The 50,804-nt window shown below is 73.5% G+C and carries 42 protein-coding genes, 1 pseudogene and 1 riboswitch; of the genes and pseudogenes, 19 read left to right on the top strand and 24 right to left on the bottom strand.

All coding sequences use genetic code 11. The features are described 5' to 3' along the window. Together ACME2J_RS11860 and ACME2J_RS11855 are read left to right on the top strand one after the other, a co-directional pair. A pseudogene (locus ACME2J_RS11860) lies at positions 1-307 on the top strand (hypothetical protein); the annotation flags it as partial. A gap of 5 nt (positions 308-312) precedes the next feature. Then, positions 313-1,263 carry a cytochrome c oxidase assembly protein gene (locus ACME2J_RS11855; RefSeq protein ID WP_495545125.1) on the top strand — a complete coding sequence of 317 codons (951 nt, stop codon included), beginning with the start codon at positions 313-315 and terminating at the stop codon, positions 1,261-1,263. A gap of 8 nt (positions 1,264-1,271) precedes the next feature. Here ACME2J_RS11855 and ACME2J_RS11850 read toward each other — a convergent pair whose 3' ends face one another. Next, positions 1,272-2,543, bottom strand: a complete 1,272-nt coding sequence (locus ACME2J_RS11850; RefSeq protein WP_495545124.1) for a PucR family transcriptional regulator — start codon at positions 2,541-2,543, stop codon at positions 1,272-1,274. After that, entirely contained in the window at positions 2,540-3,712 is a 1,173-nt protein-coding gene (locus ACME2J_RS11845) for a thiolase family protein (protein WP_495545123.1), read from the bottom strand. Before ACME2J_RS11845 ends, ACME2J_RS11850 begins: the two co-directional genes overlap by 4 nt. A 100-nt stretch (positions 3,713-3,812) precedes the next feature. On the opposite strand from ACME2J_RS11845, the gene ACME2J_RS11840 reads away from it, so the two are divergent. Next, entirely contained in the window at positions 3,813-4,607 is a 795-nt protein-coding gene (locus ACME2J_RS11840; RefSeq protein ID WP_495545122.1) for an enoyl-CoA hydratase/isomerase family protein, read from the top strand. Positions 4,608-4,610: 3 nt separating this feature from the next. Here ACME2J_RS11840 and ACME2J_RS11835 read toward each other — a convergent pair whose 3' ends face one another. From ACME2J_RS11835 to ACME2J_RS11820, 4 genes are all read right to left on the bottom strand, one after another. Then, the gene (locus ACME2J_RS11835) at positions 4,611-6,164 is read right to left on the bottom strand and encodes a fatty acyl-CoA synthetase (RefSeq protein ID WP_495545121.1); all 1,554 of its coding nucleotides are present in this window, start codon (positions 6,162-6,164) and stop codon (positions 4,611-4,613) included. Positions 6,165-6,173: 9 nt separating this feature from the next. Beyond that, positions 6,174-7,445: an acyl-CoA dehydrogenase family protein gene (locus tag ACME2J_RS11830; protein WP_495545120.1), complete on the bottom strand. Its 1,272-nt coding sequence runs from the start codon at positions 7,443-7,445 to the stop codon at positions 6,174-6,176. A 100-nt stretch (positions 7,446-7,545) separates the two neighbouring features. Continuing rightward, the gene (locus tag ACME2J_RS11825; protein WP_495545119.1) at positions 7,546-8,352 is read right to left on the bottom strand and encodes an enoyl-CoA hydratase-related protein; all 807 of its coding nucleotides are present in this window, start codon (positions 8,350-8,352) and stop codon (positions 7,546-7,548) included. A gap of 18 nt (positions 8,353-8,370) precedes the next feature. Next, entirely contained in the window at positions 8,371-9,138 is a 768-nt protein-coding gene (locus ACME2J_RS11820; RefSeq protein WP_495545118.1) for an SDR family NAD(P)-dependent oxidoreductase, read from the bottom strand. Between the two features lie 58 nt (positions 9,139-9,196). On the opposite strand from ACME2J_RS11820, the gene ACME2J_RS11815 reads away from it, so the two are divergent. Next, the gene (locus ACME2J_RS11815) at positions 9,197-10,249 is read left to right on the top strand and encodes an acyl-CoA dehydrogenase family protein (protein ID WP_495545117.1); all 1,053 of its coding nucleotides are present in this window, start codon (positions 9,197-9,199) and stop codon (positions 10,247-10,249) included. Between the two features lie 178 nt (positions 10,250-10,427). Here ACME2J_RS11815 and ACME2J_RS11810 read toward each other — a convergent pair whose 3' ends face one another. The 4 genes from ACME2J_RS11810 to ACME2J_RS11795 all read right to left on the bottom strand — a co-directional run bounded on the left by ACME2J_RS11810 (position 10,428) and on the right by ACME2J_RS11795 (position 14,575). Continuing rightward, positions 10,428-12,572, bottom strand: a complete 2,145-nt coding sequence (locus ACME2J_RS11810; RefSeq protein ID WP_495545116.1) for a phosphoinositide-specific phospholipase C-related protein — start codon at positions 12,570-12,572, stop codon at positions 10,428-10,430. A gap of 200 nt (positions 12,573-12,772) precedes the next feature. Continuing rightward, on the bottom strand, positions 12,773-13,144 hold the full coding sequence (locus ACME2J_RS11805; RefSeq protein ID WP_495545115.1) for a MaoC/PaaZ C-terminal domain-containing protein: 372 nt from the start codon (positions 13,142-13,144) through the stop codon (positions 12,773-12,775). Then, positions 13,141-13,554 carry an FAS1-like dehydratase domain-containing protein gene (locus ACME2J_RS11800; RefSeq protein WP_495545114.1) on the bottom strand — a complete coding sequence of 138 codons (414 nt, stop codon included), beginning with the start codon at positions 13,552-13,554 and terminating at the stop codon, positions 13,141-13,143. The genes ACME2J_RS11805 and ACME2J_RS11800 overlap by 4 nt, the downstream gene beginning before the upstream one ends. Then, positions 13,547-14,575, bottom strand: a complete 1,029-nt coding sequence (locus tag ACME2J_RS11795) for an LLM class flavin-dependent oxidoreductase (protein WP_495545113.1) — start codon at positions 14,573-14,575, stop codon at positions 13,547-13,549. Before ACME2J_RS11795 ends, ACME2J_RS11800 begins: the two co-directional genes overlap by 8 nt. A 66-nt stretch (positions 14,576-14,641) precedes the next feature. Here ACME2J_RS11795 and ACME2J_RS11790 point away from each other — a divergent pair, with 66 nt between their 5' ends. Then, entirely contained in the window at positions 14,642-15,190 is a 549-nt protein-coding gene (locus tag ACME2J_RS11790) for a TetR/AcrR family transcriptional regulator (RefSeq protein WP_495545112.1), read from the top strand. Between the two features lie 30 nt (positions 15,191-15,220). Here the strand turns inward: ACME2J_RS11790 and ACME2J_RS11785 are convergent, their stop codons facing one another. The 6 genes from ACME2J_RS11785 to ACME2J_RS11760 are packed head-to-tail and all read right to left on the bottom strand — an operon-like array spanning position 15,221 to position 22,826. Continuing rightward, positions 15,221-16,051 (bottom strand): alpha/beta fold hydrolase, encoded by an 831-nt coding sequence (locus ACME2J_RS11785; protein ID WP_495545111.1) that lies wholly within the window; start codon positions 16,049-16,051, stop codon positions 15,221-15,223. Beyond that, complete coding sequence (locus ACME2J_RS11780) at positions 16,048-17,484, bottom strand: wax ester/triacylglycerol synthase family O-acyltransferase (RefSeq protein WP_495545110.1); 1,437 nt, start codon at positions 17,482-17,484, stop codon at positions 16,048-16,050. Before ACME2J_RS11780 ends, ACME2J_RS11785 begins: the two co-directional genes overlap by 4 nt. Beyond that, the gene (locus tag ACME2J_RS11775; protein ID WP_495545109.1) at positions 17,481-18,842 is read right to left on the bottom strand and encodes an HAD-IB family hydrolase; all 1,362 of its coding nucleotides are present in this window, start codon (positions 18,840-18,842) and stop codon (positions 17,481-17,483) included. Before ACME2J_RS11775 ends, ACME2J_RS11780 begins: the two co-directional genes overlap by 4 nt. Then, positions 18,826-21,114: a glycerol-3-phosphate 1-O-acyltransferase gene (locus ACME2J_RS11770; RefSeq protein ID WP_495545108.1), complete on the bottom strand. Its 2,289-nt coding sequence runs from the start codon at positions 21,112-21,114 to the stop codon at positions 18,826-18,828. Before ACME2J_RS11770 ends, ACME2J_RS11775 begins: the two co-directional genes overlap by 17 nt. A gap of 6 nt (positions 21,115-21,120) precedes the next feature. Then, entirely contained in the window at positions 21,121-21,903 is a 783-nt protein-coding gene (locus tag ACME2J_RS11765; protein WP_495545107.1) for an enoyl-CoA hydratase/isomerase family protein, read from the bottom strand. Beyond that, complete coding sequence (locus ACME2J_RS11760) at positions 21,900-22,826, bottom strand: hydroxymethylglutaryl-CoA lyase (RefSeq protein WP_495545106.1); 927 nt, start codon at positions 22,824-22,826, stop codon at positions 21,900-21,902. Before ACME2J_RS11760 ends, ACME2J_RS11765 begins: the two co-directional genes overlap by 4 nt. Before the next feature lie 113 nt (positions 22,827-22,939). Here ACME2J_RS11760 and ACME2J_RS11755 point away from each other — a divergent pair, with 113 nt between their 5' ends. The 12 genes from ACME2J_RS11755 (at position 22,940) to ACME2J_RS11700 (ending at position 37,328) form a co-directional block, all read left to right on the top strand. Further along, positions 22,940-24,751: an AMP-dependent synthetase/ligase gene (locus ACME2J_RS11755; RefSeq protein ID WP_495545105.1), complete on the top strand. Its 1,812-nt coding sequence runs from the start codon at positions 22,940-22,942 to the stop codon at positions 24,749-24,751. Positions 24,752-24,829: 78 nt separating this feature from the next. Next, on the top strand, positions 24,830-26,335 hold the full coding sequence (locus tag ACME2J_RS11750) for an NAD(P)/FAD-dependent oxidoreductase (RefSeq protein WP_495545104.1): 1,506 nt from the start codon (positions 24,830-24,832) through the stop codon (positions 26,333-26,335). Next, positions 26,332-27,369: a carbon-nitrogen hydrolase family protein gene (locus ACME2J_RS11745; protein WP_495545103.1), complete on the top strand. Its 1,038-nt coding sequence runs from the start codon at positions 26,332-26,334 to the stop codon at positions 27,367-27,369. The genes ACME2J_RS11750 and ACME2J_RS11745 overlap by 4 nt, the downstream gene beginning before the upstream one ends. 22 nt (positions 27,370-27,391) lie before the next feature. Then, positions 27,392-27,964, top strand: coding sequence for an HD domain-containing protein (locus ACME2J_RS11740; RefSeq protein WP_495545102.1), 573 nt, complete (start codon positions 27,392-27,394; stop codon positions 27,962-27,964). A 140-nt stretch (positions 27,965-28,104) separates the two neighbouring features. Continuing rightward, a complete protein-coding gene (locus tag ACME2J_RS11735) occupies positions 28,105-28,800 on the top strand; it encodes an NADH-quinone oxidoreductase subunit J family protein (RefSeq protein ID WP_495545101.1) in 696 nt (231 codons plus the stop codon). 3 nt (positions 28,801-28,803) lie between these two features. Further along, positions 28,804-29,103, top strand: coding sequence for an NADH-quinone oxidoreductase subunit NuoK (gene nuoK, locus ACME2J_RS11730; RefSeq protein WP_495545100.1), 300 nt, complete (start codon positions 28,804-28,806; stop codon positions 29,101-29,103). A gap of 6 nt (positions 29,104-29,109) precedes the next feature. Continuing rightward, positions 29,110-31,122 carry an NADH-quinone oxidoreductase subunit L gene (gene nuoL / locus ACME2J_RS11725; protein WP_495545099.1) on the top strand — a complete coding sequence of 671 codons (2,013 nt, stop codon included), beginning with the start codon at positions 29,110-29,112 and terminating at the stop codon, positions 31,120-31,122. Then, on the top strand, positions 31,119-32,813 hold the full coding sequence (locus ACME2J_RS11720) for a complex I subunit 4 family protein (RefSeq protein ID WP_495545098.1): 1,695 nt from the start codon (positions 31,119-31,121) through the stop codon (positions 32,811-32,813). The genes nuoL and ACME2J_RS11720 overlap by 4 nt, the downstream gene beginning before the upstream one ends. Next, positions 32,810-34,339 (top strand): NADH-quinone oxidoreductase subunit N, encoded by a 1,530-nt coding sequence (locus ACME2J_RS11715; RefSeq protein ID WP_495545097.1) that lies wholly within the window; start codon positions 32,810-32,812, stop codon positions 34,337-34,339. Before ACME2J_RS11720 ends, ACME2J_RS11715 begins: the two co-directional genes overlap by 4 nt. 159 nt (positions 34,340-34,498) lie before the next feature. Continuing rightward, entirely contained in the window at positions 34,499-34,738 is a 240-nt protein-coding gene (locus ACME2J_RS11710; RefSeq protein WP_495545096.1) for a DUF378 domain-containing protein, read from the top strand. Between the two features lie 126 nt (positions 34,739-34,864). After that, positions 34,865-36,262 carry an MBOAT family O-acyltransferase gene (locus ACME2J_RS11705; RefSeq protein ID WP_495545095.1) on the top strand — a complete coding sequence of 466 codons (1,398 nt, stop codon included), beginning with the start codon at positions 34,865-34,867 and terminating at the stop codon, positions 36,260-36,262. A 1-nt stretch (position 36,263) separates the two neighbouring features. Further along, positions 36,264-37,328 (top strand): DUF459 domain-containing protein, encoded by a 1,065-nt coding sequence (locus ACME2J_RS11700; protein WP_495545094.1) that lies wholly within the window; start codon positions 36,264-36,266, stop codon positions 37,326-37,328. A 79-nt stretch (positions 37,329-37,407) separates the two neighbouring features. Here ACME2J_RS11700 and ACME2J_RS11695 read toward each other — a convergent pair whose 3' ends face one another. The 3 genes from ACME2J_RS11695 to ACME2J_RS11685 all read right to left on the bottom strand — a co-directional run bounded on the left by ACME2J_RS11695 (position 37,408) and on the right by ACME2J_RS11685 (position 40,434). Further along, on the bottom strand, positions 37,408-38,202 hold the full coding sequence (locus ACME2J_RS11695; RefSeq protein WP_495545093.1) for a peptidoglycan-binding protein: 795 nt from the start codon (positions 38,200-38,202) through the stop codon (positions 37,408-37,410). Continuing rightward, positions 38,201-38,364: riboswitch (cyclic di-AMP (ydaO/yuaA leader) on the bottom strand. (Overlaps the previous gene by 2 nt.) 69 nt (positions 38,365-38,433) lie before the next feature. Continuing rightward, a complete protein-coding gene (locus ACME2J_RS11690; protein WP_495545092.1) occupies positions 38,434-38,835 on the bottom strand; it encodes a hypothetical protein in 402 nt (133 codons plus the stop codon). 330 nt (positions 38,836-39,165) lie between these two features. Then, positions 39,166-40,434, bottom strand: coding sequence for a DUF459 domain-containing protein (locus ACME2J_RS11685; RefSeq protein WP_495545091.1), 1,269 nt, complete (start codon positions 40,432-40,434; stop codon positions 39,166-39,168). A 79-nt stretch (positions 40,435-40,513) separates the two neighbouring features. Here ACME2J_RS11685 and ACME2J_RS11680 point away from each other — a divergent pair, with 79 nt between their 5' ends. After that, entirely contained in the window at positions 40,514-42,127 is a 1,614-nt protein-coding gene (locus ACME2J_RS11680) for an FAD-dependent thymidylate synthase (protein ID WP_495545090.1), read from the top strand. Between the two features lie 69 nt (positions 42,128-42,196). Here the strand turns inward: ACME2J_RS11680 and ACME2J_RS11675 are convergent, their stop codons facing one another. The 5 genes from ACME2J_RS11675 to ACME2J_RS11655 form a co-directional block, all read right to left on the bottom strand. Then, positions 42,197-43,777 (bottom strand): acetate--CoA ligase, encoded by a 1,581-nt coding sequence (locus ACME2J_RS11675; RefSeq protein WP_495545089.1) that lies wholly within the window; start codon positions 43,775-43,777, stop codon positions 42,197-42,199. A 139-nt stretch (positions 43,778-43,916) separates the two neighbouring features. Next, a complete protein-coding gene (acs, locus tag ACME2J_RS11670) occupies positions 43,917-45,896 on the bottom strand; it encodes an acetate--CoA ligase (RefSeq protein ID WP_495545088.1) in 1,980 nt (659 codons plus the stop codon). A 200-nt stretch (positions 45,897-46,096) separates the two neighbouring features. Further along, the gene (locus ACME2J_RS11665) at positions 46,097-48,100 is read right to left on the bottom strand and encodes a hypothetical protein (protein ID WP_495545087.1); all 2,004 of its coding nucleotides are present in this window, start codon (positions 48,098-48,100) and stop codon (positions 46,097-46,099) included. A 150-nt stretch (positions 48,101-48,250) separates the two neighbouring features. Beyond that, positions 48,251-49,225 (bottom strand): hypothetical protein, encoded by a 975-nt coding sequence (locus ACME2J_RS11660; protein ID WP_495545086.1) that lies wholly within the window; start codon positions 49,223-49,225, stop codon positions 48,251-48,253. After that, complete coding sequence (locus tag ACME2J_RS11655; protein WP_495545085.1) at positions 49,226-49,444, bottom strand: hypothetical protein; 219 nt, start codon at positions 49,442-49,444, stop codon at positions 49,226-49,228. Between the two features lie 85 nt (positions 49,445-49,529). Here ACME2J_RS11655 and ACME2J_RS11650 point away from each other — a divergent pair, with 85 nt between their 5' ends. Next, complete coding sequence (locus tag ACME2J_RS11650; protein WP_495545084.1) at positions 49,530-50,648, top strand: saccharopine dehydrogenase family protein; 1,119 nt, start codon at positions 49,530-49,532, stop codon at positions 50,646-50,648. The last annotated feature ends 156 nt before the right edge of the window (positions 50,649-50,804 follow it).

The following is a 50,804-nucleotide window of genomic DNA, read 5'->3' as shown; positions in this document are numbered from 1 at the left end:
CTCGCCCGCACCTTCGCCGGCGCCCGCCCCCGGCACGCCCGCGCCCGCGCCCCCGCCCGCGACGCCCGCCCCCGGGCCGACCGGCGGCGGCACGGGCTCGGGCTCCGGCTCCGGCGGTGGGTCCACGGGCCGGCCCAACCTCCTCCGCGACCTCGTCCAGGGCGTCGGCGACGTCGTCGAGGAGGTCGTGCGGCCCCTCCCCGTCGTCGGGCCGGGAACGGCCGAGGTCGTCGACTCGGTCGTCGACCTCCTCGCGCCCCCGGACCGCGCGAGCCCGTCGGCCCCGCTGCTCCCGCCCCTGCCCTGACGCCCGTGGACCCCGTCGCCAGCTTCACGCCCCTCGGGCACGTCGGAGGCGTCGATCTCGCGCCCCTCCAGCTCGTGCCGCAGGCCGTCGTCGCGTGGCTCTACGTGCAGCGGTGCCGGACGCTCGCGGGGACGCCTCGCGCCGTGCCCGCGTGGCGGCAGGCGTCGTTCCTCGGCGGACTCCTCGTCATCGCCGTCGCGCTCACCTCGCCGCTCGGGCACATGGCCGACGAGCTCTTCCTCGCGCACATGGCGGAGCACCTCCTCATCGCCGACGTCGCGGCGCTCCTCCTCGTCGTCGGGCTCACGGGACCGGTCCTCGCGCCGGTCCTCCGCATCGGCCTCTTCGATCGCCTCCGCGTCCTCGCGCACCCCGTCGTGGCGCTCCTGCTGTGGACGGCGAACCTCGTCTTCTGGCACGTGCCGCTCTTCCACGAGGCGGCGGTCGAGAGCGAGCTCGTCCACGCCGTGCAGCACCTCGCGTTCGTCTCCTTCGGCGCCGCGATGTGGATGTCGCTCGTCGGCCCGCTCCCGCAGCCGGCGTGGTTCACGACGGCGTGGCGGTTCGGCTACGTCGTCGTCGTCCGCCTCGTCGGCGCCGCGCTCGCGAACGCGTTCCTCTTCGGCGGCGGCGCCTTCTACGACGTGTACGACCCGTCCCTCTTCGGCATCGACCCCGACGCCGACCAGATCTGGGCGGGCACGATCATGATGGTCGAGGAGTCGCTGCTCACCCTCGGGCTCCTCTGCTGGCTCTTCCTCCGCGCCGCGAAGGAGGGCGAGGAGCAGCAGGAGCTGCTCGACCTCGCCGCCCGGCTCGGGGTCGACCTCGCGCCGGAGCGGGCGCGTCGCGCGGTCGTCGCCGGGCGAGGAGGCGACCTCCGCGCCCGCATCGAGGCCGCGGCCTCCGGTGCTCCGGACTCGGCGATCGGCGCGGCGGCGGGCGCGTCGCGCTGACCGGGCGCTCAGCGCTCGCCGAGGAAGCCGAGCAGCCGGATCGCCGTCTCGAGCTCGAAGCGCCGCTCGGTCACCGGGCGGCCGAGCAGCGTCTCGGCCTGCCGGATCCGGTAGGCGACGGTGTTCTGGTGGATGCCGAGGCGCTTGGCCGTCCCCACCGTCCGCATGCCCTCCTCGAAGTGGACGGCGAGCGTCGCCCGGATGCGCACCGTCGTGTCGTCGCCCGCGGCGAGCTCGCCGAGCTCGCGCTCGACGAACCGCTGCGCACGCTGGGCGTCGGCGAGCAGCAGCGACGGGACGACGATGCGGCCGTAGCGCACGACGCGGCCGGGGCCGCGCCCGCTGCGCTCCGCGAGGGCCCGCGCCTCGAGCGCCTCCGCATGGGTCGTCACGAAGCCCGCGACGTCCTCGCCGGCCTCGCCGGCGGCGGCGTGCACGCCGCGCAGCGCGGTGCGCTCGCTCCCGAGCCGCTCGAGCAGCGCGCCCGCCTGCTCGGCGTCGCCGACGCCGAGCCACACCCAGAGCGTCGTGCGGCCGTCGGGGATGACGAGCGGCCGCGGCGCGTCGACCTCCGTCGCGAGGGCGAGCGCGGCCTCCTCGAGACGGCCGAGGACGTCCTCGGCCTCGTGCATCGGGCGGCTCCAGAGGACGAGCCCGAGGTGGTGGCGGCGCAGGTCGTGCCCGAGGCGCTGGGCCGCCGTGTCGAGATCGATCGGCTCGCCCTCGAGGAGCGCCTCGACGGTCTCGTGGCGCAGCGCGGCGGCCGAGCGGGCCCAGCGCTCCCGCTGCCGCCCGTACTCCTCGTTGACGCGCTCCGCGACCACGTCGACGTAGTCGAAGACGAACTGCATCGAGTGGTCGACCGCCTCCACGATCTCGTGCGGGTCCTCGATGCGCTCGACGATCTCGCGCCGCCACAGGCGCCAGAGGTACATCGTCCCGAGCCGGTACGCACGGAGCAGCGCCTGCAGCGGCTGGCCGCGGCGCACCATGATCTCCGCGTAGGCGATCGCCCCCGGCGGCGCCTCCGCCTCGCTCACCGGACGGCCGTCGGCGAGCATCGAGAAGATCCGCTCGAAGTTGTCGTACGCGCTCGCCTCGAGGCCGGCGCCGAGCTCGGTGTCCGCGAGCTCCGGCATGACCTCCTGGATGTAGACGACGCACTCGTCGACGATCTCCTGCGTGTGCGGGAGGAGGGCGGCCGCGGTCTGGCGGCGGATGTCGTCCCACGCCGAGGAGTCCGGGGCGGTCGCCCGCCGGCTGCGTCCGAAGGTGCTCATCGGGCGAGCACCGTGATCGCGACGGCGGCCGGGTCGCCGCCGATCCAGCCGCCGCCGTTCTCGGCGAGCGCGACGCGCGCGCCGTCGACCTGGCGGGCCCCGGAGCGGCCGCGGAGCTGGTCGCAGAGCTCGACGAGCTGGGCGCAGCCGGTCGCGCCGACGGGATGGCCGCGGCTCTGGAGGCCGCCGCCCGTGTTCACCGGGAGGCGCCCGCCGAGCGACGTCTCCCCGGCGCGGAGCATCGCCGGGGCGGCACCCGCCGCGGCGAGCCCCGTCTCCTCGAGCGCGATGAGCTCGCCGGGCGCCGCGGCGTCGTGGACCTCGGCGACGTCGACGTCCGCCGGCGTGATGGCCGCGGCCGCGTACGCCTCGCGCGCCGCGACGGTGACGGCGGGCTCGCGCCGGTCGTCGAGCGACGTGCGACGCCCCGACCGCACGACGGACGCCGCGAGGCGGACCGGATCGGCCTCGAGCCGCGCCAGTCCCTCGTCGGAGGCGAGGAGGAGCGCGGCCGCCCCGTCGCCGATCGGCGAGCACATGAGGAGCCGGAGCGGGTCGACGATCGTCCGGCTGCCGAGGACCTCCTCGACGGTGAGCGGGTCGCGGTACTGCGCGTTCGGGTTGAGCGCGCCGTGCGCGTGGCTCTTCACCGCGGCGGCCGCGAAGTCCTCGAGCGTCGCGCCGGCGCGCTCCTGGTAGTCGCGGGCCATCGCCGCGTAGACGTCCATGAACGGCGAGGCCGACGACGCGTCGCCGGCGGCCGCCTCGACGTCGAGCGCCGAGCCGATCGCCGCGAAGGAGCGGGCCTTGTCGGGATGCGTGAGCTTCTCCGCCCCGAGGGCGAGGACGACGTCCGCGCGGCCGGCCTCGATCTGCATCGCGGCGACGTGGACGGCGGTCGAGCCGCCCGCGCAGGCGTTCTCGACGTTGACGACCGGCAGGCCGCGCAGGCCGGTCGCCTCGAGGGCGATCTGGCCCCGGATCGAGTGCTGCCCCGTGAGCGAGCCCTCGGTCATGTTCGCGAAGACGACGGCGTCGACCGCGTCGGGCGTCGCGCCCGCATCGGCGAGGACGCCCTCCACGGCGGCCGCCGCGAGGACGCGCAGCGGCGTGGACGGCGACTTGCCGAACGGCGTCGTGAAGGCGCCGGCGACGTGGACGGACCTCATCGGACGACCGTACACGCGCCGGGCCTCTCCCTCCAGCGGCAGGGGACTTCACCCCCGTCGGACACTGCCCGTGCGCGGCGTGGTCGGCGAGGGTTCGCTCATGCGCTTCGAGTCCATCTCCCTCACCGTCGAGCCGACCGGCGTCGCCGTCCTCCGCCTCGAGCAGCCGGACCGGGGCAACCCGTTCGACACGCGCCTCTGCGACGAGCTCGGCCGGGCCGCCTCCGCCCTCGACACGGACCCCGCCGTCCGCTGCGTCCTGCTCGAGTCGAGCGGCCGCTTCTTCAGCGTCGGCGGCGACCTCGCCGTGCTCGGCGGCGAGGGCGACGGCGGGACGTCGCGCTTCGTCAACGACGCGACGATCGGCTTCCACGCGGCCGTCTCGCGCCTCGCGCGCATGGATCCGCCCGTCGTCTGCGCGGTCCAGGGCCTCGCGGCCGGCGGCGGCGTCTCGCTGCTCGCGGGGGCCGACATCGTCCTCGCCGCCCGGTCGGCGAAGTTCATCGCCGCCTACCAGGGGATCGGCCTCGCGATCGACGGCGGCGGCAGCCACTACGTCCCGCGCCGGGTCGGCCACGGGCGCGCGACGTCGTTCTACCTCCGCAACGAGACGTGGACCGCGGAGGAGGCGCACGCGCGCGGGCTCGTCGACGAGCTCCACGACGACGACGCGCTGCGCGAGGCCGCGGTGGCGCTCGCCGGGCAGCTCGCCGAGGGGCCGACGCGCGCCTTCGGGGAGGTGAAGCGCCTGCTCGCCTCGACGTGGGACGAGCCGCTCGAGCGCCAGCTCGAGGCCGAGGCGCGCGCGATGAACGCGACCGGGCGCACGCGGGACGCCGCGAACGCGATCGCGGCGATGCAGGCGAAGGAGCGGCCCGTGTTCCGCGGCGAGTGACGCTCAGCGGCCGACCGCTGAGGAGACGCCGCCGAGCTGCTCGCGCAGCTCGCGCTTGAGGATCTTGCCCGACGCGTTCTTCGGGATCTCACCGACGACGTGGACGGACTTCGGGACCTTGTGCGCGGCGAGGCGCTCCTTCGCGTAGGCGATGAGCGCGTCGGGCTGGACATCCTCCGCCGTCACGACGACGGCGGCGATCGCCTCGATCCACCGCTCGTGCGGGAGGCCGACGACGGCGACCTCGGCGACCGCGGGATGGCCGTAGAGCGCCTCCTCGACCTCGCGCGAGGCGACGAGCACGCCGCCGGTGTTGATGACGTCCTTGATGCGGTCGACGACGAAGAGGTAGCCCTCCTCGTCGATGCGGACGAGGTCGCCGGAGTGGAACCAGCCGCCGGCGAACGCCTCCTCGGACTCCTCGGGCTTGCCCCAGTAGCCGGTGCAGAGCTGCGGTGAGCGGTAGACGACCTCGCCGAGGCCACCGGGCTCGACGTCCTTCATGTCGTCGTCGACGACCCGGGTCTCGACGAAGAGGACGGCGCGGCCGACCGAGTCCGGCCGGGCGTCGTGCTCCTCCGGGCGCAGGACGGTCGCCAGCGGCCCGATCTCCGACTGCCCGAAGCAGTTGTAGAAGCCGACCTCCGGAAGGGCCTGCCGGAGCTTCTCGAGGACGGGCACCGGCATGATCGACGCGCCGTAGTAGGCCTTGCGCAGCGCCGAGAGGTCGCGCGTGGCGAGCTCGGGGTGCTGGGCGATCGCGACCCACACCGTCGGCGGGACGAAGACGGAGTCGACGCCGTCGCGCTCGATGCGGGCGAAGATGTCGGCCGGGTCCGGCCCCTCGACGAGCTGGTTCGTCGCGCCGAGGGCGAGGTAGGGCACGAGGAAGACGTGCATCTGCGCCGAGTGGTAGAGCGGCAGCGCGTGGAGCGGCGTGTCGCGCTCGCTCATGTCGAGCGCGGCGATGCACGAGACGTACTCGTGGAGGAACGCGCGGTGGGTCATCATCGCGCCCTTCGGCGCCGACGTCGTGCCCGACGTGTAGAGGAGCTGGACGAGGTCGTCGTCGGCGACGCCGTCCTCCTCGTGGACCTCCCCGCCGGCGTCGAGGGCCCAGGTGAGGACGTCCGCGGCGGCGTCGTCGCCGTCGCGGAGCGTGCCGCGGCGGACGTCGCCGAGCCGCTCGCCGAGCGCGTCGAGGTGCGGCGCGAGCGCCGGGTCGGCGAAGACCGTCCGCGAGCCGGACTGCGTGACGAGGTAGGCGAGCTCGTCGCCCGTCGCGTTGAAGTTGACCGGCACGTGGACGAGCCCCGCACGCGCGCAGGCGAGGAAGAGGACGAGGTAGGCGTCGGAGTTCTTCCCGTACGCCGCGATGCGGTCGCCCTTCTCGGCGCCGTCGGCGAGGAGGCGCGCCGCGACGCGGCCGACGGCCCGGTCGAGCTCGGCGTAGGTCCACGACCGCTCGCCGAAGTGCAGCGCGGTCCGCTCGGGGACGCGGCGCGCGCTGCGCTCGAGGATGCGGCCGACGGTGCTGGGGAAGGTCGGGACGCTCATCCTCCGACCTTACCCCGTGATCTCGCGGCCGATGAGGTGCCGCGCGATGACCCATTGGAGAACCTCGTTGGCCCCCTCGAAGATCTCGAGGATCTTCGCGTCGCGGTAGATCTCCTCCAGCCGGTACTCCTCGCCGGTCGCCGCGATCCGCTTGGCGAAGCCGTAGCCGCCGTGGACCTGGAGCGCGTCGCGCGCGACGTCGTTCGCGAGCCTCGTCGCGAAGCTCTTCGCCATCGAGGCCTCGGGCTCGCCCGAGCGGTCCCCGCGGTCGAGCCGCACGGCGGCCTTCTGGTACATCGAGCGGGCCGCCTCGAGGGCGGTCGCGTGCTCGGCGAGGCGGTACTGCCAGTGCTGCATCTCGCCGAGGCGCTTGCCGAAGAGGACGCGCCGCCCGAGGCGCTCGACGGCGATGTCGAGCGCGGCCTGGGCGACGCCGACCCCGGCCGCGCCGATCCCCACGCGCCCCGCTGCGAGCGAGGCGAGCGCGACGCCGAGGCCGCGCCCCGGCTCCCCGAGGACGTTCTCCGCCGGGACCTCGACGCCCTCGAAGACGATGTCCGCGGTGATCTGGCCGTGATGGCCCATCTTGAGGTCGGGCTCGCCCACGGTGACCCCTGGGCTCTTCATGTCGACGAGGAGCATCGTCATCGCGGGCTCGTCGCCGTCGCGGCAGAGCACGCAGAGCCAGTCGGCGACGACCGAGTTCGTGATCCAGCACTTGCGGCCGTCGAGGACGAAGCCCGAGTCCGTGCGACGCGCGACGGTCTTCAGGGTCTCGGGGGAGAGGTCGCTCGACGCCTCGGGCTCGGTCGTGGCGAACGAGAACGCGGACTCGCCGCTGATGAGCGCGGGGAGGACCCGCTCGCGGACCTCCGGGCGCGCGAAGGAGAGGCAGCGCGCGTTGAGGATGCACTGGCCATCGTAGACGCCCGCCATCGAGGACGACTCGTAGGCGATCTCCTCGGTGACGATGCACGTCGCGAGCATCGGGTGGTCGAGTCCCGCCCCGTGCGGCGCGGGGAAGGGGACCGCGAAGCAGCCGTCGGCCGCGAGGCCGCGGAAGGCGTCCCACGGGAACGCGTCGCGGCTCTCGGGCGTCTGCGCGATCTGGCGCGCGACCGGTGCGAGGTGCCGGGCGACCGACTCGCGCGCCATCTCGCGCACGTGCGCGACGTCGTCGGGCAGGAAGACGTCGTGCCAGGTCCGGTCCTGCGTGCGCGCGGGCTGCGCCTGACCGGGGGCGGGGTGAGGCGCGGGCACATCGACGGGCGGCGAGCTCATCGCCGCATCGTCTCAGCGGCGCACGCCGCGGGCCTCGCCTGAGCGGAGGACGGCCTCCCCTCACAGGGGGAGGCCGTCCTCCGGGGCCGCCCGGTCGGGCTCAGACGCCGCGGTACGGCGAGAAGTCGGGCGCGCGCTTCTCGTTGAACGCGGTGACGCCCTCCTTCGCCTCGGGCGTGCTCGTGAAGAGCGAGAGGCTCGAGAAGGCCATCGCGCCCATGCCTGCGAACTGCTCCGTGTCGACGTTCATCGACTGCTTGAGCACCTTGAGCGCGGTCGGGCTGAGGTTGAGGATCTCGTCGGCCCACTGGCGGACCTCGGCCTTGAGGTCGGCGGCCGGCACGACCTTGTTGACGAGGCCCCACTCGAGCGCCTGCTCGGCGCTGTACTGGCGGCAGAGGAACCAGATCTCGCGCATGCGCTTCTCGCCGATGACGCGGGCGAGGTACGCGGTGCCGAAGCCGGCGTCGAACGAGCCGACCTTGGGGCCGACCTGGCCGAAGCGCGCGGTGTCCGCGGCGATCGAGAGGTCGCAGAGGACGTGGAGGACGTGGCCGCCGCCGATCGCGAAGCCGTTCACGGCGGCGATGACGGGCTTCGGGATGTCGCGGATGACGCGGTGGAGCGTCTCGACCTCGAAGAGGCCGCTCTCGGACGGGCCGTAGTCGCCGGTCTCGGCGCGCTGCTTCTGGTCGCCGCCGGTCGAGAAGGCCTTCTCGCCCGCGCCGGTGAGGCAGACGACGCCGACGTCGCTGCTCGCCCACGCGTGCTTGAAGCACTTGATGAGCTCGTCGACGGTCTTCGCGCGGAAGGAGTTGAAGCGGTCCGGGCGGTTGATCGTGATCGTCGCGAGACCGTTCTCGACCTCGTAGGCGACGTCCTCGAGGTTCTCGGGGATGGGGGGCATTCTCGGTTCTCCTTCTGGTCAGGACATGGTGAGGCCGCCGCTCACGGAGAGCGTCTGGCCGGTGATGAAGGCCGCCTCCTCGGAGGCGAAGAAGCGGATCGCGGCGGCGACCTCGTGGGGCTGGCCGAGGCGCTTCATGGCGACGCCGGCGGTCATGCCGGCGATGACCTTCTCGGCGTCGGGGGCGGAGTCGACGATGCCGCGGAGCATCGGCGTGTCCGTCGGCCCGGGGCAGACGGCGTTCGCGGTGACGCCCTTGCGCGCCGCCTCGCGGGCGATCGTCTTCGTGAAGGCGATGACGCCGCCCTTCGCGCCGGAGTAGACCGCCTCCATCGAGGAGCCGACGCGGCCGGCGTCGGAGGCGACGTTGACGATGCGCCCGTAGCCGCGCTCCATCATCCCCGGGAGCAGGACGTGGGTGAGACGCAGGACGCCCTTGTAGTTGATCTCGATGACCTTGTCCCAGAGGTCCTCGCCGGTCTTCACGAACGGCATGAGCTCGTCCCAGCCGGCGACGTTGACGAGGACGTCGATGTCGCCGAGCGCGTCGCGCGCGGCGGAGACGCCGTCGGCGACGCTCTGCGAGTCGGCGACGTCCATGGCGACGCCGACGGTGCGCGCGCCGGTCCCGCCGGCGTCCTGCGCGGCCTGGGAGGCCGCGTCCCCGTCGAGGTCGGCGACCGCGACCGGATGCCCGGCGGCGGCGAGCGCGTCGACGACCGCCCGCCCGATCCCGCTCGCGCCGCCGGTGACGAGGGCGGCGCGGCCTGTGCTCGATGACTCCATGCTGCGACCGTAGCACGTCTCCTTAACGATCGTTAGGGAAATCGTGTACGGTGGTCACATGGACCTCTCGTTCACCGACGAGCAGCAGTTCCTGCGGGAGGCCGTCCGCGGGTCGGTCGACCGGGACCTGTCGCTGCCGCGCATCCGCGCCCTCGTCCTCGAGGGCGACGTCGACCACGTGGCGCCTCACGAGCACTGCGTCGCGCAGGGCTGGGGCGGCATCGGCCTCCCCGAGGAGGCCGGCGGCCAAGGCGGCGGGCTGGTCGAGCTCGCCATCCTCGCCGAGGAGCTCGGCCGCGGCGCCGTGCCCGCCGACGGCATCTACGCGTCGATTCTCGCGGCGCTCGCGCTGCACCGCGGCGGCGACGAGCGGGCAGCCGCGACCATCGCCGCGATCAGCGAGGGCGAGCGGACGGCGGCGCTCGTCGTCCCGGGGACCGCGCCCCTCGACGCCGGCGCGCCCGACGGGGCCGTCGACCTCGTCCTCGGGGCGCCGCTCGCCGACGCGTTCGTGACGATCGGCGGCGACGGCGCCCTCGAGATCCGGGACGCCGGCGAGGTCGAGCTCGCGCCGCGGCGCCTCGTCGACCGCACGCGCAGCGTCGCGGCGGTGACGCCCGGCGGTCCCGCGGCGACGAGCGTCGCCGGGCCCGGCGACGCGGCGTGGACGGAGCTCGCCGGCTGGGCGGCCGTCCTCGTCGCGGCCGACGCGCTCGGGGCGGCCCAGCGCATGCTCGATCTCACGGTCGCCTACGTCGCCGACCGGGTGCAGTTCGGGGTCTCCGTCGGCTCGTTCCAGGCGGTGAAGCACGCCGCCGCCGAGATGCTCACCTCGCTCGAGGGCGCGCGGAGCCTCGTCCAGTACGCGGCCTGGGCCGTCGGCGAGGGCGAGCCGGGCGGGCTCACCGATGCGTGGGCGGCGAAGGCGCGCGCCGCGCGGATGGCCACGTTCGTCGCCGACAAGGCGCTCTTCCTCCACGGGGCCGTCGGCTACACGTGGGAGCACGACCTGCAGCTCCTCTTCAAGCGCGCGAAGAGCGACGCCGCGCTGCTCGGCGGGGCCGGCGCCTACGACGACCGCATCGCCGACGCGCTGACGCTGGTGCGGTAGGGGGCGCCGGCGCCGCGGGCCGCGGGCGGCGCCGCGGGCGCGGCGGGGCGCCGCGAACGTCGATCGTCGCCCCCGGGGGCCTCGAACGTCGATCGTCACCCCCGTGAGGGGGTGCTCATCGACGTTCGCGAGATCAGGGGGTGCTCTTCGACGTTCGAGGCGCGTCTCGGCCGCGCCGTCAGCGCCCGACGTCGTTGAGCCGGTCGACGAGTCCGAAGAGATCGCCCTCTCCGAAGAAGTCGACGGCGACGAGGTTCGGCAGCCGCCCGCGCTCGCGCTCGCAGCGGTCGAGGCGGACCCCGAGGACGTCCCGGGCGTTCGCGCGGCGCGCGTTGCCGGGACGTGGCGCCGGCGAGGTGTCGACCCAGTGGTTGACGAGGAAGAGCGATCCGCGGGTCCCGCCGCGATTCGGCCGGCAGGAGCCCGGCGCCAGGAGCTCGTCGACCGTCGAGAAGGCGAACGGCGTCTCCTGCACGACCTCCTCCTGGTCGTGGAGCCATGACGGCCGCCCCGGGGCGCCCGACTCGACCATGACGAGGACCCGCCCGCCGGTCTCGACCATCTCCTCGAGCGTGGGCCACGACCGGGCGGGCGGCGATGGGCCGCGGTAGACGTGGTCGATGAGCCCGCTGCTCTCGACGATGTCCACCGTGTCCTGCACCGGGATGTCGTCCTCCATGGAGATGACGAGCACCTCCGACGGATGCGCGACGAGCCACTCGGCGATCCCGCGCAGCGCGTCGACCGCGTCGGTCGCGCCGACCTCGCAGTAGCCGTGGCAGAGGAAGACCTCGGCCGTCCCGCCGCCTTCGTAGCCGATCCGTGCGCGGATGCGCTCGGCCGCCTCGACCGCCTCCTCGCCGAGCTCGGCGACGAGCTTCTCCCGGCTCTTCGTGAGGCTCGACAGGTCCGTCGCGACGCCGCGCGGCGTCTCGAACCCGAGGTGCGTGTCGATGAGGAGGCTGCGGACGCCGGCGTCGAGCTGGGCGCCGATCCCCGCCTCGTGCGCCGGGAAGAGCCAGCCCGGCTCACGATCGGCCGACATCGAGTTGTGCGTGGCCGGGAAGGCGACGGCGTCGAGCGGGCGGTCGCAGAGCGAGGGGTGGCCGTTGCAGCCCGCGGCCCGCACGATCTCGGGCGGCCCGTCGTGCGCGCCTCCCGTGCCGGCGGCGAGGACGACGAGCAGGCCGGCCGCGACGGCGGCGACGCGGGCGCCACGCGGCGCGTGGGGGACGGGGAGCCGGACGCGGCCGGCCGCTCCCGGCGGCTCCGCGGCGAGACGCAGCAGCTCCGCGACCGCGGCGACGGCGAGCAGGGCGGCGGTGAGGACGACGGCGAGTCGCGCGGCGCCCTGCGGATCGGCGAGGGCGGCGAGAGCCGCCCCGAGCGCGGCGACCGCTCGGAGGACGGCGAGCGACGGGCGTCGCGGTCGCACGGCGAGCCCTCGCGCGACGCGCGCCGCCGCCGGCAGCACCTCGATCGTCCGGACCGCGGAGGCGGCCGCGAGGGCGGTGACCGCGCCGGCGGCGGCGAGCGCGACGAGGAGGACGACGAGCGGATCGGTCCACGTGCGCACGATCGCTCGCAGGGCGCCGGTCGAGCCGCTCCGGTCCCCCTCCGTGATGAGCAGCGGCGCGAGCGCGACCAGCGCCGCGGCGAGGCTCGCGACCGCTGCGACGGCGAGGCCCGTCCGCAGGGCGCCGACTCGGGGGCGCGGCGCGAGGGCGACGGCGGCGAGGCCGAGCAGGACGGCGGCGACGAAGAGCGCGGTCTGCGCCGAGCGGATCTCGTCCGCGAGGCGGGCGAGGTCGAGCCCGGTGCCCGCGCCGTCGCCCGAGAGCGCGGCGAGGCGCACGTCGACCTCCCCGACCCTCTCGGTGATCCCGGGCCGCAGCTCGTCGAGCGCCGGGGCGAGGAGGACACCGACGTCGACGACCTGCAGCACGAGCGCATCGGCGTCGCGCTCGAGGACGGCGCGATGCGCGTCCCGTGCGGCGAACGCGACGAGAGCGCGGAAGGCGTCGGAGCCGACCAGCCCCGCGGCGACCGGCTCGATGATGGCGCGGATGGCCACGAGGTCGGGTTGGGCGCGGATCGCGGCGTCGGCGATCCGCCGCCCGGCGGCGGTGCGGACCTCGTCCGCGTCGAGCGCCTCCGAGACCCGCTGGGAGAAGCCGTCGCTGCGCAGGACGCTGCGGTCCGCCTCGTCGAGGACCGTCGTCCCCACGAGCGCGAGCGCGCAGAGGAGCGTGCAGGCCCAGGCGAGCACCCGGCGCAGCGGAGGCTGGGCCGGGGAGGCGCCGCGCGGCGCGGGGCTCGACATGAGCGGATGATGCCCGACGCCGCCCCCGGCGCCCACGAACGTCGATCGTCACCCCCGCCGGTCTCGAACGTCGATCGTCACCCCCGCGAGGGGGTGCTCATCGACGTTCGCGAGATCAGGGGGTGCTCATCGACGTTCGAGGCGGCCCCGGGGGTGCTCATCGACGTTCGATGCTCGCCGCCGGCGAGAGGCCGCCCGCGTCAGTCTCGCGTCGTCGCCCAGCCCGTGAGGACGAGGGTGCCGTCGGACTCGCGCGCGACCTCGAGCGTCCAGCGGCCGCCCGGCTCGTCCGGCGGCGTCCCGCGGACGACGAGCGCGTCCTCGGGCCACACCTTGTCCCGGAAGCGCACCCCGAAGCCGGTGACCGCGCCGTCCCCGAGCACCTCGAGGACCGTCTCGCCGAGGATCGCGGCCGTGAGCTGGCCCATCGCGAAGACGGAGGGCTGGCCGGCCGCGCGCGCGAACTCCTCGTCGTGGTGCATGGGGTTGAAGTCGCCGGCGGCGCCCGCGAACCGGACGATCTGCGTCCGCGTCACCGGCGGCGTGCGGACCTCGAAGGCGGCGGCGCTCATGCGCTCCCGCCCGGCAGCTCGATGACCGTGTCGCGCTGCACCACCGCGATCTCGCCGTCGTCCCGCCGCAGCTCCGTCGCGATCGTGATGAGCGTCATCGTCCCGCCGCCGCGCTCCTTGTGCTCGACGGCCGTGACGACCCGCGCGCCGCTGAGGCGGTCGCCGACCGCGACCGGCGCGTGGTGCTCCCACTCGACGCCGCCGACGACGACGCGCCGGATGTCGAGCTCGAGCGCGCCGATCATCGCGGCCTGATCGCGGTAGTGGCTCGCGACCGCCGCGAACGTGAGCGGGACCCGACCGGCGTCGGGATCTCCCCCCACGGCCGCCGCCCACTCCCGCAGCTTCCCCTCCTCGACCGGGAAGGAGAAGCGGTCGATCTCGAGCCCGACGTGCGAGGCGTCAGCCACGGGACGCGCCCTCCGGCGCGAGCTCGGCGACGAGCTGTGCGGCGAGCTCGTCGCAGCGCTCGGCCGACATCCCGAAGCTCGGCGGGTAGACGACGACGTGGTCGAAGATCTCCTCCGCCTCCCGGAGCCGCGCGCGCACCTCGTCGGGCGTGCCGGCGGCGGCCATCGCGTCGACCATCTCGTCGGGCACGGCCGCCGCCATCGCCTCGAAGTCGCGAGCCGCGAACGCGCCGCGGACCGCCTCGCCGACCGCGCCGAAGCCGCTCGTCTCGAGCAGCTTGCCGTAGGTCTTCGGCGCCGAGTAGAACGCGAGCTGCGCCGCCGCCTCACGTCGCGCGACGTCCGCGTCGTCGTGGACCGAGCAGATGACGACGCCGACGACCTCGACGGGCGCGTCCGGGCGTCCTCCCTTCTCCCGGCCCCGGTCGATCGCCGGGCGCACGACCTCGTCGACGTACGGGCGCGAGAAGAGCGGGTGGCAGAGCAGCCCGTCCCCGACGCGGCCGGAGACCTCGACCATGCGCGGGTTGACCCCGGCCGTGTAGACCGGGATGTCCGTGCGCACGGGCGCCTCCGTCTCCGCGGTCGGCGTGAGCTTCGTGCGGTAGAAGCGGCCCTCGTGGTCGACCGGCTCCTCGTGGATGCGCCAGAGGCGTCGCAGGAGCGGGACGAGCTCCTCCATCCGCGATGCGGGCCCGTCGCCGTCGATGCCGTGCCAGTCCTCCATCATGCGCTTCGTCCCGGTCCCGAGGCCGAGGACGAGGCGCCCGCCGCACAGCTCGTCGAGGCTCCGGGCCTCGGTCGCGAGCATGAGCGGGGACCGCCCCGTCGCGTACGCGATCCCCGAGCCGATGCGGACCCGCTCCGTCGTCGTCGCCATCCGCGCGAGCGTGACGATCGCCGACCGCGTGTAGAACTCGGGCGTCCATGCCGCCTCGAAGCCCGCGCGCTCGCCCGCGGCCGCCGTCTGCGCGACCGACTCGACGTCGCCGCGGAGCACCGTGATGCCTCTCGTCGCCATGCGACGACGATACCGCTCTCCCTAACGATCGTTCAATACTCGCGAGGGATCGCTACCCTCCCCTCGGTGGACCGACGCACCGCGATCCTCACCGAAGCCGGCTCCCTCTTCCTCGAGCGAGGCTTCCACGGCGTCGGGATGGACGAGATCGGCAAGCGCGTCGGCGTGAGCGGCCCGGCGATCTACCACCACTTCTCGGGCAAGGACGAGATCCTCGCCACGCTCTTCGACGAGGCGATGGACCGCGTGAGCGTCCCGGACGAGGGCACGCTCGACGACCCGCGCGCCGAGCTCGAGCGCGTCATCCGCCACCACGCGGAGTTCGTCGTCAGCCACCGCGAGCTCGTCGCCGTGTACGCGCACGAGCACCGCTCGCTCGTCGAGCCCTGGCGCCGCGGCTTCGCCCGCCGCATGCGCGCGCACGCGCGCCGCTGGGAGGAGACCGTCGCCCGCGTCCACCCCGACGCCTCCGAGGCGCAGGTGACGATCGCCGTCCAGGCCGCGATCGGCCTCCTCAACTCCGTCGTGCTCTGGCCGCCGAAGCTCCTCGGCACGCCGGGCGTCGTCGACGAGCTCGTCGCCCGGGTCCTCGGCGGCCTCGAGACCCTGGGCTGATCGCGGCGGGCCGCGCGCCGCACGTCGCCGTCAGGCGCGCGCCCGCTCCCGCGCCTCCGCGACGCAGTCGAGGATCGTCCGCGTGACGAGCTCGGGGTCGTCGAGCATCGGGACGTGGCCGACGCCGGGGAGCGTGAGCTGCCGCGCGCCCGGCACGGCCTCGAGGAGCGGACGCCCGTAGCGCGTGAACGGGATCGTGCGGTCGTGCTCGCTCCATGCCACCCAGACGGGGTGGTCGGCGGCGGCTTCGGCCCTCACGAGCCGCGCGGACTCGTCGCTGCCCACCCAGTCGAGGATGTCGGGGACGACGAGGCAGTCGAGCGTGTCCTGGAAGAGGCCGACGGCGTCGCTCGCGGCGAGCTGGTCGCCGCGCTCGGCGACCGATCCGAGCGCGAGCCGGCGGAACCGCGGCCGTCGCATCATCGGCAGCAGCCGCTCGCCGAACCGTCCGAGGGCCTTGTCGGCGAGGCGGAACATGCGGACGAGGCGCGCGAGGTCCCGTGGCGAGGCCCAGGCGCCGGCGGGCGACAGGGCGAGGACCGACCGTGCGCGGCCGCGGCGCCCGAGCTCGAGGGCGAGCCAGCCGCCGAGCGAGTTCCCGACGAGGTGCGCCGTCTCGATGCCCTCCTCGTCGAGCTGCGCCTCGACGCGATCGGCGATCGTCGGGACGGTCGCGCGGAATCCCTCCGGCAGCTCGCCGGCGCCCGCGTGGCCCGGGAGGGACGGAGCGAAGACGTCGTGCTCGGCCTCGAGCGCGGGGAGGAGCGGACGCCACACCCTCCAGGAGCCGGTGAGGCCGTGGAGGAGGACGAGAGGCTCGCCGCTGCCGCCACGGTGGTGAGGCTCGCTGAGGCGACTCATGCCCGCACCTCCGCCCGTGCGCCGGCGCCGTCGGGGGCGAGCGCCATCACCTCGTCGAAGCCCTCCGCGAGGCACCGGGAGAACCTCGCCGGGTCCTCGACGGCACGCGCGTCGTGGTTCACCGAGACGCAGCACGTGTCGCCGTGGCTCATGAGGACGATCATCGCAGCGCAGCCCGGGAGGGGCGCGTATCCGTAGAGGCGCTCGACGCGCGCGCCGGCGATGAACGCCTCGCCGCGGATGCCCGGCACGTTGCTCACCTGGACGTCGTTGGCCGCCGTGAGCGTCCCGGCGAGTCGCGCGATCGCGGGGGCCGGCAGGCGGGCGAGCGCCGGCGCGAGCGCGCTGAGGCCCTCGAGAGCGGGCTCGGCCCTGACCTCCCGGACGCGCTCGCTCACGCGCGCCATCCGCTCCACCGGATCGGCTTCTCCGGCCGGTCCGGCGAGGCGCGCGGCGACGAACTTGTTGCCGCCCGCCGGATCGCCGTCGGACCGCACGGAGATGGGCATCGCGATGGGGAGGTCGGCGATCGGCGTCCCGAGCTCCTCGTGATACCGGCGGAGCCCTCCGAGCACGCCGGCGACGAAGGCGTCGTTGAGCGTGTGACCGGAGGCCTTCGCCGCGGCGCGGAGCGGGCCGAACGGCACGTCGACGGCGGCGAAGCGCCATCGGCCGTCGCGGTCGGCGAGCAGCGGTGACGGCGTCGCGTCGGGGTCGCCGAGCACCCGCGAGAGCGATCGCGCGTACTCGGTCGCCGAGTGCATCTGCCGGTCCGGCCGGCCGAGACGCGCGAGGCGGCCTGGGGCGCCTCGCACGGCGCCGGCGACGGCGGCGGCGTCGCGGCGGAGCGTGCGCGTGATGGGAAGCAGGCTGTCCGGCACCCGCCGGTCGCCGGCGGCCGGGAGCTCGGGCGCGGGCTTGTCCGGCGTCGGCTCACGGCGCCGCGAGTGCAGGCCCTGGAGGAGCTGGATCCCCGCGATGCCGTCGAGCGTCGCGTGGTGCATCTTGAGGATGTACGCGGCGCGGCCGTCGGGCAGGCCCTCGACGAGGGTGGCCTCCCACGGAGGGCGCGTGCGGTCGAACGGCGTCGAGGCGAGCCGCGCCGTGAGGTCGAGCAGCTCGGGCCACCCGCCGCCGGGCGGCAGACCCGCACGGCGGACGTGGTGCTCGAGCGAGAACCGCCGGTCCGTCGCCCAGGTCGGCTGTCCCAGGCCGAGGGGCCCGTCGACCACGCGCTCGCGGAAGCGCGGGACCGCCCGCGACCCCCACTCGTGGGCCGCGAGGAAGCGCCCCCACTCGGGCGTCGCGTCGAGCTCCTCGAGCACGACGACGGTCGAGCTGAGGGCCGGATCGACCTCGGCCCGCCACATCACCGCCTCCAGCGCGTTGAGATCGGCGGAGCCCCAGGTCGTGATGTCGTCGACGGCGGTCATGCGATCGTCTCCTCGGTGAGCGCCGGCTGCGGCGCGTTCGGCCAGGCGGCGAGCGTCGCCGCCATGAGCTCCCGGACCTCGTCGCGGTGCTCCGCGACGGTCTCCGGTCGCCAGCGCGACGTGTCGACAGGCGGCAGGACGACGACCTCGACGCGCCCGGGTCGCACGACCTGGGACCCGCGCCACTGCACCTCGCCGACGCCGCGGAAGAGCATCGGCACGATCGGCACGCCGGCCTGCATCGCGATGTGGAACGGCCCCTTCTTGAAGGGCCCGAGGCGCGGGGTCGGCGTGCGCGTCCCCTCCGGGGAGATGACGATCGACGTCCCGGCGCGGAGCTTGTCGACGACCGGCGCCAGCGCGTCGACGGCCTTCGTGCGGTCGGTGCGGTCGATGAACGCCATGTCCGCCGCCTGGAAGAGCTGGCCGAAGACGGGGACCCGCTTCGCCTCGGCCTTCGCGACGCCGGTGAAGTTCTCGCGCAGGAGCTTCATGACGACGAACGCGTCCATCTTGCTCGTGTGGTTGAAGACGAAGACGGCGGGCCGCGGCGCCCACAGGTTCTCGGCGCCCCGCACGACGTCGACCCGCACGCCGGCGAGCGCGAGGCTCACCTCCGAGCCGACGCCGAGCGTGACGTCGAGGAAGGCCCGACGGGACCGGTTGAGGAGTCCCACGCCGATGCCCGCCCCCATCGTGCCGAAGAAGGAGCCGTAGAAGGCCGCCGTCCGGGCGAGGTCCGCGAGCCCCGGCGAGGGCCCCGCCGGCGCGCAGCGCAGTGTCGGCCAGCCGCGGTCGCGTGCGGCGTCGCGCAGGCCCTCGTCGGGCTCGACCGCGGCCGGGGAGCCGACGACGTCGAGGACGGGGAGGTCGCCGGCGGTGGACGCGTAGGCGAAGGACCGCTCGAGGTCGGCTCCGAGCCGGTCGGCGAGGAGCACGAGCGCCCGCGCCTTCGCGGGCCCGTCCATCGGCGGGCCGGCCGTGCGCCCGGTGAGGCGTCCCTCGGCGCCGATCTCGGCGGCGGCCGAGACGACGTGGTCGACGCCGAGGGCCTCCGCGAGCGGGCCGGCCTGATACGGCAGGCCGCTGGAGAGGACGACGAGCGTGTGCCCCATCGCGCGGTGGGCCTCGAGGACCTCGTAGGCCTCGCGATGCAGGTGAGCCGCGACCTCCCGGGTGAAGAGCCGCTGTCCGAGCGCCTCCAGCTCGGCCGGGTCGTGGCCGGCCCAGCGGTCGGCCGAGTCGGGCGGGAAGCGACCGTGCCCGCCGATGAGGGCACGGTCGTCGAACGCCGCGACGACGTCGGGACCTCGGTCGGCGCGGTGCGCCCGCGCGACCATCTCAGCGACGTCGGGCATCGAGCACCTCGGCGAGCTGGGCGTCGTCGGCGACGCGGATGACGTCGAGGTCGTCGAGGACCGCGCGGACCTCGTCGGCCCATGCGTCGCGGCCCGCCTGCGCGCCCGCCTCGAGGAGCCCGCGGTTCGCCGCGAGGTCGAGAGCGGCCGAGATCACCTCGCGTCCGACCGCCTCGGCGGCGTGGAGCCGGCCTTGGCGGACCCACTGCCCGCCGGTGCCGAGACACCCGTGCACGAAGGCGTCGCGGTCGTCCATGGCCCGCGAGCCGAACCCGCGCAGGCGCTCGGCGACGAGGTGCTGCGCGTCGAAGAACGAGCGCAGCGTCCGGTGCGCGAGGAGCGTGTCCGCGCCGTCGAGCATCTCGCGGGCCCCGGTTCCCGCCGCGAGGCGCTCGCGCCAGCGCGGCTCGTAGAGCTCGATCTCGGCCCGCAGCTCCTCCCGGAAGGTCTCCTTGTCCGCGAAGAAGAACTCGAACTTGAGGAGGTCCCGGAGCGCGAGCGCCTCCCGCCACGCCATGTCGAGGGGATCGGCGGGCGCCTCTCCCGCCGCGATGCTGCGCGCGACGCGCAGCATCGCGATCTCGACGATCGAGCGGTTGACGAGATGGGGCACGACGCCGTTGCGGTAGAAGGCGACGACGTGATGGCCGTCGGGCCTGACGGACCACACCGGCTGCGTCCCGTCGTCGTAGCGCTCGACGACGCCCGCGTCGACGAGGCTCGCGAGCCCGGTGGCGAGGCCGGCAGGGCCCGCGAGCTCGTCGAGCGGCCCGGGCAGGCCACGGCGGCGCGCGTAGTCGAGGACGGGCACCGTGAGCCTGTCGAGCTGGCCGGCGTCGAGCGCGCGATCGCGGGACCCGAGGAGCGCGAACGCCGCGAGGGCGCTCGACGTGAGCGGCGTCGCCTTCTTGATCTCGTCGCAGATCCGGAACGCCACCTTCTCGAGGCGGATCCGGCCCGTGCCGGCGGTCGCGAGCGCCTCCCGCAGGAGGAAGGGCTCGCCGACGTGGACGCGCGCCTTGCCGACGTGCTCGGACTGGGTGCGGATGTAGTCGGCCCACCACCGCAGGCCCTCGGCGGACTTCACCGCGCCGGTCTGCTCGGCGGCCATCGCGCCGACCTCGCGCAGCCGGTCGTACACGATCGAGACCGGGACGAGCATGACGTCCTCCGAGCGGTCGTCCTCGAGCGCGTCGGTGAGGTAGGAGAGGAGGCCCAGCTTCGGCGGCCGCAGCTTGCCGGTGCGGGTGCGCCCGCCCTCGATGTACCACTCGAGGTTGAACCGCTTGCTCACGAGATGCCCGAGGAACTCGCGCACCGCGAGCTTGTAGACGCGGTCCTTGCCGAAGTTTCGACGGATCCAGACGACGCCGGCCCGGCGGCCGATCGGCCCGAGCGGCCACCAGGACATGTTGTCCCCGCCGAGGACGTGGTTGGGCGGCAGTCCCGCCTCGTCGAGCGCCTCGGCGAGGACGAGCGCGTCGACGTAGGAGCGGTGCGTGGGGAGGAAGACGAGCGCGTGGTCGCGGTTCAGCTCGCGCAGTCGCGCGAAGGCCTCGCGGTCGGGCTCGACCGTCCACGCGCGCTCGTGCATCGGCTTCCAGAACCGCCGGTACAGGTCGATGCCGAGGGGGCTCTGCACGGTCGCGAGCTCGCGGAGGCACTGCTCGCCCTCGGTGAGCACCTCCTCCTGCGGGCGGCCGAGCTCCCCGGCGAGCGCGGTCGCGCGATCGCGGAACCGCGTCGACGCCGCGATCTGCTCGGCGACGAGGCGCGGGACCTTGTAGCGGTCGCCGATGACCTCGCGCTCGGCGCGGTCGCAGGCGAGCGTCGCCTGCCGGGCGACGAACGCGCCGAACCCCTCGCCGGGAGCCTCGGTGTGGCGCATGCGCAGCTCCGCGACCGTCGCGGGCGCGCCGACGGTCACGCGGACGCGGTCGTCACCCCGTCGCGCGAGCCGGGGCTGGAGGACCGCAGGCGGCCGGCGGGGGTTCGCCAGGAGGGCGACGTCGCGGAGCCGCACCGTGCGGTCGCCGTCACGCTCGGGCGGCAGCCACGTCACGCGGGCCGGATGCACGAGGGCGTCCTCGTGGGCGCCGACGAAGGCGGTCTCCGGTGAGGCGGCATCGGCGACGGGCGCGCCCGGGTGCTCCTCGGCCGCCCACCGCGCGATCAGCTCGCGCTCGGTGGCCGTGCGGGCGTCGACGGCGACGACGACCGCCGACGAACCGCCCTCGCGCGTCGTCCCCCGACCGGTCGCGACCGTCGCCATCCCCCGTCACCTCCAGACCGGTCGGCGCTTCTCGACGAACGCGGCGATGCCCTCGGCGGCCTCGCCCTCCGTGAGCATGCGGACGACCTCCTCGCCCTCGAAGGCCATGCCCTCGGCCGGCGGCAGCGTCTCCGCCGCGTCGACGCAGGCGACGATCGAGCGGACCGCCGGCACGGAGGACGCGGCGAGCCGCCGGGCGAGAGCGCGCGCCTCGCCGGCGGCGTCCTCGACGAGGCGGTCGACGATCCCGTGGCGGTGGGCCTCGTCGGCGTCGATCTCCCGGCCGGTCAGCATGAGGTCGAGCGCGATGCCCCGCCCGGCCGCGCGCGTGAGCCGCTGGGTGCCGCCGGCCCCGGGGATGAGGCCGAGCTTCACCTCGGGCAGCCCGACCTTCGAGGCCGGGGTCGCGAGACGCAGCGTGCATGCCATCGCGAGCTCGAGCCCCCCGCCGAGGGCGAGGCCGTCGATCGCGGCGATGGTGGGGGCGGGCGCCGCGGCGATCGCCTCGATCGAAGCGCGCAGCGCGTCGCGGTACTCGGCGAAGGTCCCGCCGTCGAGCTCGCGCATCTGCTTGATGTCGGCGCCGGCGGCGAAGAAGCCGGGGACCTCGGACCGCACGACGACCGCGCGGACGGCATCGCCGTCGATCTGCTCGGCCGCGGCGGCGAGCCCGTCGACGATCGGCGCGCCGAGCGCGTTGGCGGGTGGCCGGGCGAGGACGATCTCGAGGACGCGGTCCTCGACGGTCGTGTGGACGACGGCGTCGGTGCTGGTCTGGGTGTCGGTCATGCGGAGGCCCACCTCACGGGGCCGGCGACGAGGACGTGGCTGGTGAGCTTGCGGCCGAGGACGTCCTGGACGTCTCGCGCGCATGCGAGGAGCTTCTCGAGGTCGATCCCCGTCTCGACGCCCATCTCGTGGAACATCGAGACGAGGTCCTCGCTCGCGACGTTGCCGGTCGCGCCGGGCGGGACGGGGCAGCCGCCGAGCTCGCCGAAGCTCGCGTCGAAGGTGGTCACGCCGACCTCGAGCGCGGCGAGCGCGTTCGCGAGGCCCTGGCCCCGCGTGTTGTGGAAGTGCGCGACGAGGTTCACGTCGTCGGGGAGCCCTTCGCGCATCCGCGGGAAGAGCTCCCGGACCTGGCGGGGGTTCGCCATTCCGGTCGTGTCGCCGTAGGTCACCTCCTGCACTCCGGCGTCGACGAGCCGGCGGGCGATCTCGAGCACGCGCGCGGGATCGACCGGACCCTCGTACGGGCATCCGAACGACGTCGCGATCGCGGCGCCGCAGCGCAGGCCCGCCTCACGGACGCGCGGGGCCATCCGCTCGAGCACGGCGAGCGACTCGTCGACCGCGCGGTTGACGTTCTTGCGGTTGTGGCTCTCCGACGCGCTGAGGAAGATGCCGACCTCGTGGAAGCGGTCGGCGTGTCGCAGCGCCGTCTCGAGGCCGCGCTCGTTGGGGACGATGACCCCGAGCTCGACCTCGTCGGGGACGTCGAGCCGCTCGAGGACCTCGATGCCGTCGGAGAGCTGCGGGATGACGTCGGGCCGGACGAAGCTCGCGACCTCGAGCCGGCGCAGGCCCGTGCGGGCGAGCGCCTCGATGAGACGGATCTTCTCGTCGGTCGGGATGCGCTCGGGCTCGTTCTGAAAGCCGTCACGAGGCCCGACCTCGCGGATCGTGGCGGCGCTGGGGAGGGGGGCGGTCATGGCGGAGGGGGACCTTATGGGGCGCCCTCCGAGCATTCGTCCCCCTGTGGGAGGGGCCCGATCCCCCTCCGAAGGGACGCGATGGTGCGGCGCACCTCCGTACGGTCGGACCCATGTCCACGACCGAGACTCCCGCCACGTCCGCGCACGAGTCGCCGATGCGCTTCGCCTCCCTCTGCGAAGCCTTCCAGGCGACGGCTGCCCGTCACCCCGACCGTCCGGCCCTGCGCCTGCCCGACGGCTCGAACGAGATCTCGTGGGGCGACTACGCGGCTCGCGTGCGGGCGATCGCCGAGGGGCTCGCCTCGCTCGGCGTCGGTCCTGGCGACACCGTCGCCCTGCAGCTGAAGAACCGGCCCGAGTTCCACCTCGTCGACACGGCGGTCCTCCATCTCGGCGCGACGCCCTTCTCGGTCTACAACACGAACCCCGCCGACCTCACGGGGCACCTCCTCGACAACTCCGACGCGAAGGTCTTCGTCACCGAGGAGGCGTTCCTCCCCGTCGTCGAGGACGCCGTGAAGCGCGGCGGCCAGGTGAGCCACGTCGTCACGACGGACGGCAGCGGCGGCGATCTCAGCCTCGACGAGCTCGAGGCGCGCGGCGCCCCGGAGGGCTTCGACTTCGAGGCCTCGTGGCGGGCGGTCGACGGCGACACGTTCTGCACGATCGTCTACACGTCCGGGACGACCGGGCTGCCGAAGGGCGTGCAGCACACCCACCGCGGCCTCCTCTTCGGCCTCGAGTCGATGAACATCCTCGCGCCGTTCGCCGACCACCCGCGGATCGTGAGCTTCCTCCCCTCGGCGCACATCGCCGACCGCTACATCTCGCACTACTCGCAGATCGCGTTCGGGGCGACGATCACCGCCGTCCCCGACCCGGCGACGCAGCTCCCGATGGCGATCGCCGGCGCGAAGCCGACCCGCTTCTTCGCCGTCCCGCGCATCTTCGAGAAGCTCCGGGGCGCGCTCCTCGGCGGCATCGACAAGCTCGAGCCCGAGGCGCAGGAGAAGACCCGCGCGGCGCTGCAGATGAGCATCGAGATCGTCCAGGCCGAGCAGCGCGGCGAGGAGGTCCCGGCGGAGAAGAAGGAGGCGCAGGCGCAGGCCGACGCCGCCGTCTTCTCGAAGTTCCGCGAGAAGCTCGGCCTCGACGAGGTCCAGTGGGTCTCGGTCGCGGCCGCGCCGACGCCGCGCGAGGTGCTCGAGTTCTTCCACGCGATCGGGCTGCCGATCGCCGAGCTGTGGGGCATGTCGGAGTGCATCCTCTCGACGTCGAACCCGCCGGACGGCCCGATCAAGCTCGGCTCGGTCGGCTACGCGCTGCCGAACGTCGAGGTCGACCTCGCCGACGACGGGGAGATCCTCGTCCGCGGCCCCAACGTCATGCCCGCGTACCGCAAGGACCCGGAGCGGACGAAGGAGTCGATCGACGCCGACGGGTGGCTCCACACGGGCGACATCGCGAAGCGCGACGAGGACGGCTACCTCTGGATCGTCGACCGCAAGAAGGAGCTCATCATCAACGCGGCGGGCAAGAACATGAGCCCGGCGCACATCGAGATGACGATCAAGGGCGAGTCGCCGCTCATCGCGCAGGTCGTCGCGATCGGCGAGGGCAAGCAGTACGTCACGGCGCTCGTCGTCCTGGACCCCGAGACCGCCGGCCCGTGGGCCGAGGCGAAGGGCATCGAGGACCGCACGCCCGCCGGGCTCGCCGCCTCCCAGGAGGTGAAGGACGAGATCGCCGGCGCGGTGGAGCGCGGCAACGCCCGGCTCGCCCGTGTCGAGCAGCTGAAGAACTGGACGATCGTCCCCGAGGCGTGGGTCCCCGGCGGCGACGAGCTCACCCCGACCATGAAGCTCAAGCGCAAGCCGATCGGCGAGAAGTACGCGCAGGAGATCGACGCCCTCTACGCCTGACCGCAGGGCACATCTCTGCAAGTTGATTCATTTCTGAATCTGCTTGCAATCCGGCGGTGACGACGTTACGGTCGCCCCATGACCGTGCATGACGTCGTCATCGTCGGCGCGCGCCTCGCCGGGACGACCGCTGCCGCCGCCCTCGCCCGGGCCGGCCGCGACGTCGTCGTCCTCGACCGCGCGCGCTTCCCCTCCGACACGCTCTCCACCCACGTCCTCTTCTCCGGGGGCGTCGAGGAGATGAAGCGCATGGGCGCGTGGGAGCGCATCGAGGCGCTCGACCCCTCCTACATGCGCCGCCTGCACGTCGAGTCCGAGGGGGAGACCCTCATCGACGAGCCGTGGGGCACCTGCGGCGAGACGAACTACGTCATGTGCATCCCGCGCACGCTCCAGGACGCCGCGCTGGTGGAGACCGTGCGCGAGCAGGGGGTCGACGTCCGCGAGGGCTGCGAGTTCCTCGACGTCCTCTGGCGCGGCGGGCGGGTCAGCGGCGTGCGCTACCGCGACGCCGACGGCGAGGAGCACGAGCTCCACGCGAAGCTCGTCATCGGCGCCGACGGGCGCAAGTCGTCGGTCGCCGCGCGGGTCGGCGCGTGGTACCCGTACCGCGGCTCGAAGAACGGCCGCGGCCTCGTCTTCCGCTACTTCGACGACCCGCTCGTCGACACCCCCGCGAACGAGACCCTCTGGCAGTGGCGCGACGGCACCTCGGTGTGCATGGTCTTCCCGAGCGCCCCGCGGCCTCGGACGATCGCGCTCGTCATGGGCCCCGCCGCCGACGTCGCCCGGGCCCGGAAGGACCCCGACGGCACCTGGGCCGAGTTCCTGCGCCGGCATCCCGGCTTCGCGCAGCGCATCGAGGGCGGCACGAACGTCTCGAAGCTCCGCTCGACCGGCGACGTCCCCGCGTTCTTCCGCTGCGGAAGCGGCCCGGGGTGGGCTCTCGCGGGCGATGCGAGCCACTTCAAGGACCCCGTCATCGGCAACGGCCAGCGCGACGCGACGTGGATGGGCCGGTCGCTCGGCGAGGCGGTCGCACCCCTCCTCGACGACCCGGGCGCGCTCGACGCCCGCCTGCGCCAGTGGGAGCAGGAGCGCGACGACGAGTGCCTCTCCGCCTACCACTTCGCGAACAACGAGACGCGCATCCTGCCGCAGTCGCCCGTCCTCAAGGCGGTCGCCCGCGCGGGCGTGGACTCGGAGACCGGCCCGGACCTGGGCGACGTCTTCAACCGCGTGCGCACGCAGCAGGAGGTCCTGCCGGTCTCGCGGCTCCTCGACGGCGCGGTCCGCGCGGTCGCCCACGAGCCGACGCAGGCGGTGAAGATCATCCGCGACGCCCTCCCGGAGCTCGCGACGGATCTCCGCATCCGCGCCGAGCTCCGCCGCCGGCGGTTCCGCTCGACCCGCGTCATCGAGGGCTCCGAGCACCCGGGCTGGACCTGGTGGGACCCGCCGCGCCGGCCGGAGTCCGCGGCCGCGTCGAACGGCGCCTCCGCGAACGGCTCCGCCCCCGCGCCGAAGAAGAAGGCCGCGAAGACGACGAAGAAGACCCCGACCGAGAGCCCGGTGCCCGCATGACCCGCAAGCCCGTCCGCATCGCCGCCGTCCAGCCCGCGCTGAAGCGCGCGGCCGTCGAGGACAACCTCCTCCGCATCGAGGACCTCGTCCGCGACGCGCACCGCGAGCACTCGCCGCAGGTGATCGTCGTGCCCGAGGCGATGACCTCGCCGAACGTCCACCACCCGTCGATGCGTCCGGTCGCGCGCCCGGTCGACGGCGCCCCGTTCCAGCTCCTCACCCGCCTCGCCCGCGAGCTCGACTGCCTCATCGCGGGCGGCTTCCTCGCGAAGCGCGGCGGCGACACCTACGGCACGTACGTCCTCGCCGAGCCCGACGGCAGCGCGCATCTCCACGACAAGGACATCCCGTCCGCGTGGGAGCACCACTACTACGTCGGCGGCGACGACGACGGCCGCACGCACTCCGCGACGCTCGGCCTCGACGTCGGCCTCGCCTCCGGCTGGGAGTGGGCGCGCCACCGCACGTCGCAGCGCCTGCGCGGCGTCGACCTCGTGCTCGGCGGCATGTGCTGGCCCTCGTTCCCGACGAACTGGCCGGGGCCGCTGCGCGCCTGGGCGTCGCGCGAGCACGACATCTGGGTGCGGCAGAACCGCGAGCTGCCCTCGCAGGTCGCGCGGCTCGTCGGCGCGCCCGTCGTCTACGCGTGTCACGTCGGGCCGGTCGAGGCGACGTTCCCGCTCACGCCGATCCCGTGGAAGACGACGATGCTCGGCGAGACGCAGATCTGCGCCGCCGACGGCACCGTCCTCGCGCGCCTGCCCGGCGAGGAGGGCGAGGGGCACATCGCCGCCGACGTCACGCCCGGCTCGGTCGCGCCGCTCGACGGGCTCGCCGACCGCTTCTGGATCCCGGCGATGACCGTGTCGACGCACGTCGCGGCGTGGCACGTCATGAACAACGTCGGGAAGGTCGACTACCGCATCCGCAAGGCGCGCGGCCAGCACGACTGGCAGTCGCTCCCCGGTGGGGACCTCCCGGACGAGCTCCCCGCGACCGAGCCCGAGCGCGCCCACTTCGCGACGAGCGCGTGAGCGGCGGGCGAGACCGCCGTCCGTGACCGCCGACGAGCTCTGCGAGACCCCGGCCGAGCGCGCGTGCCTCGCGGCGCTGCGCGAGCGGGCCGGGGTCGACAGCCCCATGGAGCGCCACTGCCACCGGCAGTTCCTCATGGCCGAGCGGATGGCAGGCGACCGGCCCGTCGACCGCGAGCTCCTCCTCTGCGCCTGCTGGCTGCACGACGCGGGCCTGTGGACGACGAGCGGCGAGCCGTACGTCACCGAGGGGGCGCGCCTCGCCGAGGAGGTCCTCTCGCCGTTCGGGTGGGACCCGGAGCGGCTCCAGCGCTGCATGGACGCCTGCGAGCAGCACCACAGCCCCCGCTCGGTGGAGCGCTACGGCCTCGAGGCCGAGCTCGTCCGCCGGACGGACCTCGTCGACGTCAGCCGCGGCCTCCTCGCCTTCGGGCTCGACCGCGCGTGGCTGCGCGACCTCTTCGACCGCATCCCGCGAACGGGGTTCTGGCGCGCGACGATCGGACCGGCGTTCGTGTCCGAGCTGCGGCACCGTCCACGCACTCTCGGCGCCGTCTTCGTGCGTCCTCGGCGGACCGTCGCGGGCCGTCGCTGAGGCCCCGGGTCGACATGCCGTCGAAGGTCGGCCGCCGGGCGAGCTTGTGCGGACTTCGTGACACCCGCCACAGCGCCGCCGAGCCGAGGCGGCATCGGGCGTCGTCGCGGCGCGCGGACCGGTAGGTTTCCGCGCGACTGATGGCCGAGGTCCTGTTCTTCATCGCCGCGCTCGGCGCACTCGCCGGCGCCATCGGCACCGTCGGGTTGCGCAACCCGTTCTACAGCGTCCTCGCGCTCGTCTTCCACCTCCTGTCGCTCGCGGCGCTCTTCCTCCTCCTGCGGGCCGAGTTCGTCGCCGCCGCGCAGGTGATCGTCTACGCCGGCGCCGTCATGGTGCTCTACGTCTTCGTCGTCGCCTACGTCGGCGGCTCGCAAGAGCCCGTGGGGCCGACGACGGGCCCCGGCATGCGCGCTCTCGGCGCGGCCGTCGCCGTCCTCCTCTTCGCCGAGCTCGCGATCGTCTTCTTCGGCTCGGGCCTCCAGGCGATCGACTCCGAGGGCGCTCCCTACCAGGCCGGCTTCGGCTCGCCCGGCGAGATCGGCGAGCTCCTCCTCACCGACTTCCTCATCCCGTTCGAGATCGCGTCGTTCCTCCTCCTCATCGCGGCCGTGGGCGCCGTCACGCTCGCGCGGCGCCGCGGCGGGATCACCGAGGGCGACGTCATCACGCCGATGGACATCATCCGCCAGGGCGGGCGGGATCCCTTCACCGGCACGATGGCCGAGGGCGTCGGGGCGCGCCACCGCGGCACGGTCTCGGGCACGGGCCCCCAGGAGGACGACCCGACGCCCCCTGGCGGCGAGGACGCCCGCGAGCCGGAAGGAGGGCGCTGAGCGATGGACATCGGCTGGTATCTCGCGGTGAGCGCCCTCATCTTCTCCATCGGCGCCGGCGGCATCCTCGTCCGGCGCAACCCGCTCGTCATCCTCCTCTGCCTCGAGCTCATGCTGAACGCGGCGAACCTGGCGCTCATCGCGTTCGCGCGCATGCACGGCACGGGTGACGGCCACATCTTCGCGATCATCGTCATGGTCGTCGCGGCCTGCGAGGTGACGATCGGCCTCGGGCTCATCGTCGCGATGTACCGGCGGAAGCTCGCGATCGACGTCGATTCCATGCGCGAGCTCCAGGGGTAACAGGTCGTGGACGTCACCTCGTACGGCTGGCTCATCCTGCTCTTCCCGCTCGTCGGGTCGCTCGTCATCGCGCTCGGATACCGGGTCATCCCCACGCGCGTCGCCGGCGTCATCGGCACGTCGGCGATCGGCCTCGCGTTCCTCGCCGCGATCGGCGCCTTCATCCAGATCGAGGACCAGCCGCACGGCGCGCAGCAGGTCACCGGGATCCTCTACGACTACGCGTCCACCGTCGGGGTCGACGCCGAGATGTCGATCCTCGTCGACCCGCTCTCGGTCCTCATGGCGCTCGTCGTCACGGGCGTGTCGACGCTCATCCACCTGTACTCGCTCTCGTACCTGTGGTCGGACCGGGGCTACGCGCGGTTCTTCTCGTACCTCAACTTCTTCGTCTTCTCGATGCTGTTGCTCGTCCTCGCGGGCAACTTCCTCCTGCTCATCGTCGGGTGGGCGTTCGTCGGCGCCGCCTCGTACCTCCTCATCTCCTTCTGGTACCGGCGCACGACGGCGACGAGCGCGGGCATCAAGGCGTTCGTCATCAACGTCGTCGGGGACGTCGGGCTCGTCCTCGGGACGTACTTCATCTTCAAGCACACCGGGACCCTCGACTTCCTCAAGACCTTCGAGGCGGCCGAGGAGTCCTTCGCGGGGAACGACGGGGATCTCACCGCCGGCCTCATCCTCCTCCTCGTCGGAGCGTTCGCGAAGTCCGCGCAGGTGCCGCTCCACACCTGGCTCCCGGACGCGATGGAGGGCCCGACGCCCGTCTCCGCGCTCATCCACGCGGCGACGATGGTCACCGCGGGCGTCTACCTCATCGCCCGCATGCACCCGCTCTTCGAGATCGCTCCGAGCGCGGCCGACGTCGCCGCGATCATCGGTGCGATCACGCTGCTGCTCGCGGGCACGATCGGGCTCGCGGTCACCGATCTCAAGCGCGTCATCGCCTACTCGACGATGTCGCAGATCGGCTACATGATCATGGCCGTCGGGGCGGGGGCCTACGTCGCCGGCCTCTTCCACCTCATGACGCACGCCTTCTTCAAGGCGCTGCTCTTCATGGCGGCCGGCTCCGTCATCGCGGCGATGGCCGGCCAGCAGGACCTCGACAAGATGAGCGGCTTCAAGCGGGCCATGCCGTTCACCTACGGCGCGTTCGTCATCGGCGGCCTCGCTCTCGCCGGCGTGCCGCCCTTCGCGGGCTTCTTCTCGAAGGACGAGATCCTGCTCGTCATCGGCGATCGCGGCGGCTGGTACTGGGCGCTCTACGTCGCGGGCTACGTCGGCGCGTTCCTCACCGCCGTCTACACGTGGCGGATGATCTTCCGCGCCTTCTGGGGCGATCCGTGCCCGGAGGCGAAGGAGCTGGAGGAGGGGCACCTCCACCACGCCGAGGTCCACACGAACCCCGCCAACGGCGAGGTCGAGGACACCGACGTCGGCTTCCCCGGCCCCGATCACCACATCGCCGAGCGGTCGGCGCCGATGAAGGTCGCGATGTCGGTGCTCGCCTTCCTCGCGGTCGTCGGCGGCGCGGTGCAGATCCCGAAGGTGACGCTCGCGCTCGACCACTTCCTCGAGCCGACCTTCGAGGAGTCGGCGTTCAAGCAGCACGTCGAGGGCAACGACGGCCTCCTCGTCCTCGGGCTCGTCCTCGGGACGCTCATCGCGCTCGCGGGCATCGCGCTCGCCTACCGTCTCTGGGTCCAGCAGCCCGAGGCGCCGGCACGCATCCGCGAGCGCCTGTCCGGCGTGCACCGCCTCTTCGTCAACCGCTGGTACTTCGACGAGATCATCGACCTCGTCGTCGTCCGCCCGTTCGCGTGGCTCGGCCGCTTCTCCCGTGACGCGTTCGAGCGCGTCGTCGTCGGCGCCGCGCTCATCGGCGGGACGTCCGGCCTCGTGAAGGCCTCGTCCGCCGCGGTCCGCGCCCTCCAGTCGGGCTTCCTGCGCGCCTACGTCGGGCTCCTCCTCGGCGGCGGGCTCCTCGTCACCCTCTACTTCCTCCTCCAGGCGTGACCCTGCACCTCTCGATCCTCCTCTGGCTCCCGGCCGTCGTCGGCGTCCTCGGGCTGCTGCTGCCCGGGAAGGCCTCGCGGGTGCTCGCCGCGGTCGGCGCGCTCGGCGCGCTCGGCCTCGCGATCTGGGGCGTCGCCGACTACGACAAGGGCGCCGGCGGGCTCCAGCTCATCACCGACGAGACGTGGATCTCCGAGCTCGGCATCCACTACAAGCTCGGCCTCGACGGGCTCAACCTCTTCCTCGTCCTCCTGACGACGGTCCTCTTCCTCGCGGCGATCCTCTGGTCGATGCGCCGCGACGTCGAGCGCGAGCGGCTGTACTGGTTCCATCTCGGGGTCGCGCAGTCGGCGGTCCTCGGCGCGCTCATGGCGCAGGACCTCGCGCTGTTCGTCGCGTTCTTCGACCTCATGCTCGTCCCGTTCTTCTTCCTCACGGGGCAGTGGGGCGTCGGTGAGCGGCGCGTCCCGGCGGTGACGAAGCTCGTCATCTACACGCTCGTCGGATCGCTCCTCATGCTCGTGGCGGCGATCGCGCTCGCGGTGCTCTCGAAGGACCAGGCGGGCGGCGAGCTCACCTTCGTCCTGTCGGATCTCGCGAACGTCACGCTGCCCGAGGGCTCGCAGGACTGGATCTTCCTCTGCTTCGCGGCGGCGTTCCTCGTGAAGATGCCGGCGTTCCCGCTGCACGGCTGGATGCCCGACGGCTATCGGGCGATGCCGCTCCCCGTGCTCGCGGTCTTCTCGGGCGTCCTCTCGAAGGTCGCGGCGTACGGCTTCCTGAAGATCGTCGTGCCGCTCCTCCCGGACGCGGCCGTCCAGTTCCAGACGCTGCTGCTGCTCATCGCGCTCGCCTCGATCCTCTACGGGTCGGCGATCGCGTTCACGACGACCGAGACGCGCCTCGTCCTCGGATACTCGTCGCTCGCGCAGCTCGGCTTCATCCTGCTCGGCGTCTTCGCCCTCAACCCGCAGGGCGCGCAGGGCGCGATCCTCCAGTCGGTCAACCACGGCCTCGTCGTCGCGCCGGCGTTCTTCATCGTCGCGCTCCTCGCCGAGCGGGCCCGCGGCTCCGAGGACATCCGCGACATGGGCGGCCTCGCGATGCGCGCGCCGGTCCTCGCCGCGCTCTTCCTCGTCGTCGCGCTCGCGACCCTCGCGATCCCCGGCTCGTCGAACTTCGTCGGGGAGTTCTTCATCCTCCTCGGGGCCTTCAACGCGAAGCTCGCGATCGCGATCATCGCCTCGACCGGCGTCGCGCTCGCGAGCGTCTACGCGCTGCGGCTCTTCATCCGCACGATGCACAACCGGCTCGCGGCCGAGGCGGAGTCCCGTGAGATCAGCGTGCGCGACGGCCTCGTCCTCGTCCCGCTCGTGCTCGCGATCGTCGCGCTCGCGTTCTACCCGCAGCTCCCCCTCTCGAAGGGCGAGGACAGCATCACGGGCGCGGTGACGACCGCCCACGAGCTGAGCGATCCCGAGGGCGCGGCGGACTTCGCGCGCTCGCAGGGCGGCGAGGCGGCGGCGGAGGCCGGCGGCGAGCTCGGCGGCGGCGCGCTCCAGATCGATCCGGCGACGGGTCTTCCGATCGACCCCTCGACAGGCCTGCCGATCGCACCGGACGGCGGCGGCGTCCCCGGGGGGCCCGAGGGTGAGATCGAGATCGTGCCCGAGGAGGAGGTGGCGCCATGAAGGCCGAGACCCCCTACATCGACTGGATGGGGCTCTCGCCCCTCATCGCGCTGCTCGGCGGCGCGGTGGTGGTGCTCATGCTCGGCCTCTTCCGGGCCCAGATCGTCCGCCAGCAGCTCGTGCCGATCCTGTCGCTCGCCGCGCTCGGCACCTCTCTCGGTCTCGCGATCGCCGAGTGGAACGTCGAGAAGGACCTCGTCTCCCAGGCGCTGCGCCTCGACGGTCTCTCGCTGACGATCCACGTCCTCCTCATCGCGGCGGGGATCGCGACGGTGCTCCTCTCGTGGCGCGCGGTCGCCCCGCGCGAGAGCGCGCACGGCGAGTACTACTCGCTGCTCCTCACGTCGGTCGCCGGCATGGCGGTCCTCGTGCAGGCCCAGAACCTCATCACGCTCTTCATCGGCCTCGAGCTCTTCTCGATCCCGCTGTACGTGCTCTGCGCGACCGAGATGCGGCGTGCGACGTCGCTCGAGTCGGGCCTCAAGTACCTCATCGTCGGCTCGGCGGGCTCGGCGATCCTCCTCTACGGCCTCGCCCTCCTCTACGGCGCGACGGGCACGACCGACTTCGACGCGATCGCGCGGATCATCGACGACGAGGGCCTGTCGGACGACACCCTGCTGCTCGGCGGCGCGGCGCTCTGCGCCATCGGGCTCGGCTTCAAGGCGTCCGTCGCCCCGTTCCACCAGTGGACGCCCGACGTCTACGAGGGCGCGCCGACCGCGGTCACCGCGTTCATGGCCGTCGCGACGAAGGCCGCCGCGTTCGGCGCCTTCATCCGCCTCTTCGACGTCGCGCTCGTCGGCGCGAGCCTCACGTGGGCGCCCGCCCTCGCCGCCCTCGCCACGGTGACGATCATCGTCGGCAACGTCGGCGCGCTCGGCCAGTCGTCGCTGAAGCGCCTCCTCGCCTACTCGTCGGTCGCGCAGGCGGGCTACATGCTCGCGGGCGTCGTCGTCGCGACGCAGCTCGGCGTGCGCGCGACGGTGTTCTACCTCGCGGTCTACCTCGTCATGAACCTCGCCGCCTTCGCCGTCATCGTCGCGCGAGAGCGCGAGACCGGCTTCGGGGACGACATCGCCGCGGTCCAGGGCCTCGGGCGGGAGCGCCCGCTGCTCGCGTGGCCGCTCACCCTCGCGATGCTCGGTCTCGCGGGCATCCCGGCGACCGCCGGCTTCATCGGCAAGTTCTACTTGATCGACGCGGCCGTGGACGGGGACTACGCCTGGCTGGGCATCGTCATCGTCGTCGGCTCGATGATCTCGCTCGCGTACTACCTGAAGGTCGTCGCGGCGATGTGGATGGAGCCCGCCCCGGCGACGTCGGGGACGACCGGCGGCCCGGTCCCCGCGCTCGCGGGCGGCTCCGACGAGGCCTCCGCGGAGTTCCGGCCCGGCGCCGAGCGCCACTGGGAGGTCGCGCTCGTCGCGGTGCTCGCCGGTGCGGCGACGCTCGTGCTCGGCGTCGTCCCCCAGCCGCTGTTCGAGTTCGTCTCGGACGCCGGCAAGGGCCTCGGCCTCTTCTAGCGCCGCGCCGTTCTCGCGCGGCGCGGCATCGCGTCGCTCTGCGACAGGATCCTGCGACTCGCGGGGCGTTCGAACATCCGTCGAGCGCCCGTCACCGCGGTTCTCCTGCGGCGTATCTCGTGTGGAATGTCACGAACCCTTGAAGGAGGGTGAGAAGTGATGAAGTCCATGGAGAGGTTGGAGCCTCTCTGGCTCCTGCTCGTCGTGATCGGCGGCCTCAACTGGGCGATGATCGGTCTCTTCGAGACGAACGTCCTCGCCGACGTGTTCGGCACGGGGACGTTCACCGACGTCGTCTACACGGTCGTCGGCTTCGCGGCGCTCATGCTCGTGCCGCGCCTGCTGCAGGCGATGCACATCCACATGCCGGGGCACCGCCCGGCCCACGGCGCCCGGTAGGCGCCCCGTCCGCGCGCGCCGGACGTCCCCGGACGGCCGGCGCGACGCGAGCCCGCGGTGACGACCGGCGTCCGGCGCGACGCCGCTCGCTAGCCTCTCGCGCGTCCGGGACGGCCGGGCCCGCGCATGATCTTCCCCACGATCGAGTTCTGCCTCTTCTTCCTCGTCGTGCTCCCCGGCTCGTGGGCGCTCATGCGGCGCCCCGGAGGATGGAAGACGTTCCTCCTCGTCGCGAGCTACTTCTTCTACGCGTCGGCGGACTGGAAGTTCGCGTTCCTGCTCGGCGGCGTGTCGGTCGGCAACTACGTCTTCGCCCGGCTCATCACGGCGACGGACGACGAGCGGCGCAAGACCCGGCTGCTCACCGCCGCGGTGACGCTCGATCTCCTGCAGCTCGGCGTCTTCAAGTACTACGGATTCTTCGTCGAGGACATCAACGGCCTCCTCGACGGGGTGGGGCTCGGGCTGCCGCTCCCGGTCGCGACGATCGCGCTGCCCGTCGGCGTGAGCTTCTTCACGTTCCAGGCGATCTCGTACGTCGTCGACGTCCGCCGCGGGACGGTCGAGCCGGCGCCGCTGCTCGACACGCTGCTCTACATCAGCTTCTTCCCGCAGCTCGTCGCCGGGCCGATCGTCCGCGCCCACGAGTTCCTCCCGCAGCTCAAGCAGCCGCGCGACCCCATGAACGTGAAGGTGGGGGCCGGGATCCTCCTCATCGTCACCGGGCTCGTGAAGAAGGTCGTCCTCGCCGACTACCTCGCCCGCGAGGTCGTCGACCCGGTCTACGCGGTGCCGGAGGCGTACTCGTCCGCCGACGTGCTCCTGGCGACGTGGGGGTTCGCCGCGCAGATCTACTGCGACTTCTCCGGCTACACCGACATCGCGATCGGCGTGGCGCTCCTCATGGGCCTCACGTTCCCGCGGAACTTCGACAAGCCCTTCCGCGCGGCGTCGAACCAGGAGTTCTGGCGGCGCTGGCACATGACGCTGTCGCGGTTCCTGCGCGACTACCTCTACATCGGGCTCGGCGGCAACCGGCACGGCCGTCTGCGGGCCTCCCGCAACCTCTTCCTCACGATGCTCCTCGGCGGCCTCTGGCACGGCGCCGCGTGGGGGTTCCTCCTCTGGGGGGCCCTGCAGGGCGGGTGGCTCGTCGTCGAGCGCGAGCTGCGCGACCGGACCTCATGGCGGCCGCCGACGTGGTTCTCGGTGTTCCTCATCTTCAACTTCTTCGCGTTCTCGCTCATCCCGTTCCGGGCCCCGGACCTCGACGTCGCCTGGGCGCTCGTGCAGCAGTTCGGCGAGTCGGGGGCCGCGACGCTGTGGACTCCGGCGGCGACGATCATGCTCGCCGTCGTCCTCGTGAGCCACTGGCTCCCGGAGCGCCCGGTCGAGGTTCTCCGCGCCCGCGTCGAGGCTCTCCCGCCCTACGCGCTCGGCGGCGGCCTCGCCGTCTCGATCATGCTCGCCGCTGCGACGATCCCGTCCCAGGGCGTGCCACCCTTCGTCTACTTCCAGTTCTGAGATGCCCGTGGACCTCCCGACGACGACACCGCCCGAGTCGCCCCATCGCACGACGCCCAACGATCCGTCGCGGCCTGCGCGCCGCCTCACCGCGAGGGACGGCATCGTCGCCGTGCTCATCGCGGCGGTCCTCCTCGTCGTCCTCGACGGCGACGGGATCCGCCGGACCGGGGAGAAGATGGACGAGGGCCTCGGGCGCTCGGTCGTCCTCGCGGTCGGGCACCCGGCGGGCTGGGTGGCCGACCAGCTCCCGTTCGCCTCGGCGGCCGACCAGGTGACCGGGTGGTTCGCCACCGACGAGGACCTCGGCTCCGACGACGGCGAGTTCAGCACCGCCGCGACCGGGCCGGCCGACGGCGGCGGGGCGCAGGAGGGCGCGATCACGCGGGTGAGCCCGTCGGAGTTCGGCGGCGGCGCCGGCGCGGCCGCCCCGGCGGGCGAGCGGCGGCCGCTCGGGACGCTCCTCGTCACCGGCGACTCGATGGTGCAGCCGATGGACTCCTCGCTCGCGCGCGAGCTCACCGAGGAGGGCGTCCGGACGATCCGCGACGCGAAGATCGGGACCGGCATCTCGAAGACGGACCTCCTCGACTGGGGCCGCTTCTCCCAGCAGCAGGCCGCCGAGCACCGCGCGGACGCGGTCGTCGTCTTCCTCGGGGCCAACGAGGGATTCCCGATGCCGACGCCCGGTGCGGGAACGGTCGAGTGCTGCGGCCCGGAGTGGGCGGCGGAGTACGCGACGCGCGTGCGCTCGATGATGGCCGCCTACCGCCGTGGCGGCGAGGCGACGGTCTACTGGACGCTGCTTCCGGCCGCTCGAGATGGCGACCGCACCGAGATCATCGAGACGGTGAACGAGGCGATCCGCGTCGCCGCGGCGCCGTTCGGCGAGGACGTGCGGCTTCTCGACGTCCCCTCCGTCTTCACGCCGCGCGGCGCCTACCGGGATGCGATCGACGGCGAGATCGTCCGTGACGCCGACGGCATCCACCTCAACGGACGCGGCGCCGACATCGCGGCCGACCTCGTGCTGCGGGAGCTGGCCGAGACCTACGACTGGGGCTGAGCGCAGCCCTCGACCCCGTCCGACCTGACGAAACTCACGCTGGGCGTGAGTTTCGTCGATCGGGGGTGGTCGCTCTGGCCTACAGGCCCTTCGGGTGGCGGGCGATGAAGCCGTCCGAGGAGCGCTTCTCCTCGCGCCAGCGCGGGCCCTCCTCGCCGCGGCCGGACGTGTCGAAGCGCAGGCCCGCGATGACGACGTAGGCGTGGCTGCTGCGCGTGTGGATCGTGATCCACTCGCCCTCGCCGGACGACCCGAAGGACTTGAAGCCCGTCGAGTTGCGCGGCACCTCGAGGAGGCCGGCGTGGTGCAGCGCGTAGGAGATCGCGCCGGAGCAGTCGTAGCCGTCGTCCTCGATCTCCCCGTGGCCGCCGCCGTAGCGGTAGGGCTTGTCGGTGATGCGGTTCGCGGCGGCGATCGCGTCCTTCACCGGCTGTGGGGCGGCTGCCGGCGCGAGCGCCGTGCGCCCGTCGGGCCCGATGACGGCCTCCGGGCCGGGGGTGAGCTGCAGCGGCGCGTCGACGGCGCGCGGCTCGGACGCCTCGCGTGCCCGTGCGCGCCGGATCCTCTTGCCCATCCCCTTCGCCTGCGCGCGCGAGACGCGCCCGTCGGTCTTCAGCTCCTCGCGCCGCTCGTACCGGCGGACGCGCCGGAGGGTCGCCGGGCCGTACTCGCCGTCGACCTTCGTCTCGATGCCGAGCTCGGTGAGCCAGCGCTGCAGCGTGCGGACGTCGGAGCCGCTGTGGCCCTTGCGCAGGGTGCGGTCGCCGAAGTCCCGCGCCTCGGCCGGCGCGGCGGGGATGAGAGCGGCGGCGGCGAGCACGCATCCGAGCGCGCCGATCCCCCGCCGGGGGCGTGTCTTCGTGTTCACGTTCACCTCGCGTTCCTCGTGCCTGCGGGGTGAGCTGTCGGGCTCGCGCTGGAACGTGCGCTACGCCGGAGCTGTCGCCGGCGATTCGCCCCTGACGCGCCGAGGCGCGCCGTCGGGTCCCCCGCCCGCCGCCGATGTGCGTCGGCGGCGGCTCGGCCTGGTTATGACGTCACCCGCTGTGAACACGGCCGGCCGCCGAAGTTGCGGCGGCCGGCTGGGGATTCGACGTCGGTGCGGCTACGTGAACTGCGTGTAGCGGTGCATGATGTAGCCGTACTTGCCCTTGCGGCAGCTGACGGTGGCGTCGAACTGCGTGTCGATCTCGTTGCGACGCCGCTCCTTGCACTTGTAGCCGCGGACGCGCTTGTTGCACTTCCCGTCGGCACCGCCGTTCGCGCGGCGGCACTTGTACCAGGACTTCACGACGCGCTCGCCGTTCCGGCACGAGGTGCCGCGGACCCGCAGCTTCGTGACGTACGTCGGTCCGAGCTCGCGCTCCTCGTCCTCGATGTCGCACGTGCGGACCTTCGGCTTCTTCGCGGCGGCCGGGTCGGGCGTCGCGACAGCGAGGAGCAGCACGCCGGCGAGGGCGAGGAGGATGAGGCGCACGGCGGACGTGCGCGGATGGGTGATGCTCATGGCGGGTGATCCTCTCAGGTCGCACGCGCGCCTGTCGCACATCTCGGTCCGCTCCCCGGTCCGACGGGACGGGCGGGCCGGCGCCCGCGGGGAGAGGGCGCCCGAGGCCGGGGTACGAATCGAACGCGCGTTGATTTCGCCCCCCATATGGGAGCGAATCGAACGCGCGTTGATTTCGCCCCCTATACGGGAGCGAATCGAACGCGCGTTGATTTCGCCCCCGGCCCCCCAGTCCCCGGCCCCGGCCGCCGCCCGGCCCCGCCCCCGCGGCTGCGGCGCCGTGGCCGCACGCGGAGCCTGCGAGACGCCCGGCCCGGCGAGGACCTTCGCTCAGTCGCCGGAGCCGCCGCCGACCGTCTTCTCGGCGTCGGCGAAGACACCGGCGGCGATCCGCTCGCCGGCGACCGAGAGGTGGAGCCCGTCGGCGTCGCGGACGTCGACGCCCTCGATGCGCTCGACGTAGCGTCCAGAGTCGCTGAACGCGCGGTCGAGCCGCACGAGCTCGACCTCGGGCTCGCGGCGCGCGAGCTCGACGATCGCGGCGTTGACGGCGCCGATCGCGGCGGCGTAGCGAGGGTCGCGCGGGGGCGGGATCGTCGCCCACAGGATCCGGCCGCGGCCGTCGCGCGCCCAGGTGCGCGCCATCGAGCGGATCCGCCGGAGGTACTCCCGCACCCAGTCACCGGTGCAGCACGGCGCCTCGCCACCGCTCGGGCGCGGCATCGCGAAGCGGTCGTTCGCGCCGAGGAACACCATCGTGACCGAGGGGCTGTGGCGCCGGACCTGGCTGCGCGCGTGGCGGCGCCAGTCGAAGTCGCCGGGCTTGCTCACGCCCGAGGCGGGCCGCGTGTCGGAGATCACGCGGTAGCGCGAGCGCAGCCGGTCGGCGACGAAGGAGTCGATGCCCTGGATCATCGAGTCGCCCGTGAGGAGGAGCGTCGGCTTGCTCTTCCGCGGCGCGGTGCGGCCGACGCCCGTCTGCGTGCGGACGTGGTGACGGCCGAGCCGCGCGTCGATGTCGATGAGGCCGGTCCGCCGGCTCACCCGGCGCGTCGAGGTGACCGACGAGGTCCCCGCGGGGATCGCGAAGGTCCGGCAGCGCTTCTCGCGGCCCTTGCGGCGCACGCACAGATCGACGTCGATGCCGCCGAGGCCCCAGCGGTCGCGGATCGTCGTCTTCATCGTGCCCCCGCGCGAGATCCGCCGCGGCGCGGTGACGAGGAGACGGTCGCGGCAGCTCGGGGTCCGGACGGTCGTGCCCGCCTCGACGATCGTCCCGGCGGGGGTGGCGGCGGAGCCGACGAAGGTCCGCTCGAGGCGGTCGCAGCTCCACGTCGCCGCGCGCAGCAGCTCGGCGGCGCCGTCCACCCCGCCCGCGGGGTTGCGAGCGACGTCGCGGCCGAGCGTGACCCGGGCGCCGCTCGGGAGGACCTCGGAGAAGACGACCTGCGAGCCGTTCGGCGCGAGCATCGCGAGGTCGACGGCGCTGCGGTCGACGTTGGCCCCAAGGAGCGGCCCGGCGGCGGATGCGGTCGGCGCCGCGCCGGAGAGGAGAGCCGCCGCGGTGATCAGGATCGCGCTGACGGACCGGCCCCGCACCGCGGGAGAGCGTAGTCGACCCCGGCCCGCCGACCGCCGCTCGGCTGCCGCCCGGACGGCGCGCTAGCCTCACCGGCCCGTGGACTACCCGGTCGAGACCTTCACCGACGAGGAGCGCGAGCTCCTCGCCCCGCACGTGACGAACCTGGACCGGCCCGTGTTCGCGCTCGTCGGTCTGCCCGAGACCGTCAAAGGCGCCCTCTTCGCGCGCTACTCGCGCTACCCGGGCACGCTTCGCCGCCTCTTCCTCGACGAGTTCGCGAGCTCGCTGCCCGGGTCCGAGCGAGCCGCGTGGGACGGCGAGGAGGGCCGTCGGGCGGCGGACCTCTACGAGCGGATCTTCGTCGGCTACGGCGACGACTCGGTCGCGCAGCTCGGCGGCGCGCACATCGCCTGCGAGTGGGTGTCCAACGTCCTCACGAAGGTCCTCCAGCGGCCCCGGATCGGCGCCTACCTCGAGCAGTCGACGCGCTACATCGCCTACGACGCGCCGATGGACCCCGAGCCCGGCCCGGGTGGGCCCGCGCGGTTCCGCTACTACCGCGACGCCTCGCTCGGCCCGGAGTACGAGCGGGCGATGGACGACCTGTTCTCGACGTACGCGACGCTCCTCCCCCGCGTCGTGGGCTGGGCCGACGACGCGTTCCCGGCCCCGGACGGCGAGCCCTCGGCCGCGCATGCGCGTGCCATCAAGGCGAAGGCCCTCGACCTCCTCCGCGGTCTGCTGCCCGCCTCCTCGCTCAGCCACATGGGCATCTACGCCTCGGGCCAGACCTACGAGCAGCTCATCCTGCATCTCCTCGCGCACCCGCTCCCCGAGGCGCGCGAGTACGGCCGGGGCATCCTCGACGCGATGAAGGCGACGATGCCGAGCTTCGTCTCGCGCGTCGAGCGTCCCGACCGCGGAGGGGAGTGGGTGTCCTACCTCGAGCAGCGCGCGACGGCCGCGGAGCGCTGGGTCGCGCGCCTGGGCCTCGACCGGCCCTCGGCCGGTGAGGGCGCGGGGCCCTCCGTCCGCCTCCTCCACGTCGACGGGGACGAGGACGCCCTCCTCGCGGCGCTGCTCTTCGAGGCAGCCGCGGTGCCCGAGGACGAGACGCGCGCACGCGTCGCCGCGCTCTCGGCCGACGAGCGGGCGGCGCTCCTCGCGGATCTCGTCGGCGAGCGGCGCAACCGGCGCCACCGTCCCGGCCGCGGCTTCGAGGCGGTCCGGTACCGCTTCGAGATCGTCAGCGACTACGGCGCGTTCCGCGACCTCCAGCGCCACCGGATGCTCACGGTCCAGTGGCAGTCGCTCGACCCCCACCTCGGGGCCGGCGTGCCGGAGGAGATCGACGCCGCCGGCTGCGGCGACGAGTACCGGCGCGCCCTCGACGTCTCCCGGGCGGAGTGGCAGCGCCTCCACGACGCCGGCGAGGAGCGCGCGGCGCTCTACGCCCTCTGCCTCGGCTTCCGCATCCGCTTCGTCCTCGACCTCAACGCGCGTGAGGCCATGCAGCTCGTCGAGCTGCGCTCGGGGCGGGAGGGGCACCCGAGCTACCGCGCCGTCGCGCACGAGATGCACGCGCAGATCGCGGCGGTCCACCCGGCGGTCGCTGCGGCGATGACCCACGTCGACACGACGCAGGAGCCCCGCCTCGAGCGCATCCTCTCCGAGATGCGCACGCAGGCGAAGCTCGACGCCCGAGCCTGAGCACCACCGGCGCGCCGAACCGGATCCCTCCGTGGCCCGGGCCACGGAGGAATCCGGTTCGGCCGCTCGTCACGTCGCTCGCCGCTGCTCCTCCTGCTGGCGGAGCTCGATGCGGCGGATCTTGCCCGTGAGCGTCTTCGGCAGGTCGGGGACGAACTCGATGATGCGCGGGTACGCGTACGCGCTGAGGCGGTCGCGGACGAACGCCTTGATCTCCTCGGCGAGCGCGTCGGAGGGATCGTGGCCCGAGGCCGTGACGATGAACGCCTTCACGACGTGGCCGCGGCGCTCATCGGGCGAGCCGACCGCGGCGGCCTCCGCGACGGCGGGGTGCTCGAGGCACGCGGACTCGACCTCGAACGGCCCGATGCGGTAGCCGGCGGCGATGATGAGATCGTCGGCGCGGCCCTCGTACCAGTAGTAGCCGTCCTCGTCGGCGCTCGCCGCGTCCCCGGTGTGGAACCACTCGCCGCCGAAGACGCGCTCGGTGTCCTCGGGGCGATTCCAGTACCCGAGCGGGTAATGCGGGTTCGTCCGCGCCCGCAGGCAGATCTCGCCGCGTTCCCCCTGCGCGACCGGCTGCCCGTCCTCGTCCAGGATCGCCATCTCCCACCCCGGGACCGGACGACCCATCGACCCCTCCTTCACGGGCATCCACGGGTAGTTGGCGACCATCGGGTAGCTCTCGGTCATCCCGTAGTAGTCGAGGACGGTGAGCCCGTACTGCTCGCGGAACCACCGGATCGCCTCCGGGTTGAGCGGCTCGCCGGCGCTGCAGACGACCCGGAACTTCTGCGGGTACCGCTCGCCGGCGTCGGGGATCGACATCATCGACCGCATCGCGGTCGGCGTCGTGAAGACGTTCGTCACCTCGTGGCGGCTGAGCACCTCGAGCTGCTTGTGCGGGTCGAAGCCGCCCTCGCGCTGGTAGACGACCTGGATCGCGCCGAGCCTCCACGGGCCGAGGAGCGGGGCGATGCCGGCCGCCCACGCCCACTCGCCCATGCCGTGGAAGCGCTCGCCCGGCTGGACGTCGTGGCAGTGGACGAACTCGTTGTGCGCGAGGAGATAGCGGTGCGCGTGGAGGATGCCCTTCGCGAGCCCGGTCGTCCCCGACGTGTAGTAGAGCTGCGCCGGGTCGTCGGCGGAGGTGTCGGGCTCGACCGGGGTCGAGGGGGCGTGCGTGAGGAGGCCGTCGCCGCGGTCCATCACGAGGACCTCCTTCACGAGCGAGGCGTCGAACCGGTCGACGTTCGCGCGGTCGGTGACGAGGACGGTCGCCCCGGAGTCGACGAGCCGGTGGCGGATGCCGTCGTCCCCGTAGAGGACGCTCATGGAGAGGAGGATCCCCCCGAGCTTCCACGTCCCGAAGAACATCGCGGCCGTCTCCGGAGAGGGCGGGAGCACGATCGCGACCCGGTCGCCCTTGCCGACGCCGGCGGCCTGCAGCACGTGCGCGGCGCGATTGGCGAGGTTCTGCAGCTCGCCCCAGCTCACCTGGCGGCGCTGGCCGTCGTAGCGCTCGAAGATCATCGCCGTCTGCCCTGGCGGGTGCTTGTCGCAGACGTCGGCGGCGATGTTGTAGCGCTCCGGCACCTCCCAGGCGTGCTCGGCGCACGCCTGCTCGTAGGTCTTCTGCGTCGTGCTCACGGCGGCCTCTCCTCCGGCGGTCGGGACAGGGCGAGTCTCTTGCGCGCCGTGCCGCACGTCAACCGGTGCGTCCCCGGAGGCGGGGACGCACCGTTGCGCCGCATGGCTGTCCGTCGACCGACCGGAGGCTCTGGCCCCGTCAGTCCTCTTGCGCCTGCGCCTCCGTGATCTTCTCCTGGAGTTGCGACATCACCGCGGGGTCGCGGAGCGTCGTGACGTCGCCGAGCGCGCGGCCCTCGGCGATGTCCTTCAGCAGGCGGCGCATGATCTTCCCGGAGCGCGTCTTCGGGAGGTCGTCGGACCAGACGATCCGCTTCGGCCGGGCGAGCTTGCCGATGCGCTGGGCGACGTGCTCGCGGATCTCCGCCTCGAGGTCCGAGGTCCCCTCGAGGTCGCCCTCGAGCGTGACGAACGCGCAGACCGCCTGACCGGTGTCCTCGTCGACCTGGCCGATGACCGCGGCCTCCGCGACCTTGCCGTGCGAGACGATCGCCGACTCGATCTCGGCGGTCGACATGCGGTGCCCGGAGACGTTGAGGACGTCGTCGACGCGCCCGATGACCCAGACGTAGCCGTCGGGATCCTTCTTCGACGCGTCGCCGACGAAGTAGGTCTCCGGCCCGAACTTCGACCAGTAGGTCTCGACGTAGCGGTCGTCGTCGCCGTAGAGCGTGCGCAGCATCCCCGGCCACGGGCGCGTGAGCGTGAGGAGGCCCTGGGTGCCGTCGGGGACGGGGCTGCCGTCCTGGTCGACGACCTCCGCGGCGATGCCCGGCAGCGGCGTGCCCGCCGAGCCGGGCTTGCCGTACTGGGCGCCCGGGAGCGTCGTGATCATGATGTGGCCCGTCTCGGTCTGCCACCACGTGTCGACGATCGGACAGCGCTCCCCGCCGATGACCTTGTGGTACCAGAGCCACGCCTTCGGGTTGATCGGCTCGCCGACCGTGCCGAGGAGACGCAGGGACGAGAGGTCGTGCGCCGCGGGCTTGTCGGCGCCCCATTTCATGCACGCCCGGATCGCCGTCGGCGCGGTGTAGAAGAGCGTCACCCCGTACTTCTCGCAGAGCTCCCACCAGATCCCCTGGTGCGGGTAGTCGGGCGCCCCCTCGAACATCACCGATGTCGTCGCGTTGAGGAGCGGCCCGTAGACGATGTAGGAGTGGCCGGTGACCCAGCCGACGTCGGCCGAGCACCAGTAGACGTCGGACTCCGGCCGCAGGTCGAAGACGTGCTTGTGCGTCCAGCCGACACCGGTGAGGTAGCCGCCGGTCGTGTGGAGGATGCCCTTCGGCTTCGCCGTCGAGCCCGAGGAGTAGAGGATGAAGAGCGGGTGCTCGGCGTCGAGCGCCTCGGGGGCGCACTCCGCGTCCGCGGCGGCGAGCGCCTCGTCGTAGAAGACGTCGCGGCCGTCGGTCATCGGGCAGTCCTCGCCCGTGTTGCGCACGACGAGGATCGTCTGCAGCGAGCCGAGGTCGGCCATCACCTCGTCGACCGCGGACTTCACCGGCGCGCTCTTGCCCTTCCGGCGGGCGTGGTCGGCGGTGATGAGGGCCTTCGCCTCGCTCACCTCCATGCGCTCCCGCACGGATTCGGCGCTGAAGCCGCCGAAGACGACGTTGTGCGGCGCGCCGATCCGCGCGCACGCGAGCATCGCGACGACGACCTCGGGGATCATCGGGAGGAAGATCCCGACGACGTCGCCCCGTCCGATGCCGCGGTCCTTCAGCGCGTTCGCGCAGCGCTGCACGTCGCGGTGGAGATCCGCATAGGTGATGGCGCGCGTCTCGCCCTCCTCGCCGTGCCAGTGGAAGGCGACCCGGTCGCCGAGACCCGCCTCGACGTGACGGTCGACGCAGTTGTACGAGGCGTTGAGCGTCCCGTCCTCGAACCACTTGTAGAACGGCGGGTTCTCGTCGTCGAGGGCGCGCGTCGGCTCGCGGAACCAGTGCAGCGCCTTCGCCTGCTCGGCCCACCATCCGACGGGATCGGCCTCTGCCGCCTCGTGGACGGAGCGATCGTGGATGCGCGCGTGCTCGGCGAAGTCGCGGGGGACGGGGAACGTGTCGACCATGAGGAGGTCGTTGAGCTCGCGCTCGAGCGTCATGCCGGTGTCGGCCATCGGGCGGTATCTCCTTCGGGTGCGGTGAGACCTCCGATCATCGCGGGCGGGGCCGCCGGGTGTCCAGCCGCGGCCGGCGAGATGGCGAGGTCGCGGCGATGCCGGGCGAGCCCGGTCACGGACCTGGGGGCGAAGCCCCCCCGGAACGACGCGGGGCGGACCCGAAGGCCCGCCCCGCGGCTCGTCAGGTGACGGACCGGCTAGTCGTCGCGGCCCGCCCGCAGGCGCGCGCTCGCGCGCACGTTCTGCCGGTTGTTGTCGGCGTCGATGACGGTGACGATGACGTTCACCCGCACCGACCCGCTCTTGTTGTTGCGGCGGATCCGCTTGAGGACGGCCTGGCGCTGCGCGTTGAGCCGGAGGATCGCGTAGCCGACCTTGCCCTCGTCGAGCTGGACGGCCGCGGTCTCGAACGTCACGCGCCGCTTGGGCCGGCTGCCGCGGCTCGCCGGGTTGATCTTGTCGCGCGAGCGGATCTTCATCTCGCCGCCGCACGTCTTCACGGCGCGACGACGGCAGTAGATCCTCACGCGGAGGCGGCCCTTGTTGCGACCGGCCGTCGGCATCGTGATCGTCTTCGCGTCGATCCGGATGAGCGCGCGCTTGTCGCCGGACTCGAGGTCCAGCGTCTGGCCCTGGCCGGCGACGGACTCACCCTGCGGGCCGGGCGGGCCCGCCGGGCCCTGGGCGCCGGGGGTCCCGGGAGCACCCGGGATCCCGGGGATGCCCTGGGCTCCGGGCACGCCCGGAGCGCCTGCCGGACCGGGCGCGCCCGGCGCGCCCACCGGACCCTGCTCGCCGGTGCCCGTCGTCGTGAACGTCACCGTGTTGCCCCGGACGGTCCCGAGGTCGTTCTCCGCGACGACGCGGTAGATGTACGCCGTCTCCGGGGTGAGGTTCGGGATCGGCACGCTGTTGGGGCTGACGGCGTCCTTGCCGTCGCCGATCGGCACCTCGTCACCGGGCAGCGGGAAGCGGCCGATGAACGTGCCCTGGCTGGCGAAGCCGAGCTCGTAGTGGATCTTCGTCGGCCGGCCGTTCGCGTCGACCGAGCTGTTGAGCGTCGCCGAGGTCGGCCCGACGCCCGTCGCCGGCAGCGTCGTCGCCGACGGCTGGCAGTCGGTCTCGAACTCGCGCAGCCCGCCGCTGATCGGGGTGCCGCCCGGCTGCGGGTCGCCGATGCCGTTGCTCGCGACGAGCTCGAACAGGTAGCGCGTGCACGTCGCGAGACCGGTGATCGGCTCGTTCACGGGGACGAGCTGAATGCCTGCCCCGGCGTCCCGCACCGGCGTCACGTCCGCGTTGACCGTGGTGTCCGGCCGGTAGCGGAAACGGTAGACAGCGGGGTTCCCGCGCGGGTTGACGGCCCCGTTGAGGGTGGCCGTCGTCGCGTCGACCGCCGTCGCCTGGTCGGTCCGCACGAACGGCGGCGAGACGAAGTTCGGGGTCCCGTCGGCGACCTGCAGCTTGACGTTGTCGAACTGCGCGCGGACGTCGACGACGCCGATCGCGAGCCCGCTACGGGCCTCCGACTCGATGACGACCCGGTAGGACTGGCCGGCGACGAGGCCGGTCGGCCCGACGGGGACCGTGACCTCGCGACGCGCGAACGCGGGCCGGCTGCCCGGCAGGATCAGCCCGCCCGGGGCGTCGAGAGTCTCCGTCGGCAGAGCGATCGTCGCGGGACCCTCGGTCCCCGACGTCCTCACGATCCGGACCGTGTACTCGACGTTGCCGCCGAGGTTGAGGAGCGCGTCGCTGAACGCACGGCGGTCGAGCGAGAGCGTCGCGCCGGTGATCGCGGCGCCGGCCGGCGGCGGGGCGACCGTGAAGGCGGGCGACTGGGCGGCGGTGGTGCCGCTGAAGAGCAGGCCCGGGATGAGCACGTCGAGCGCGTCGACGACCGCCTCCGTCCTCTGCTCGAGGCTGCCGGGCGGGTTGCCGTCGGCGGCCGCGTGCGTCGTCGCCGTCTGGCAGACGATCGGCACGTCGACCGGGATGGTCCCGACGAGGAGCTCGCAGCCCTGATCGGTCTCCTGCCAGCCGTCGAGGCCGGCGTCGAAGGTGCTGCCGCCCGTGGGCGCCCCCCCGGTCGGATAGATCGTGTCGGCGTGGGCGGCCGTGGCCGCCCCGAAGAGAGCGAGAACGACGGACACGATCGCCGTCCCGGCGCCACGTCGCAGACCCTGCGCGTGAATCGTCATGAGTACCCCTGCCTGTGTCCGGTGATGGATGCGGGGATCCCACTCCCCGCCCGGTGTGCCAGGAAGGTAGTCGAAAACTGCCCGGGAAGGGCGGAATTTCAGCTGCAGCGGCGTCGAGACCAACCGGAAAACGGGGTCTCGGAGCCGGGGTCAGCGCCGCTTGCGCCTGCGCTTCTTCGAGGAGGAATGAGGCTTCGCCGTCGCCGGTCCGGGGGTGTTCCCGCCCCGGGGAGGAGCCGTCTCGCGCGGGTCGCTCGCGTCGCCCGCGGGCTGCTCGTCCGTGCTCGCGGCCTGCTCGCGCTCCCGGCGCTCCCGGAGCTCCTGCTGGCTGGGCCATGGCTCCGCGCGGCCGGTCCGCCAGGCGGGCGGGATGCCGGCGCCGGGCCAGAAGCCGAGGAACAGGACGCCGAGGGCGACGAGCCAGTAGGTCTGGACGACCGGGACCTGCCCGGCGAGCGGGATGATGAGCAGGAAGCCCGTGATGACGCCGAGGACCCCCATGAAGCGGGTGAGGAGGCCGACGCGCATCGCGTTGAGCGAGAGGACGACGAACCCGACGGCGACGCCGAGGTTGCCGAGCAGGCCGAAGAGCGGCACGACGGTGATGACGCCCTCCTGCAGGGCGTCCCTCGCCGCGTCGCTCGTGCGGTCGGTCCCGTTGAAGAAGTCGTTCGCGTTGATCGTGATCGCGACCTGCCGGGCGAGCGCCGCGACGGCGAGGAGCACGGGGCCGCCCACGACGAACGGGATCCACGTCTTCGACATGAGCGGGTTCCGGGCCCGGATCGCCCGCAGCAGGTGCAGGAAGGCCGGGAGGAGGAGGATCGCGCCGAGGGCGATGAGCGCGCTCCCGATGTTGAACCCGAGCGTGTTCTCGTCGTAGAAGCGCAGCTGCTCGACGAGCAGGCCCTCTTCGCCGGCCCGCTCGCCCGCTGCCTCGCGGAGGGCGTCGAGGTAGAGGACCTCCGGGAAGTCCGGGAGCGTGCCGAGGACGACCCCGCCCGCGAGGGTGAGGATCCCGGCGAGGATCGCCGCGATGCCCGCGGGACGCGCGCGGCGCGACTCGCGCTCGAGCGTCTCCTCGACGGGCGGCAGCTCCGTCTCGTCGACGGCGGGCTCCGGCACCTAGCGGTCTCCCCGACCCAGGTTCTCGCCCGCCTGGGTCCCGTGGCCGATCGGCGTCCGCGGCGAGCGGCGGACGGCGACGTCGTCGCCCCGCTCGGGCTGGACGACGCGCGAGACGCGGTCGCCGGCGGCGAGGAGGAGGTCGAGGGCGGGCGCGGCGAGGCGAAGGCCGGCCTCGATGCGCTCGCGCCAGGCGAGCTGTGTCGGGGAGGGCGGCACCGCGGGCATCGTAGCGAGCGGGGGAGGGGCGGGACTCGCGGGCGGGCGCCCGGCCGGGCCGGGGCGGGCCACTACGATCGCGAGCATGAGCGCCAGTGATCCTCCGTCCGCGCCGATCGCCGTCTACGGGGCGACCGGCTACACCGGCAAGCTCGTCGTGGCCGAGCTGCGCCGGCGCGGCGCCGACGTCGTCGTCAGCGGCCGCTCGGCGGACGCGCTCGCGCGCCTCGCCGACGAGCACGGTCTCCCGGCCGACGCGGTGCGTCCCGCCGCGACGACCGATCCCGGCGCGCTTCGCCGGGCGCTCGAGGGGTGCGGCGCGGTCATCGCGTGCGCGGGCCCGTTCGTCGAGGTGGGCGAGCCGGTGGTGCGCGCCGCGGTCGAGGCCGGCGTCCACTACGTCGACACGACCGGGGAGCAGTCGTTCATCCGCCGGGTGATCGAGGTCCACGGGCCGGCGGCCGAGCGCGCCGGCGTCGCCCTCGTGAGCGGGATGGGCTTCGACTACCTCCCCGGCGACCTCCTCTGCGCGGTCGCCGCGGAGGGGCTCGGGCGCCTGCGCGAGCTGCGCATCACCTATGCCGTCGAGGGCTTCGGCGCGACGCGCGGGACGATGCGCAGCGCGCTGCTCATGGTGAGCGGCGACCAGGTCGTCTACGAGGACGGCGAGCTGCGCCCCGCGTCCCTGCGCATGCCGCTCGGCGAGACGGCGGACGTCCCCGGCGTCGGGCGGACGCCGGTCGCCCCGTACCCCTCCGGCGAGATCGTCACGGTCCCGCGGCACGTCGACACGCCGCGGGTCGTCTCGCGCATCTCCGCCGCGACGTTCGCGCCGAATCCCCGGCTCGCGAAGGCCGTCCCGCTCCTCACCCCGCTCACGGTCCTCGCCCTCCGCACGCCGCTGCGCCGGGGTCTCGACCAGCTCATCGGCCGTCTCCCGGAGGGGCCGCCGGAGGACGCGCGCCGGCGGGCGGCCTACACGCTCGTCGCGGATGCCGTCCCCGAGAGCGGCGAGACGCGGCGGGCGGTGCTGCGCGGCACGGACGTCTACGGGATCACCGCGGTGACGACCGCGCACGCCGCCGGCCTCATGACCGCGCCGGGGTACGACCGCGCCGGCGGCCTCGCCCCCGCCGAGGCGTACGAGCCTCGCGAGTTCCTCGACGCTCTCGCCGAGCACGGCGTCACGTACGAGGTCCTGTGACCGGGACGGGGCAGCCGTGTCCGGCGTGCGGCGGCCGGCTCGCGCCGTGGCGCGACGGCGCCGCGGGGGAGCCCGGTGGCGGCCGCGTGCCGCTCGCCCGCTGCGGAGCCTGCGGCACGGCGGTGACGCTCGCGGCCGCGCCGGCCGACGTCCACG

The organism is Paraconexibacter sp. (genome assembly GCF_059438195.1).
The sequence above is the reverse complement of the archived record's forward strand: the minus strand, read 5'-3'. Positions and strand labels throughout refer to the sequence as shown.

What these genes read in the sequence shown, in the direction of transcription:
- ACME2J_RS11805 (WP_495545115.1), bottom strand. Translation starts at nt 13,144, where the DNA reads ATGAGCGCCGCCGCCTTCGAGGTCCGCACGCCGCCGGTGACGCGGACG.
- nuoK (WP_495545100.1), top strand. Translation starts at nt 28,804, where the DNA reads ATGGACATCGGCTGGTATCTCGCGGTGAGCGCCCTCATCTTCTCCATC.
- ACME2J_RS11690 (WP_495545092.1), bottom strand. Translation starts at nt 38,835, where the DNA reads ATGAGCATCACCCATCCGCGCACGTCCGCCGTGCGCCTCATCCTCCTC.
- ACME2J_RS11840 (WP_495545122.1), top strand. Translation starts at nt 3,813, where the DNA reads ATGCGCTTCGAGTCCATCTCCCTCACCGTCGAGCCGACCGGCGTCGCC.
- ACME2J_RS11710 (WP_495545096.1), top strand. Translation starts at nt 34,499, where the DNA reads ATGAAGTCCATGGAGAGGTTGGAGCCTCTCTGGCTCCTGCTCGTCGTG.
- ACME2J_RS11825 (WP_495545119.1), bottom strand. Translation starts at nt 8,352, where the DNA reads ATGCCCCCCATCCCCGAGAACCTCGAGGACGTCGCCTACGAGGTCGAG.
- ACME2J_RS11795 (WP_495545113.1), bottom strand. Translation starts at nt 14,575, where the DNA reads ATGGCGACGAGAGGCATCACGGTGCTCCGCGGCGACGTCGAGTCGGTC.
- ACME2J_RS11765 (WP_495545107.1), bottom strand. Translation starts at nt 21,903, where the DNA reads ATGACCGACACCCAGACCAGCACCGACGCCGTCGTCCACACGACCGTC.
- ACME2J_RS11665 (WP_495545087.1), bottom strand. Translation starts at nt 48,100, where the DNA reads ATGACGATTCACGCGCAGGGTCTGCGACGTGGCGCCGGGACGGCGATC.
- ACME2J_RS11810 (WP_495545116.1), bottom strand. Translation starts at nt 12,572, where the DNA reads ATGTCGAGCCCCGCGCCGCGCGGCGCCTCCCCGGCCCAGCCTCCGCTG.
- ACME2J_RS11760 (WP_495545106.1), bottom strand. Translation starts at nt 22,826, where the DNA reads ATGACCGCCCCCCTCCCCAGCGCCGCCACGATCCGCGAGGTCGGGCCT.
- ACME2J_RS11700 (WP_495545094.1), top strand. Translation starts at nt 36,264, where the DNA reads ATGCCCGTGGACCTCCCGACGACGACACCGCCCGAGTCGCCCCATCGC.
- ACME2J_RS11830 (WP_495545120.1), bottom strand. Translation starts at nt 7,445, where the DNA reads ATGAGCTCGCCGCCCGTCGATGTGCCCGCGCCTCACCCCGCCCCCGGT.
- ACME2J_RS11750 (WP_495545104.1), top strand. Translation starts at nt 24,830, where the DNA reads ATGACCGTGCATGACGTCGTCATCGTCGGCGCGCGCCTCGCCGGGACG.
- acs (WP_495545088.1), bottom strand. Translation starts at nt 45,896, where the DNA reads ATGGCCGACACCGGCATGACGCTCGAGCGCGAGCTCAACGACCTCCTC.
- ACME2J_RS11835 (WP_495545121.1), bottom strand. Translation starts at nt 6,164, where the DNA reads ATGAGCGTCCCGACCTTCCCCAGCACCGTCGGCCGCATCCTCGAGCGC.
- ACME2J_RS11770 (WP_495545108.1), bottom strand. Translation starts at nt 21,114, where the DNA reads ATGGCGACGGTCGCGACCGGTCGGGGGACGACGCGCGAGGGCGGTTCG.
- ACME2J_RS11820 (WP_495545118.1), bottom strand. Translation starts at nt 9,138, where the DNA reads ATGGAGTCATCGAGCACAGGCCGCGCCGCCCTCGTCACCGGCGGCGCG.
- ACME2J_RS11705 (WP_495545095.1), top strand. Translation starts at nt 34,865, where the DNA reads ATGATCTTCCCCACGATCGAGTTCTGCCTCTTCTTCCTCGTCGTGCTC.
- ACME2J_RS11775 (WP_495545109.1), bottom strand. Translation starts at nt 18,842, where the DNA reads ATGCCCGACGTCGCTGAGATGGTCGCGCGGGCGCACCGCGCCGACCGA.
- ACME2J_RS11780 (WP_495545110.1), bottom strand. Translation starts at nt 17,484, where the DNA reads ATGACCGCCGTCGACGACATCACGACCTGGGGCTCCGCCGATCTCAAC.
- ACME2J_RS11755 (WP_495545105.1), top strand. Translation starts at nt 22,940, where the DNA reads ATGTCCACGACCGAGACTCCCGCCACGTCCGCGCACGAGTCGCCGATG.
- ACME2J_RS11850 (WP_495545124.1), bottom strand. Translation starts at nt 2,543, where the DNA reads ATGAGCACCTTCGGACGCAGCCGGCGGGCGACCGCCCCGGACTCCTCG.
- ACME2J_RS11785 (WP_495545111.1), bottom strand. Translation starts at nt 16,051, where the DNA reads ATGAGTCGCCTCAGCGAGCCTCACCACCGTGGCGGCAGCGGCGAGCCT.
- ACME2J_RS11735 (WP_495545101.1), top strand. Translation starts at nt 28,105, where the DNA reads ATGGCCGAGGTCCTGTTCTTCATCGCCGCGCTCGGCGCACTCGCCGGC.
- ACME2J_RS11745 (WP_495545103.1), top strand. Translation starts at nt 26,332, where the DNA reads ATGACCCGCAAGCCCGTCCGCATCGCCGCCGTCCAGCCCGCGCTGAAG.
- ACME2J_RS11845 (WP_495545123.1), bottom strand. Translation starts at nt 3,712, where the DNA reads ATGAGGTCCGTCCACGTCGCCGGCGCCTTCACGACGCCGTTCGGCAAG.
- ACME2J_RS11715 (WP_495545097.1), top strand. Translation starts at nt 32,810, where the DNA reads ATGAAGGCCGAGACCCCCTACATCGACTGGATGGGGCTCTCGCCCCTC.
- ACME2J_RS11650 (WP_495545084.1), top strand. Translation starts at nt 49,530, where the DNA reads ATGAGCGCCAGTGATCCTCCGTCCGCGCCGATCGCCGTCTACGGGGCG.
- ACME2J_RS11815 (WP_495545117.1), top strand. Translation starts at nt 9,197, where the DNA reads ATGGACCTCTCGTTCACCGACGAGCAGCAGTTCCTGCGGGAGGCCGTC.